General features: G+C 34.5%; 61 protein-coding genes and 1 other RNA gene (1 of these 62 running past the window's edge). 25 read left to right on the forward strand and 37 right to left on the reverse strand.

Translation table 11 applies throughout. The annotated features are described in order from the left end of the window. The coding region (locus Q0983_RS16945) for an MFS transporter (RefSeq protein WP_299556029.1) at positions 1–895 on the reverse strand (895 nt) is incomplete at its 3' end. Positions 896–1,192: 297 nt separating this feature from the next. Between Q0983_RS16945 and Q0983_RS16950 the strand changes: the two genes are divergently transcribed. After that, complete coding sequence (locus Q0983_RS16950; RefSeq protein WP_299556031.1) at positions 1,193–1,795, forward strand: DUF1684 domain-containing protein; 603 nt, start codon at positions 1,193–1,195, stop codon at positions 1,793–1,795. A 10-nt stretch (positions 1,796–1,805) separates the two neighbouring features. On the opposite strand, the gene Q0983_RS16955 is transcribed toward Q0983_RS16950, so the two are convergent. The 4 genes from Q0983_RS16955 to Q0983_RS16970 form a co-directional block, all read right to left on the reverse strand. Then, the gene (locus Q0983_RS16955; protein WP_299556033.1) at positions 1,806–2,720 is read right to left on the reverse strand and encodes a response regulator transcription factor; all 915 of its coding nucleotides are present in this window, start codon (positions 2,718–2,720) and stop codon (positions 1,806–1,808) included. 48 nt (positions 2,721–2,768) lie between these two features. Then, positions 2,769–3,524 (reverse strand): SDR family oxidoreductase, encoded by a 756-nt coding sequence (locus Q0983_RS16960; RefSeq protein ID WP_299556035.1) that lies wholly within the window; start codon positions 3,522–3,524, stop codon positions 2,769–2,771. A gap of 85 nt (positions 3,525–3,609) precedes the next feature. Then, positions 3,610–3,975, reverse strand: coding sequence for a fluoride efflux transporter CrcB (gene crcB / locus Q0983_RS16965; RefSeq protein WP_299556037.1), 366 nt, complete (start codon positions 3,973–3,975; stop codon positions 3,610–3,612). A gap of 127 nt (positions 3,976–4,102) precedes the next feature. Further along, positions 4,103–5,122 (reverse strand): GyrI-like domain-containing protein, encoded by a 1,020-nt coding sequence (locus Q0983_RS16970; RefSeq protein WP_299556039.1) that lies wholly within the window; start codon positions 5,120–5,122, stop codon positions 4,103–4,105. Between the two features lie 187 nt (positions 5,123–5,309). Between Q0983_RS16970 and Q0983_RS16975 the strand changes: the two genes are divergently transcribed. Continuing rightward, a complete protein-coding gene (locus Q0983_RS16975) occupies positions 5,310–7,349 on the forward strand; it encodes a dihydrofolate reductase (protein ID WP_299556041.1) in 2,040 nt (679 codons plus the stop codon). 336 nt (positions 7,350–7,685) lie between these two features. Here Q0983_RS16975 and Q0983_RS16980 read toward each other — a convergent pair whose 3' ends face one another. The 7 genes from Q0983_RS16980 to Q0983_RS17010 form a co-directional block, all read right to left on the reverse strand. After that, the gene (locus Q0983_RS16980) at positions 7,686–8,528 is read right to left on the reverse strand and encodes a hypothetical protein (RefSeq protein ID WP_299556043.1); all 843 of its coding nucleotides are present in this window, start codon (positions 8,526–8,528) and stop codon (positions 7,686–7,688) included. A 75-nt stretch (positions 8,529–8,603) separates the two neighbouring features. Beyond that, entirely contained in the window at positions 8,604–9,227 is a 624-nt protein-coding gene (locus tag Q0983_RS16985; protein ID WP_299556045.1) for a response regulator transcription factor, read from the reverse strand. Continuing rightward, positions 9,224–10,966 carry a sensor histidine kinase gene (locus tag Q0983_RS16990; RefSeq protein WP_299556047.1) on the reverse strand — a complete coding sequence of 581 codons (1,743 nt, stop codon included), beginning with the start codon at positions 10,964–10,966 and terminating at the stop codon, positions 9,224–9,226. Before Q0983_RS16990 ends, Q0983_RS16985 begins: the two co-directional genes overlap by 4 nt. A 26-nt stretch (positions 10,967–10,992) precedes the next feature. Continuing rightward, positions 10,993–11,448, reverse strand: a complete 456-nt coding sequence (locus Q0983_RS16995; protein ID WP_299556049.1) for a hypothetical protein — start codon at positions 11,446–11,448, stop codon at positions 10,993–10,995. Between the two features lie 12 nt (positions 11,449–11,460). Further along, entirely contained in the window at positions 11,461–12,558 is a 1,098-nt protein-coding gene (locus Q0983_RS17000; protein ID WP_299556050.1) for a hypothetical protein, read from the reverse strand. Then, positions 12,558–12,896 carry a hypothetical protein gene (locus Q0983_RS17005; RefSeq protein WP_299556052.1) on the reverse strand — a complete coding sequence of 113 codons (339 nt, stop codon included), beginning with the start codon at positions 12,894–12,896 and terminating at the stop codon, positions 12,558–12,560. Before Q0983_RS17005 ends, Q0983_RS17000 begins: the two co-directional genes overlap by 1 nt. Before the next feature lie 157 nt (positions 12,897–13,053). Further along, positions 13,054–13,239, reverse strand: coding sequence for a hypothetical protein (locus Q0983_RS17010; protein ID WP_299556054.1), 186 nt, complete (start codon positions 13,237–13,239; stop codon positions 13,054–13,056). Positions 13,240–13,291: 52 nt separating this feature from the next. On the opposite strand from Q0983_RS17010, the gene Q0983_RS17015 reads away from it, so the two are divergent. Beyond that, entirely contained in the window at positions 13,292–13,678 is a 387-nt protein-coding gene (locus tag Q0983_RS17015) for a nucleoside triphosphate pyrophosphohydrolase family protein (protein WP_299556056.1), read from the forward strand. Between the two features lie 149 nt (positions 13,679–13,827). On the opposite strand, the gene Q0983_RS17020 is transcribed toward Q0983_RS17015, so the two are convergent. Beyond that, positions 13,828–14,895 (reverse strand): branched-chain amino acid aminotransferase, encoded by a 1,068-nt coding sequence (locus Q0983_RS17020; protein WP_299556058.1) that lies wholly within the window; start codon positions 14,893–14,895, stop codon positions 13,828–13,830. A gap of 93 nt (positions 14,896–14,988) precedes the next feature. Here Q0983_RS17020 and Q0983_RS17025 point away from each other — a divergent pair, with 93 nt between their 5' ends. The 3 genes from Q0983_RS17025 to Q0983_RS17035 all read left to right on the forward strand — a co-directional run bounded on the left by Q0983_RS17025 (position 14,989) and on the right by Q0983_RS17035 (position 17,200). Next, the gene (locus tag Q0983_RS17025) at positions 14,989–15,483 is read left to right on the forward strand and encodes a DUF4920 domain-containing protein (protein WP_299556060.1); all 495 of its coding nucleotides are present in this window, start codon (positions 14,989–14,991) and stop codon (positions 15,481–15,483) included. Further along, a complete protein-coding gene (gene mnmD / locus Q0983_RS17030) occupies positions 15,483–16,199 on the forward strand; it encodes a tRNA (5-methylaminomethyl-2-thiouridine)(34)-methyltransferase MnmD (protein WP_299556062.1) in 717 nt (238 codons plus the stop codon). Before Q0983_RS17025 ends, mnmD begins: the two co-directional genes overlap by 1 nt. Positions 16,200–16,291: 92 nt before the next feature. Next, positions 16,292–17,200, forward strand: coding sequence for a TIGR01777 family oxidoreductase (locus Q0983_RS17035; RefSeq protein ID WP_299556064.1), 909 nt, complete (start codon positions 16,292–16,294; stop codon positions 17,198–17,200). Here the strand turns inward: Q0983_RS17035 and Q0983_RS17040 are convergent. The 11 genes from Q0983_RS17040 to Q0983_RS17090 all read right to left on the reverse strand — a co-directional run bounded on the left by Q0983_RS17040 (position 17,189) and on the right by Q0983_RS17090 (position 26,184). Further along, positions 17,189–17,644 (reverse strand): tRNA (cytidine(34)-2'-O)-methyltransferase, encoded by a 456-nt coding sequence (locus Q0983_RS17040; protein WP_299556066.1) that lies wholly within the window; start codon positions 17,642–17,644, stop codon positions 17,189–17,191. The two genes, Q0983_RS17035 and Q0983_RS17040, sit on opposite strands and share 12 nt — an antisense overlap. 48 nt (positions 17,645–17,692) lie before the next feature. Then, positions 17,693–18,763, reverse strand: coding sequence for a T9SS type A sorting domain-containing protein (locus tag Q0983_RS17045; protein ID WP_299556068.1), 1,071 nt, complete (start codon positions 18,761–18,763; stop codon positions 17,693–17,695). Positions 18,764–18,813: 50 nt separating this feature from the next. Next, positions 18,814–19,578: a tryptophan synthase subunit alpha gene (gene trpA / locus Q0983_RS17050; RefSeq protein WP_299556069.1), complete on the reverse strand. Its 765-nt coding sequence runs from the start codon at positions 19,576–19,578 to the stop codon at positions 18,814–18,816. A 42-nt stretch (positions 19,579–19,620) separates the two neighbouring features. Beyond that, positions 19,621–19,905, reverse strand: a complete 285-nt coding sequence (locus Q0983_RS17055) for a GIY-YIG nuclease family protein (protein ID WP_299556071.1) — start codon at positions 19,903–19,905, stop codon at positions 19,621–19,623. 47 nt (positions 19,906–19,952) lie between these two features. Continuing rightward, positions 19,953–21,134: a tryptophan synthase subunit beta gene (trpB, locus tag Q0983_RS17060; protein ID WP_299556073.1), complete on the reverse strand. Its 1,182-nt coding sequence runs from the start codon at positions 21,132–21,134 to the stop codon at positions 19,953–19,955. A gap of 78 nt (positions 21,135–21,212) precedes the next feature. Then, positions 21,213–21,833 (reverse strand): phosphoribosylanthranilate isomerase, encoded by a 621-nt coding sequence (locus Q0983_RS17065; RefSeq protein WP_299556075.1) that lies wholly within the window; start codon positions 21,831–21,833, stop codon positions 21,213–21,215. Next, a complete protein-coding gene (trpC, locus tag Q0983_RS17070) occupies positions 21,830–22,615 on the reverse strand; it encodes an indole-3-glycerol phosphate synthase TrpC (protein WP_299556152.1) in 786 nt (261 codons plus the stop codon). Before trpC ends, Q0983_RS17065 begins: the two co-directional genes overlap by 4 nt. A 68-nt stretch (positions 22,616–22,683) precedes the next feature. Then, positions 22,684–23,676 (reverse strand): anthranilate phosphoribosyltransferase, encoded by a 993-nt coding sequence (gene trpD, locus Q0983_RS17075; protein ID WP_299556077.1) that lies wholly within the window; start codon positions 23,674–23,676, stop codon positions 22,684–22,686. 93 nt (positions 23,677–23,769) lie between these two features. Further along, on the reverse strand, positions 23,770–24,336 hold the full coding sequence (locus Q0983_RS17080; protein ID WP_299556079.1) for an aminodeoxychorismate/anthranilate synthase component II: 567 nt from the start codon (positions 24,334–24,336) through the stop codon (positions 23,770–23,772). A 93-nt stretch (positions 24,337–24,429) separates the two neighbouring features. Beyond that, positions 24,430–25,836, reverse strand: a complete 1,407-nt coding sequence (locus Q0983_RS17085; RefSeq protein ID WP_299556081.1) for an anthranilate synthase component I family protein — start codon at positions 25,834–25,836, stop codon at positions 24,430–24,432. Positions 25,837–25,878: 42 nt separating this feature from the next. Beyond that, the gene (locus Q0983_RS17090; protein ID WP_299556083.1) at positions 25,879–26,184 is read right to left on the reverse strand and encodes a GIY-YIG nuclease family protein; all 306 of its coding nucleotides are present in this window, start codon (positions 26,182–26,184) and stop codon (positions 25,879–25,881) included. Positions 26,185–26,587: 403 nt separating this feature from the next. Here Q0983_RS17090 and Q0983_RS17095 point away from each other — a divergent pair, with 403 nt between their 5' ends. From Q0983_RS17095 to Q0983_RS17120, 6 genes are all read left to right on the forward strand, one after another. Next, positions 26,588–27,133, forward strand: coding sequence for a TlpA family protein disulfide reductase (locus Q0983_RS17095; protein ID WP_299556085.1), 546 nt, complete (start codon positions 26,588–26,590; stop codon positions 27,131–27,133). A 6-nt stretch (positions 27,134–27,139) separates the two neighbouring features. After that, on the forward strand, positions 27,140–27,760 hold the full coding sequence (locus Q0983_RS17100; RefSeq protein WP_299556087.1) for a thioredoxin family protein: 621 nt from the start codon (positions 27,140–27,142) through the stop codon (positions 27,758–27,760). Between the two features lie 111 nt (positions 27,761–27,871). Continuing rightward, positions 27,872–28,189 carry a rhodanese-like domain-containing protein gene (locus tag Q0983_RS17105; protein ID WP_299556089.1) on the forward strand — a complete coding sequence of 106 codons (318 nt, stop codon included), beginning with the start codon at positions 27,872–27,874 and terminating at the stop codon, positions 28,187–28,189. 3 nt (positions 28,190–28,192) lie between these two features. Continuing rightward, entirely contained in the window at positions 28,193–28,591 is a 399-nt protein-coding gene (locus Q0983_RS17110) for a rhodanese-like domain-containing protein (protein ID WP_299556091.1), read from the forward strand. Between the two features lie 185 nt (positions 28,592–28,776). Then, positions 28,777–29,046, forward strand: a complete 270-nt coding sequence (locus tag Q0983_RS17115) for a hypothetical protein (RefSeq protein WP_299556093.1) — start codon at positions 28,777–28,779, stop codon at positions 29,044–29,046. 229 nt (positions 29,047–29,275) lie between these two features. Further along, the gene (locus tag Q0983_RS17120; RefSeq protein WP_299556095.1) at positions 29,276–31,471 is read left to right on the forward strand and encodes a hypothetical protein; all 2,196 of its coding nucleotides are present in this window, start codon (positions 29,276–29,278) and stop codon (positions 31,469–31,471) included. Between the two features lie 35 nt (positions 31,472–31,506). Here the strand turns inward: Q0983_RS17120 and ssrA are convergent. Then, positions 31,507–31,902: a transfer-messenger RNA gene (gene ssrA / locus Q0983_RS17125) on the reverse strand. Positions 31,903–32,109: 207 nt separating this feature from the next. Here ssrA and Q0983_RS17130 point away from each other — a divergent pair. Continuing rightward, positions 32,110–33,318, forward strand: coding sequence for an NAD(P)-dependent oxidoreductase (locus Q0983_RS17130; RefSeq protein WP_299556097.1), 1,209 nt, complete (start codon positions 32,110–32,112; stop codon positions 33,316–33,318). Here the strand turns inward: Q0983_RS17130 and Q0983_RS17135 are convergent. From Q0983_RS17135 to Q0983_RS17160, 6 genes are all read right to left on the reverse strand, one after another. Further along, entirely contained in the window at positions 33,281–34,723 is a 1,443-nt protein-coding gene (locus Q0983_RS17135; protein WP_299556099.1) for a radical SAM protein, read from the reverse strand. The genes Q0983_RS17130 and Q0983_RS17135 overlap by 38 nt on opposite strands. Continuing rightward, positions 34,713–35,387 (reverse strand): DUF1361 domain-containing protein, encoded by a 675-nt coding sequence (locus Q0983_RS17140; protein ID WP_299556101.1) that lies wholly within the window; start codon positions 35,385–35,387, stop codon positions 34,713–34,715. Before Q0983_RS17140 ends, Q0983_RS17135 begins: the two co-directional genes overlap by 11 nt. Next, positions 35,359–35,751 (reverse strand): DUF2809 domain-containing protein, encoded by a 393-nt coding sequence (locus Q0983_RS17145; protein ID WP_299556103.1) that lies wholly within the window; start codon positions 35,749–35,751, stop codon positions 35,359–35,361. Before Q0983_RS17145 ends, Q0983_RS17140 begins: the two co-directional genes overlap by 29 nt. Before the next feature lie 402 nt (positions 35,752–36,153). Next, entirely contained in the window at positions 36,154–37,524 is a 1,371-nt protein-coding gene (creD, locus tag Q0983_RS17150; protein WP_299556105.1) for a cell envelope integrity protein CreD, read from the reverse strand. A 53-nt stretch (positions 37,525–37,577) separates the two neighbouring features. Next, entirely contained in the window at positions 37,578–37,871 is a 294-nt protein-coding gene (locus Q0983_RS17155) for a transcriptional regulator (RefSeq protein ID WP_299556107.1), read from the reverse strand. Between the two features lie 61 nt (positions 37,872–37,932). Further along, on the reverse strand, positions 37,933–38,541 hold the full coding sequence (locus tag Q0983_RS17160) for a hypothetical protein (protein WP_299556109.1): 609 nt from the start codon (positions 38,539–38,541) through the stop codon (positions 37,933–37,935). Positions 38,542–38,662: 121 nt separating this feature from the next. Here Q0983_RS17160 and Q0983_RS17165 point away from each other — a divergent pair, with 121 nt between their 5' ends. Beyond that, complete coding sequence (locus Q0983_RS17165) at positions 38,663–39,007, forward strand: DUF1801 domain-containing protein (RefSeq protein ID WP_299556111.1); 345 nt, start codon at positions 38,663–38,665, stop codon at positions 39,005–39,007. A 9-nt stretch (positions 39,008–39,016) separates the two neighbouring features. On the opposite strand, the gene kdsA is transcribed toward Q0983_RS17165, so the two are convergent. Next, the gene (kdsA, locus tag Q0983_RS17170) at positions 39,017–39,835 is read right to left on the reverse strand and encodes a 3-deoxy-8-phosphooctulonate synthase (RefSeq protein ID WP_299556113.1); all 819 of its coding nucleotides are present in this window, start codon (positions 39,833–39,835) and stop codon (positions 39,017–39,019) included. 92 nt (positions 39,836–39,927) lie between these two features. Between kdsA and typA the strand changes: the two genes are divergently transcribed. The 3 genes from typA to Q0983_RS17185 all read left to right on the forward strand — a co-directional run bounded on the left by typA (position 39,928) and on the right by Q0983_RS17185 (position 43,440). Further along, complete coding sequence (gene typA, locus Q0983_RS17175) at positions 39,928–41,727, forward strand: translational GTPase TypA (RefSeq protein WP_299556115.1); 1,800 nt, start codon at positions 39,928–39,930, stop codon at positions 41,725–41,727. Next, positions 41,727–41,960 carry a uroporphyrinogen decarboxylase gene (locus tag Q0983_RS17180; protein WP_299556116.1) on the forward strand — a complete coding sequence of 78 codons (234 nt, stop codon included), beginning with the start codon at positions 41,727–41,729 and terminating at the stop codon, positions 41,958–41,960. The genes typA and Q0983_RS17180 overlap by 1 nt, the downstream gene beginning before the upstream one ends. A 175-nt stretch (positions 41,961–42,135) precedes the next feature. Further along, on the forward strand, positions 42,136–43,440 hold the full coding sequence (locus Q0983_RS17185) for an O-antigen translocase (RefSeq protein ID WP_299556117.1): 1,305 nt from the start codon (positions 42,136–42,138) through the stop codon (positions 43,438–43,440). On the opposite strand, the gene Q0983_RS17190 is transcribed toward Q0983_RS17185, so the two are convergent. Further along, on the reverse strand, positions 43,437–44,054 hold the full coding sequence (locus tag Q0983_RS17190) for a class I SAM-dependent methyltransferase (RefSeq protein WP_299556118.1): 618 nt from the start codon (positions 44,052–44,054) through the stop codon (positions 43,437–43,439). The two genes, Q0983_RS17185 and Q0983_RS17190, sit on opposite strands and share 4 nt — an antisense overlap. A 96-nt stretch (positions 44,055–44,150) precedes the next feature. On the opposite strand from Q0983_RS17190, the gene Q0983_RS17195 reads away from it, so the two are divergent. From Q0983_RS17195 to Q0983_RS17220, 6 genes are all read left to right on the forward strand, one after another. Further along, entirely contained in the window at positions 44,151–45,932 is a 1,782-nt protein-coding gene (locus Q0983_RS17195; protein ID WP_299556119.1) for a glycosyltransferase family 39 protein, read from the forward strand. A 32-nt stretch (positions 45,933–45,964) separates the two neighbouring features. Then, a complete protein-coding gene (locus Q0983_RS17200; RefSeq protein ID WP_299556120.1) occupies positions 45,965–46,930 on the forward strand; it encodes a glycosyltransferase family 2 protein in 966 nt (321 codons plus the stop codon). After that, positions 46,908–47,930 (forward strand): GNAT family N-acetyltransferase, encoded by a 1,023-nt coding sequence (locus Q0983_RS17205; RefSeq protein ID WP_299556121.1) that lies wholly within the window; start codon positions 46,908–46,910, stop codon positions 47,928–47,930. Before Q0983_RS17200 ends, Q0983_RS17205 begins: the two co-directional genes overlap by 23 nt. Continuing rightward, positions 47,927–49,030, forward strand: coding sequence for a DegT/DnrJ/EryC1/StrS family aminotransferase (locus Q0983_RS17210; RefSeq protein ID WP_299556122.1), 1,104 nt, complete (start codon positions 47,927–47,929; stop codon positions 49,028–49,030). Before Q0983_RS17205 ends, Q0983_RS17210 begins: the two co-directional genes overlap by 4 nt. 84 nt (positions 49,031–49,114) lie before the next feature. Further along, a complete protein-coding gene (locus tag Q0983_RS17215) occupies positions 49,115–50,353 on the forward strand; it encodes an O-antigen translocase (protein ID WP_299556123.1) in 1,239 nt (412 codons plus the stop codon). 59 nt (positions 50,354–50,412) lie between these two features. Further along, positions 50,413–50,823 (forward strand): FdtA/QdtA family cupin domain-containing protein, encoded by a 411-nt coding sequence (locus tag Q0983_RS17220; RefSeq protein WP_299556124.1) that lies wholly within the window; start codon positions 50,413–50,415, stop codon positions 50,821–50,823. On the opposite strand, the gene Q0983_RS17225 is transcribed toward Q0983_RS17220, so the two are convergent. Next, entirely contained in the window at positions 50,820–51,959 is a 1,140-nt protein-coding gene (locus Q0983_RS17225; RefSeq protein WP_299556125.1) for a glycosyltransferase, read from the reverse strand. The genes Q0983_RS17220 and Q0983_RS17225 overlap by 4 nt on opposite strands. A gap of 117 nt (positions 51,960–52,076) precedes the next feature. Between Q0983_RS17225 and Q0983_RS17230 the strand changes: the two genes are divergently transcribed. Next, positions 52,077–53,147: a glycosyltransferase gene (locus Q0983_RS17230; RefSeq protein WP_299556126.1), complete on the forward strand. Its 1,071-nt coding sequence runs from the start codon at positions 52,077–52,079 to the stop codon at positions 53,145–53,147. Positions 53,148–53,187: 40 nt separating this feature from the next. Here the strand turns inward: Q0983_RS17230 and Q0983_RS17235 are convergent, their stop codons facing one another. The 3 genes from Q0983_RS17235 to Q0983_RS17245 are packed head-to-tail and all read right to left on the reverse strand — an operon-like array spanning position 53,188 to position 55,713. After that, positions 53,188–54,141, reverse strand: a complete 954-nt coding sequence (locus Q0983_RS17235) for a glycosyltransferase family 2 protein (RefSeq protein ID WP_299556127.1) — start codon at positions 54,139–54,141, stop codon at positions 53,188–53,190. Beyond that, a complete protein-coding gene (locus Q0983_RS17240) occupies positions 54,110–55,027 on the reverse strand; it encodes a glycosyltransferase (RefSeq protein WP_299556128.1) in 918 nt (305 codons plus the stop codon). The genes Q0983_RS17235 and Q0983_RS17240 overlap by 32 nt, the downstream gene beginning before the upstream one ends. Before the next feature lie 2 nt (positions 55,028–55,029). Then, entirely contained in the window at positions 55,030–55,713 is a 684-nt protein-coding gene (locus Q0983_RS17245) for an ATP-binding cassette domain-containing protein (protein ID WP_299556129.1), read from the reverse strand. A gap of 212 nt (positions 55,714–55,925) precedes the next feature. Here Q0983_RS17245 and Q0983_RS17250 point away from each other — a divergent pair, with 212 nt between their 5' ends. Next, a protein-coding gene (locus Q0983_RS17250) for a tetratricopeptide repeat protein (protein ID WP_299556130.1) crosses the window boundary here: on the forward strand, positions 55,926–57,671 show its 5' portion. It continues 1,284 nt past the right edge of the window; only the first 1,746 of its 3,030 coding nucleotides appear in the window; it begins with the start codon at positions 55,926–55,928; its stop codon lies off the right edge, out of view.

Raw genomic sequence — 57,671 nt, forward strand, 5'->3', positions numbered from 1 at the left:
TGATGAAACTTAACCCCGTTAAAACAGCTCCAAAAAGCATAAGTCCTGCTTTTGTGAACGACGTATTCTCTAACCATTTTATAAGTGGCATTTCAAACACAAAAATGATAAAACCGTTCAAACCTAAAAGGATACCTATTTCAACCTCGCTCAAATAGTGAGCGTCTTTGTAATAAATAGGCATTGTAGAGAAGTATTGTAAAAATACCACTCCGAATAACATCATGGCAAAAAGGAATATAATAAAGGCCTTATCACCGTATGCCGATTTTGGATTTTCGGTTTTTATTTCATCCAATTGTTTGGTAGTTTTTGGATTAAGCACATTAATCAATACCAAAGTGGCAGCGATACAAGTGATACCATCCACCCAAAATAATCCGCTATAGCCCATATTTGCTATTATTAAACCGCCAATAGCAGGCCCTGCAGAGAACCCAAGGTTTATAGCTAATCTTATTAGTGTTACTGAGCGCGTTTTATTTTCCGGTTTGCTATAAGCACTTAAGGCCACAAACATGGCGGGTCTGAACGAATCTGCTACAACCATTACCAAAAATAGACCCAAACAGAATGACTCAAAGGTGTCCAAATACTGTAAAGCAATAAACAGGATACCTGTTCCAAGCAGGCTGTAGACCATGACTTTATAATACCCGATTTGGTCTGTTAACCGGCCACCTAACCATGAACCCACTACCGAACCTAAACCAAAGGCACTCATTATCCAGCCGACGTCTGTACGAGTGAAACCCAAACTCTTGTTTAAATACAAGGATAAGAATGGAATGACCATGGTACCCGCTCTGTTAATGAATGTAATAAGTGCCAGCCACCATACTTCTGTTGAAAGTCCTTTAAACGTGTTTACGTAATTGTTCAATAGTGTTTTCATGTGTTCTAAAATTCTAAGTCATAAATAAATTGGTTTAATTAAACAGTTGATAATCAACTAAAAATAAAAAGTCCGACTGAGAAGTCGGACTTTTTAATATTGTAATATTTTATATCAATATCACCACAATATATAATAAGCCCGACATGTCCTTTTGGTTAAGGAAGTCATACATTGCTTTTTATAAATCGCGACGATATGTCTCATTTTTTGTTTTATTTGAAAGTCCAAAGCTATATAAAATATTCTTATGTTGTACATTTGATTTGAAAAAAATTAATTATAAAATTTAAACGCGTGAAAAATCTATCGTTGTTTTTGTTATTTATTGTCCTGGCTGCCTGTGGACAAAAGAAGGTGCCAATAAAAGGAGATACTGAGTATCAAAGAGAACAAAATGCCAAGTTTAAAGATGTTACCCAGTCGCCTTTAACGGAAAAAGACAGAAAGCATTTTACCGGTTTGGATTTTTTTAAAGTGGACTCCGCTTATATAGTGACGGCACATTTTAAAAGAACACCTGAAGAGACTCCTTTTAAAATGAAAACCACAACCGATAGACTTCCCGAGTATGTTAAGTATGGTGAATTATCCTTTACGCTTAAAGACCAAGATCTAAAGTTGGATATTTATCAAAACCTGGATATGATAAAAGACGAAGGCTATGAAGACTACCTCTTTTTACCTTTTTTAGATGAGACCAATGGCGAAGAAAGTTATGGTGGAGGACGTTATATTGATACCAGAATTCCTGAAGGTGATACTTTGATCATTAATTTTAATGAAGCCTACAATCCTTACTGTGCCTATAACAAAAAGTATTCTTGCCCTATTGTGCCCAGACAAAATTATTTAAGGGTTAGGATAGAAGCCGGGGTTAAAGCTTTTAAGAAGGATTGATTTAGTGAGTCTAATTAAACGTCTTTCTAAATTCAATAGGGGACATTTCGGTTTTGTTTTTGAAAAGTTTAGTGAAAGATGTCGGGTGTTCAAAGCCCAGGTCGTAGGCAATTTCACTTACAGATAAATGGGTTGTAGAAAGCTGCTTCTTTGCTTTTTCAATCAATTTGTTGTGTATATGTTGTTGGGTGCTTTGTCCGGTAAGCGATTTAAGCATATTGCTGAGGTAGTTAGGCGAAAGGTTCAAATGATCAGCTACCCATGTAACAGTTGGTATGCCCTTGTCTATCAGACTTTCTTCTTTAAAGTAATTAGTTAAAATAGCCTCTAATTTAGTTACAGTCTGATGATTTGAAATTTTACGGGTAATAAACTGTCTATCATAAAAACGTTCAGCATAATTAAGGAGCACCTCAATTTGTGAGATCACAATTTTCTGGCTGAACTTATCAATATTAGACTGGTATTCCCGTTGGATATTTTTAAGGATATCTACCATCATTTGCTCCTCTTTTTCTGAAAGGAAAAGTGCCTCATTGATAGCATATCCAAAAAAACCATACTTGTTTATTTGAGTTGCCAGGTGCGTATTCCACAAAAAATCGGGATGAATTAACAACAACCAACCTGTAGGCTTGTGTTTAATATTAGGGTTTTCCACCAAACTCATAACCTGATCAGGAGAAATAAACGTCATAACACCTTCATCAAAATCATATTTCTGTTGGCCATAGAAAAACTTATAAGGAACGTTGCGTTTTAGTCCGATGGTGTAATAATCCTGAACCCATTTTAGATCATCAAGGTTTGATGTGTACTTGATTTGTGTATAATCTACCAAACTAATTAACGGATGTTCAGGGGATGCTAAATTCGCAAATTTATGATAGTCCCTAATATTTTTAAAACGCTGTAGTTTTTTCATCAGTATAAAATTAAGAATAAGAATATAGTAAACCCAATTCTTAGTACGTTAAACCAACATCCCTCCTGAAACTTCTATGCGTTGTCCATTTATCCAACCGGCTTTTTCCGAGCACAAAAAAGCCACAATACCTCCAATGTCTTCTGCTTCACCTACGCGTCCCAATGCTGTGATGCCGGCTATCACGGCTGCTTTTTCTTTATCACGATTAGCCCCGCCGGCAAAGTCGGTAGCAATAGCACCGGGCGCAATGGTATTGGCTGTAATTTTACGTGTGCCCAGTTCTTTAGCTAAATAACGTGTAAAAGCTTCTATACCGGCTTTCATAATAGCATAAGCAGACATACCCGGTAAACTAAAACGGGCTAATCCACTGGATATATTAATAATTCTACCTGAATCATTTAGATAGGGCAATGCCGCTTGTGTTAAGAAATACACACTTTTTAAGTGTATATTCATCATGTTGTTGAATTGATCTTCAGTGGTGTCAGAAATAAGATTAAAAGTTCCGGTACCGGCATTATTGATCAAATAATCAAAGTTAGGGGAACCGTTTTTTTCTGTTAAATATTTGGTGGCTTTAGCAATAAATTCTTGTCCGCTATTAAAATCAGTAGCATCAAAAGGAAAAGCAATGGCATTTTGACCAAGGTTTTCTATTTCTGCTACAACTTCGTTTGCTTGTGTTACATTAGTATGGTATGAAAAGATAATATTTACGCCATCTTTAGCAAGATTAAGTGCCATATCTTTTCCTAAACCACGACTTGCTCCTGTAATAATTGCTGTTTTTTGACTCATGACTGTATTGTTTTGATTTACAATACAAAGTTGAGCTAAAACAGTAGCATATATTTTTCCAAATCTACGTTTGTCTTGTCCAAATCTACTTCACCAAAAACATCCCTAAAAAAACAGCTAAAAATCCTATGATAAAACTAGCTATTGTATAAACTGCAAAACTCGTAAAATCACCGGCTTTTAAGAACACATGGTTTTCATAAGCAAAGGTGGAGAAGGTTGTAAAGCCACCACAAAACCCGGTTGCCAATAATAAGATTTGGCTTTGACTTAACGAATTGTTTTTAGCCGCAAAACCCAGAATAACACCAATGAGTAAACTTCCTAAAATATTAGCCGCAAAGGTGCCGTACGGGATCCCCGTTTCCGTACTGTTTAAATATTTGCCAATGATATAGCGCAGTACACTACCAAAACCACCACCAATAAAGACCAAAAAAAATTGTTTCATATCTATACAACTATTAAAAATGGTTGTCATGCTGAACTTGCTTCAGCATCTTATAACACATAATGAGACACTGAAACGAGTTCGGGGTAACATTAAATTAATTGTTGCAATATATTGAATATTCAAATTACTTTAGGGGAATATAAATTTCGGTAACCCAATCGGCAGGATTTGGAAAGTTTCCGGGGTCATTGGTGTAAATCTCAAAAGGTTTTATATCAGATGGTTCCAAATTGTTCTCTGCTATATGTTTCTTGGTAGCTTCCCAGGCTTTTGGCAAGTTAGTGTAATTACCTTTTAAGGTAGTTTTTAACACTTTGGTTTTGGGAATATAGCCGCATAAAACTTCACTATCACCTTTAACAGTAACTTTATCTTTAATAGGTATGGCATTACTCATAATGACATTATTGTCCTGAGCATTCATATCTTCATAAATGGTAAAGGGCATCCCATTGGAATTAATATTGTTTTGTGCCATATAACTCATAATTTCGCCATACTGTTTTGCCATGATCTGGCTAATGTTAGCTCCGGTTGCCGAGGTTGTTTTATACATATAAAATCCACCGCCATATTCGGTAATACCATCAACATTAATAGTAAAAGCTTTTAGCCTAAGGGATACAATGCTATCTAATTTTTCTAAACTACGCTCGTAATGTGGACCAATTTGTTTATCCATGCCACCGGAAAAAGTTGCAAAAGCTTTAAAACCGAAAGGCAAATCTTTTCCTGAGATGGTCCAGGTAACATCCGTAGCGCCGTTATCAGTTGGTTTAAATACCCACGAAATATCAGATTTAGGGAATTCTGCAAACTGCATTTCCTGCTGTATAGACGTATTTGGTACCGCTTCAATAGTAGTCATGGTACCAATCCCGTCTTTGTCTTCCCATGAATAAGAACCACCAACGCCCCTGGTTTTATCGGCTAATGTAATTTTCATATCAGGATCGGTTTCAACCCAGGACGACCAGCTTTCCCAATTTTTAAAATCTATCACGTTGGAATAAATAATGGGCGCAGGAACTTTTATAGTTCGGGTTCTGCTAACTTCAAAGGAATTTGGCTGTACGGCAATATAAATAGCTGTTCCAATAATGGCAATAAGTAACAGGAATAAGATGTATTTAAAGGCTTTCATTTAGGTGCTGTTTGATGATTCAATAAATCAAAGATAATCATTTTTCATTTCGGTTAATAAATTATTACATTTGCTAATCTTTAAATTAAGATTTTATATAAAAATGAGTTATATCATTTTAAATAATAATTAAAATCTGGTATTTAGTAGATTATTAAAAGAATTTCGAAACAAATAAACTTTCAAAATGAAACTAAAATTTATACTGAATGTAGCTTTAATTGCTCTTTTTTTATTCGGATGTGTAGATGGTAAATCTGAAAAAACAAATGAAACTTCCGAAGTAAATGACACTGAAAAGTTTGATTATAATGTTGAACAATTTGCCGATTTGAAAATTTTAAGGTATCAAATCCCGGGATGGGAGCAATTGACCTTAAAAGAGCAAAAGTTAGTGTATTATTTAACTCAGGCAGGATTGTCAGGCCGTGACATTATGTGGGATCAAAATTACCGTCATAATTTAACTATTAGAAAAGCACTTGAAAATGTTTATACTGCTTATAAAGGAGATAAAGCCTCTGATGATTGGAAAGCTTTTGAGGTGTACTTAAAACGTGTGTGGTTTAGCAACGGGATTCATCATCATTATTCCAATGATAAATTAAAACCGGGCTTTTCTTCTGATTATTTAAAGCAATTATTGGCCGATACCAATACGGTTTTAGAGGGAGATGCCTTTGAGGTTATTTTTAATGAGGCGGATGCTAAAAAGGTAAATCAGGGAAAAGGCATAGATAATGTAGCACTTTCTGCGGTAAACTTTTACGGGCCTAATGTTACCAATGCCGATGTTGAAGGTTTTTATAAAACAAAAATGTCACCAGACCCGGAAAAACCTTTGTCGTTTGGATTGAACTCACAGTTAGTTAAAGAAAATGGCGTGGTCAAAGAACGCGTTTATAAGTCCGGTGGACTTTACGGCAGTGCTATTGATGAGATTGTTAAATGGTTGGAACTTGCCAAAGGTGTTGCAGAAAATGAAGCCCAGGGTCATGCCCTTGGATTATTAATTGAATATTATAAAACAGGCGATTTGCAAACCTGGGATGATTATAATGTAGCATGGACCAATGCTACCGAAGGCAATATTGATTATATCAACAGTTTTATAGAGGTATATAATGATCCCTTGGGTTATAGAGGTTCTTATGAGAACATTGTGCAGATAAACGATTTTGATATGTCTCAAAAAATGAAGGTATTGTCAGATAACGCACAGTATTTTGAAGATAATTCGTCTATCATGGATGCGCACAAAAAGGCCAATGTGGTCGGGGTGACTTATAAGGTGGTAAATGTGGCGGGAGAAGCCGGTGATGCGTCACCAAGTACACCTATAGGTGTTAATTTGCCAAATGCCAATTGGATCAGAGCCGCAGTAGGAAGTAAGTCGGTTTCTTTAGGAAACATTATTCATGCTTATAATAATTCTACAAGCTCGGGACGTTTAAAAGAGTTTGTTCATGATGAGGAAGAATATGAATTAGAAGAAACGTACGGACAATTAGCGGATAAGCTTCATACCGCATTGCATGAGGTTATTGGACATGCATCAGGTAAGTTAAATCCGGGAGTAGGAGAAACTAAAGAAACACTTAAAAATTATGCTTCTACCTTGGAAGAAGGTCGCGCGGACTTGGTCGCTTTATATTACTTATACGATTCAAAGCTTCAGGAACTAGGTTTGGTTGAAGATTGGAAAGCGGTTGGAAAAGCTGCTTATGATGGTTATATAAGAAACGGATTGATGATGCAGCTAATTCGCCTTAATTTAGGTGATGATGTTGAAGAGGCCCATATGCGAAACAGACAATGGGTAAGTGCCTGGGTTTATGAAAAAGGCAAGGAAGATAATGTTATTGAAAAGGTTACTAAAGATGGAAAAACCTATTTCAATATTAATGATTATGAAAAACTTCGTGGACTGTTTGGCGATTTATTGCGTGAAACACAACGTATAAAATCTGAAGGAGATTATACGGCTGTTGAAGCTTTAGTGGAAGGTTATGGTGTTAAAGTAGATCAGGCCATTCATGCCGAAGTTTTAGAGCGTAACAAACAATTTACGTCGGCACCTTATTCCGGATTTGTAAATCCCGTTTTGATGGCTGAAAAAAATGAAGCAGGAGAAATAATGGCTATAAAGGTGACACAGCCTGAAACATTTGCGGGACAAATGCTGGATTACAGTAGAGATTATAACTTTTTACCGGAGGTAAATTAAACGATTAAATACGTTTTAAAAAGCAGAATCTTGTTTCAAGGTTCTGTTTTTTTATTTACACTAAATACTAACAATAATAGGTTAATCACTAGAAGAATGGAGATAATTAAAAGTGTTTTCATTTTAATTGGGTTCGTTACTAAATAGATACCAGGGTCAAAAAAAGGTTGCGTTAAACAGGTGCTTTTATTTATATAACAGTTATTAACAATTTTTTCCCAGTGAGCTAACCTGTTTTTTTGAAGGTATAAAAATATAAAAGGGCGATATTAAAAAATTATGGAAACCCCTTAGAATTTCTAAGGGGTTTCAATCTAATTCCATTGTTGAATGTTTTTAAAAGGGGCTTTTATCTAATCTAAATGAAATTGATACAAATGGATTAAATCTAATATAGTCTTTATGTAATTGTTCAAAGCTTAAACTTTCATTAATTACATCGCCTTTTTTGTATTTAGAGTTAAGAAGTTTTTGATTGTGAAATGCACAACCAGTTGTAATTGTAATATTCTGATTATAGATTAATGAAATACCAGTAAATACGGATAAGCTTTTTTCTAAATCATATCCCAAACCACCGCTAAGGCCTACATTAAAAGTTTCTGAGTTGTTTGGGAACCAAGTAAACATGACTGATGGATGAAAGTCTATTTTATTTTGATTAGTTCCCCTTGTTATAATATATGTGCTATCCAAGGCTTTAGAAAAGTAGGTGTCTCTATCTTTAAGATTAATGAAATTAAAGCCAAAAGTGGTTTGCCATGATCCTTTTTTTTCAGTTTTATAGGTATAGATGTATTCTTTTTCTTTAGCCAAGTTTTCTTCTTTTTTTACATTTTTTAGAACTACAACTTTTATTGTTAGATCTTGATTCTTGGAAAGCTTTATAGTGTCTATTATTTTTGAAGATAAGCTATCTTCCGTAATCTGTTCCTGAAGTTCTTCAGTTTTTTTTGGAATGCTTAATGGATCTAATTTATGGAATTCACTATTAATAACTGCCTCGTAAATCTTATTTGGGTCTATGTTTTTTATTTGAATCTTATAAGTGCCAGGTGTAATAACAGTTGATTTTTTATAGATATTACCGGAAACATCAATCGAGATAGTTTTTCTTTGGGCAAAAACAGTAAATGAGCTAAGGTATAGAATGATTATTGCTGATGTAAAAGTTTTCATAATTAACGGTTTTGAAATTCTTATTCAAACCTATTTATAATTCAATATGAAAACCATCCCCAATACAGGGTATATTTAAAACTTGTATTTTTTGTCTAGTGCATAGCGCAAGAGTTCACCCTTGCCTTGTAGTCCAAGAATACGGGCCATGTTTTTTCGGTGGGTGTCCACTGTATGAACACCAATAAAGAGAATATCGGCAATTTCACGGGAGGTCTTGCCTTGAGCAATAAGTTCCAAAATCTCTATTTGGCGCTTAGTTAAAACGCCTTTGGTTTTATTTGAAGGGGTTTCATTTAAAACATTTGTGTTAATGTTGGCGTCAAAATAGGTGTCACCTTTATGTACTGCTATAATAGCTTTATGAACTTCCTGTAACGAAGAGTTCTTTAGGATATAACCATCAGCGCCGGCTTCTAACATTTGCTGAACGGCATCGGTTTGGTCAAACATGGTAAAGGCCAGTACTTTTATATTGGGGTGCTTTTTTTTGATTTGCCTGGTAGCTTCAATACCGTCCAGTTTGGGCATACGTATATCTGTTAAAACTATGTTGGGCCACTTCTTTTCTACGATTTCCAACAGGGCCTCCCCGTCGTTGGCGGTACCAACAATGCTGATATCATCTTCATACTCTAAAAGTAGATTGATACCGTCTATTAAGGATTGGTGGTCTTCGGCAATGGCTAATCGGATCATATTGGAATATCAATTATTACAGTAGTTCCTTTTTTGAGTTCAGATTCTATGGTCATGGTACCATTCAAATGTTCTACACGTTTATCTATGCTGCTGATGCCCATACCTTTATGTCTGGTGGTTATTTGACTTGGGTTAAACCCTTTACCGTTATCTTCTACCATAATATTGAGCGTTTCCTCGTGATTGGTCAAATGTATGGTGGCTTCCGTAGCGTTAGCGTGTTTAATGATATTGGTTACTAATTCCTGTATAATTCTAAAAATAGTGAGCTCCAGGCTATTTTCCAAACGGTTTTCAAGGCCATGGTCTATTACATCGATGGTAATTTTATTAGCAGCAGATACTTTTTCGGCCATTTGATTTACAGCTTTTAAAAGCCCTTGTTTTGCAATCACGCCGGAGTTTTTGGCATGGGCAATAGAACGTATTTTTTGATAGGCCTCATCTAAAAGGGTTGTGGTCTTATCATATAGTTCCGGGGTTTGCTTATCTTTTAAAGCATTAAAATGCAGTTTTACTGTGGCCATAAGTCCGCCTAAATCATCATGAAGGTCATTAGCAATACGTTGGCGTTCTTTTTCCTGGCCTTCGATCATAGCATCAATACTTAATAACTCTTGTTCTTTTAGAACTGTTGCTAGTTTTTGACTTTCTAAGGCTTTTTCTTGCTCCGCTAATTTCTGTTTACGTTTGGTGTTTTTTTGGATAAGGAAGAAGGTAATGCCTCCAAAGCCTAACAAAACTAATGAACCGAATAAAAGATTTTGGGCTTGTTTCCGTTTACTTTCACTTTCCAGATTATCAGCACGTAGTTTTTCATTATCGTACTGCTCTTTTATTTCTGAAATAGCTATATTTTGTTCGGTATTATTTATTGAATCTTTAATAGCTAAAAGTTTTTCAGCAGACAAAAAGGCATTTTCAAAATCATTAAGTGCTTTATAATTCTTTAGTTGATTATCATAATAAACTTCTTGAGTTTTAATATTGTATTCATTTAGTGAAATATCTTTCGTTAATTCATAAAACTCTAATGCTTTATTATGGTCACCAGCTAGCTCATAAGCCTTTGCTTGATTATTGTAATTATTGGATACATATTGTCGTATTTTATATTTTTTGAAAACAGGAAGTGATTTTTTATAGAAGTACAAGGCTGAATCCGAATCTTTTTTTGTGCCATAGAATATACTACCAATATTGGTTTCAATAATAGCAATCCTTAATGTGTCATTAATAATTTTTAGTTTTTCAATTGTTTTTTTATAGTATGAAATGGTTGAATCAAAATCATCTTTTCTAGATGATAAACTTGCATATTTTGAATAAGCACGAGCTAGCATTAAGGGGTCGTTAAATTTCTTGGCAATTGAATAATACTCATCTGCATACGGTTCTATATCAATGTCCAGATTATTTTGTTGCAATAATAAGTCACATATTTCATAATAAGTATTTGCCAAATGTTTAAGACTATCAATTTGTTTAAAAATTATAAGTGCTTTCGTTAATTCCTCAAAGCCCAAATCATGTCTGTCTCTTCGTTTTAAAATAATTCCATTATAATATGAATATTGTGCTTTTTCAAAAATAGATTTTCCGGTTTTTAAGTTTTTATTCAGAAAAACTTCTGCAGAATCTACCATAAGTCGATTTAGATAGTTTTCAACTTTATCATAATCAGATTCTTGTGAAACGCAAAAACCAGTAACTAAAAATAGTACTGGTAAAAGCATTAATTTTATTTTTAATTCTTTCCTTATCAAATACCGATTATTATTGCACCTTCTTTGGTTTCTGGTATAAGAACAGGGAAGTCACATGCCTTTGAATTATCAATTGTAGGTTTTTTGTCAACCTCATGAATATGAAACAGGAATAATTCTATATCATATTCATATTTAAGTTCAAAACCTAGTAAGTCGTCACTCGCAAGTGAAATGTAAGGTTCTTTGTCAAGGGCGTATTTACTTCTCCAAATATGAACCATAAAAAAAGCTTTACCGGAATCATCTAATGTACATGGGTTAATATCAATGATTTGGAAATTATCATCAAAGTGTTTAGACTTAGGGACAAATTCTATCTTTTCAATTTTTAAGCCGCTAGTCCAAGTAGCTGTAGCTCCTATTTTTAGATCGTTATCTTCAAAGAACATAAAGTTTACACTCTTTGGCTCACTGGGTTTTTCTAATCTTGTTGAATAAATTTTGCTCATAATTACTTTAGTTTAAAAAATTATTTTTGGAGTGAATTTCGTTATCATCGGAATTTTTGCTTTATAATATATCTCTCTATAATCAGGATGAAAGTCATCAAAGCAAGTATTAAAAATATGACTTAAATTGTTGGCAACACTCATTTTGTAATCCTCTGTCTTACAGAAAAGTAGCCCAACAGCACCAATATTATTGTCTTCTTTAAAAGTAAGAACACTACCTGAATTACCGGACTCAAGTTCATTTTTGAGTAAGATTTGATTTTTAAAAATTTTAAAGCTTTCACGACCTACTGAATAAAATCGAGTATCTTCAACTTTTACTGTTGCATTTCTACTTAAAACTTCATTATTTGAACTATTTAAATAATTACATTTATTAAGCTTTTTTCCAATAGGAGGAACATCTCTAAGGTTACCGCTTAGCTTAATACCACAATAATTTTCTCGATTTTCTATATGGTGTTTATCAAAACGATCAAAATTATTAAAGTGAACAAATGCAACTTCTCTTCTTTTATCCAAACACCTCCAAAAAAGACGACCACATTTGTATTTTTCTAAGGGTTTGTACGAGTCATAATTGTCTTTACCAGGCTGGACAATATCTCCTCCTAATTCAATGTCGTAAGCAAGTACATGCCAGTTGGAAATACCAAAATATTCATTTGGAAACCCTTCAAGTTGAAAGACAGCTCCTAGAGTACCTCCAGACCTTTCTTTATTACCAATATGAAGCCCACTCTTTAAACTTTTACTGGGTAAAATTTCCTCTGTCTCGTCGTACGGGTCGATTAAGGTAAATTTTCGAGTTTCATAAGTTTTCAATATTTCAAAATCAAACAATTCTTCTAAGTAACTTTTGTTTTTTTGTACGGATTCAACAAAGCTAAATCTGGAATCTTGACCTCCTGAATTATTCATTAAATATTCGATGAGTTCCTTTCTATCAATATATTTCCCATCCTCACTCCCAACTTTTATTTCAAACATGTCGCCTTCCTTGAATACACCAACATAAATAGCACTAGGGTATTCAATTAATAAAGAAGCATAAACTTCCATTTTGTCATCAGCTTCTTTTTCAGTATCATATATTAATTTTTGCATTACACCAAAGGATTAAACAAATACACCAACACAAACACCGCAATAGCACCGGAAGCACTAATGGTAGGTTCTTTTTCTAAAAGTGACATGGCGTTGGGTTCTTTATTACCCGCTGCATTAGTACGCATCAACTGGTTACCGTCTGGTTTATGATTTAAGGAAATCATCCCGGGGATTGAAATACTTATGGATGCCGCAGCTAAGGCTATTAGAACACGACAGAACCAAAAATAGGTGTCGTCAAAACCTAGGTCTTTTTTATGAGTGATTATCATAATCGCAATAAAAGCGATGACACCAAATAAAAACATGGTAATGGGAGAGACTAATTTTTTCATTGTGGTTGGATTCGTTAATTAATGTCACAAAGGTGTGCTATAATTAGAAGGGAAGAAATACCCAATACCGGGTATATTTCTTTCAAGCTAGTAAGAAAAATGGATAAATAAAAGCATTTCCGGACTAAAAGCTAAAAAATCTGATGTAAAGCCCTACTTATTTAAAAAAGAACTTGATAGCAGCAATAAATAGGATAAAAGCAATAAAGGCAACAAGTATCCAAATACTACCGGAATAAAAGCGTTTGTGAAGTTTTAGATCTTTTCGGTAAGTATAGCCGATGATGATAGCAAAGGCCACAAAAAATAAAACTCCGAAAATGATTTGACCTTTACTGAACATATAATTACTTTTATTGCAAATAAAGTAAAATTAGATTAAAAGAAACGAATTTATGAGGGACAAAATTGATGCTGTTAAAACATTTCACACCGCATTTAAAATAGGGCATAGAGAAACCCCAAAGGCTGACCTGGGACCTGAAAAAAACATGTTGCGTTATAAGTTAATGCGCGAAGAAAACGAAGAATATTTGGATGCGGCCAATGATGGGGATCTGGTTGAAGTAGCCGATGCTTTAGGTGATATGCTTTATATTTTATGCGGTACCATTATAGAACATGGGCTACAATATAAAATAGAAGAGGTGTTTGAAGAAATCCAGCGTAGCAATATGAGCAAATTAGGAGACAATGGTGAACCCATTTACAGGGAAGATGGTAAAGTACTGAAAGGCCCAAACTATTTTAAGCCGGATATACAAACTATATTAGAGAAATAGAACTCGTGTCATTCTGAACTTGTTTCAGAATCTAAACGTTTAATGATAACATGAATCAATTCAATACTTATAGAAACAGGTTGACAAAAAGGGAATAAAAAAAGAGAAGCTAACAACTTCTCTTTTTTTATTATGTAAATTTACGTGTCTTAATCAACTTTAAAACGCCACCCAAACGGATCTTCGGATTTATTAGTTTGAATATCTGTGATACGTTTTTTAAAGAATCCGGCATAGGTATTGTCTAATTTTGGCAAATCGTAATCTATCCCTTTATATCCAAAGGCCGCAATTGGTGACACCACCGCAGCGGTACCTGCACCAAACATTTCTTTAAGTGTGCCGTTCTTGGCAGCTTCAACAACTTCGGTCACCGTAAGTTTTCTAACTTCTACATTAATACCTTCGGACTCTGCCAATTCAATAATACTTTTACGGGTGATCCCATCAAGAATTCTATCACTGGTTGGCCCGGTGATCAATGTATCGTTTATACGAACAAAAATATTCATGGCACCGGCTTCTTCAATGTATTCATGGTGGTGGTCATCAGTCCAGATAACCTGATGATACCCTTTAGCCTTTGCCAATTGTGTTGGATAAAACTGACCCGCATAATTACCACCGGCTTTTGCAAAACCAACACCTCCATCAGCAGAACGTGAATAAGTTTCTTCTATTAAAACCTTTACATCTCCTGAAAAATAAGCTCCGGAAGGCGCAGTACAGATGATAAATTTATACTCATCCGCAGGCGAGGCATGGAATCCTTTCCCGGAAGCAAAGACAAACGGACGGATATATAAAGAACTCCCTTCGTTCGTGGGGATCCAGTCTTTGTCCAGCTCCAACAACGTTTTTAAGCCTTCCATAAAATAGGCTTCCGGCAATTCCGGGATGGCCAAACGTTTTGATGAAATATTTAAACGCTTACAGTTATCTAACGGACGGAATAACCAGACATTATTATGATCATCTTTATACGCTTTCATACCTTCAAAAACAGATTGTCCGTAGTGGAAAATCTTTGCTGCAGGATCTAAAGTAATAGGCTGATACGGCATAATTTTAGGGTCATGCCATTTGCCATCTTTGTAATCGCATACCAGCATATGGTCTGAAAACACACTTCCAAACTTCAAATTATCAAAGTCTACTTCATTTATTTTTGAAGACTCTGCTTTTATAATCTCAATGTTATTGATCATAGTGCTCATAATCCGGTTATTTTACCAGACAAAGTTAAATAAAAAGGTTTTTAAAAAAGAGGTATATTTACATAAATCGTTTAAAATTGAAATATTCATATTATGAGACCAATTATTGTTGTATTTATTTGTGTTTTAATGTTAAATTCCTGCAAAAAGAAAGTTGAAGAAACACCAAAAGAACCGGTTAAAGTGGAGTACGCATCCTTTGGAAAAGAAATTATAGCTGATGATGCTATTGCCTCATCGTCCATGTTAAAGCATTACAAAGATATGACTACCGGAGATAGTATAAATTCTAAAATGACTGCAACGGTGACCAAAGTTTGTCAGGCAAAAGGTTGTTGGATGACACTGGATTTAGGTGATGGAAATGAGGCCATGGTAAAGTTTAAAGATTACGGCTTTTTTGTACCTAAGGATATTGCAGGAAAAGCGGTTATTGTAAATGGAAAGGCTTATGTAAAAGAAGTCCCGGTTGAAGAACTGCAACATTATGCTGAAGATGCCGGAAAATCTGCTGAAGAAATTGCATCCATAACGGAACCTAAAAGAACCTTTTCTTTTGAAGCCGATGGTGTTTTAGTAGCGCAATAGTGAAGCGGGAAATTATTATTACTGCAGACGGTTCCACTACCATTCATATGCCTGAATGGAACGAGCAATACCATTCTAAACATGGCGCCATTCAAGAGGCATATCATGTATTTATAAAGCATGGTTTGCATTATGCCTGTCATCCTGAACTAGATTCAGGATCTCATCAAACCTGTCATTCTGAGCGAAGTGAAGAATCTCTTGAAAAATTGTCTATTTTAGAAATAGGCTTCGGTACGGGGCTGAATGCTCTTATTACCTTACTGGAAGCAGAAACACTTCAAACCAGGATCAATTATGTCGGCGTAGAGGGGTATCCGGTTGATTTGAATGAAGTTAAACAACTGAATTATGCCTCAGCGTTACATTGTGATCGATTTCTTTTTGACAAACTTCACAATCTTCCATGGGAAGAAGAACATCAGGTCACTGATTACTTTTCATTGACAAAACAGCAAAAGTTCTTTGATGAGATACAGGAGCAGGATACTTTCAATCTCATTTATTTTGATGCCTTTGGAGCGCGTGTTCAACCGGAATTATGGACAGAGACTATCTTTAAAAAAATGTATGAAGCTTTAAAAATAAAGGGTGTTTTGGTAACCTATTCAGCAAAAGGAAGTGTACGCAGAGCCATGCAGGCGGTTGGTTTTAGAGTAGAGAAGCTTCCGGGGCCACCAGGTAAGAGAGAAATGTTGAGAGCTTCAAAACAATAATCAATTGACATATGTTAATAATCATTTCTGCTAATTGTTAAACCTAACCTAAAAATTTAGTGAATAGGAATTTCATTTTGTAATTTTAATGTATGAGGGTATTAATTACAGGAGCTACCGGACTTATTGGTCAACATATCGTAAAGCGTTGTCATGAGCAAAGTATTGCCGTGAACTACCTTACTACCAGTAAATCAAAAATTGAAAAGACAGACAACTATCAGGGATTTTATTGGAATTTAACCAATCAGGAAATAGATAAAGCCTGCTTTAAAAATGTCGATGCTATTATTCATTTAGCCGGGGCCTCGGTTTCTAAACGTTGGACACCGGAATATAAGGATGAGATCTTATATAGTAGAATAAAAAGTACCCAACTATTGGTCAATGCCTTAAAGGGAGAAACACATACTATAAAACAGGTAGTCTCTGCAAGTGGCATCAGCATTTATCCGGATTCTCTTATTAATTATTATGAAGAAAGTTTTAAGGAAGTGGACAATTCTTTTTTGGGTGATGTTGTAAAGGCGTGGGAAAAGGTGGTTAATGCGTTTACTGATGTTAATATTTCAATTTCTAAAATAAGAATAGGGTTGGTGTTATCGGATGTTGGAGGTGCATTGCCTCAAATGGCGAAACCCATTAAATTTGGTGTTGGCGCTGCTTTTGGTAACGGCAAACAATGGCAGTCATGGATACATATTCAGGATTTGGCAGATATATTTTTATACGTGATCAAGCACGGTTTAATAGGCACCTATAATGGTGTGGCACCAAATCCGGTGACAAATAAGGAATTGACAAGAGCCATTGCAAACGTTTTAAAGCGGCCTTTGATCCTACCAAATATTCCTAAATTTTTAATGAAAAAGATTTTAGGCGAGATGCATATACTACTATTTGCCAGTCAACGCGTAAGTTCAAAAAAAATTGAAAGTAAAGGGTTTTATTTTAAATACCACCACTTATTGCCAGCACTGGAAGATTTACTAATTACTTAAGTGTCTTAAACCTTCATAAACAATAATACTTACGGCGTTGGAAAGATTTAAGCTTCTAACATGCGCACTGTGAATAGGTATTTTGTAAAGCTCATTTTGATACGTTTCTGTAATGGATTTGGGTAATCCAACCGATTCTTTTCCAAAGACTAAAAACAGATCGTCCTCAAAAGGAATATCCCAGTGATCTTTAGTGCCATGACTGGAAAGAAACACCATTTTTTTATCCTGATTTTTTTCGAAAAAGGCCTTAGTATTGTCGTAATAGATGATGTCGAGATGTTGCCAATAGTCTAAACCTGCTCGTTTCAGCCTGGTATCGTCAATTTCAAAACCAAAGGGTTTTACCAGGTGTAATTTTGAACCGGATGCTAATGCTAACCGACCAATGTTACCGGTGTTGTTAGGTATTTCAGGTTCAACTAAAACAATATTTAAAGGCATTTGGTGTCTTTTGAATTAAAGAAACCAAAAGTACATGAATTTTTTTATTTAGTTTTTGATGAATCGCTTTCTAAAGACCAAATCATTTTGAGTTTTAAGGCTAATAAAATAGAAGCCGTTGGGTAGCCTGGAAACATCTATATTATTTGAGTCTTTTAGAGATAAAACTGCCTTCCCGGTAATATCGTATATAGTAATATGATTAAAATGTAATCCATTAGTATGCTCAATAAACAAATAGTCATTTGTAGGGTTAGGATAGAGTTTTAACGATTGGTTTTTATTGTCGATAGTACTTAACCCGGATACTTCTTCAATACTGAAATTAGCAAAAAGAACTGCTTCGTCCCGTAAATCCGACGGACTGTTCAGGCTTCGGTAAATGCCCCATTTGGGCCTCACAAAATCGGCTCCTGCTCTCCAATTAATAATGGAGTTGTTCGAATAGTCAAAAAGTACGGTGCCATCACTTACTTTTTTAATTTCTAAGGAATAGGTACCCGAAGTTCCGTATGTTATAGTTTCCGTAACATCTAACCAGATACCTTTAAAGGGCGCCAGATCAGTTTTAGTCAGGGTTACCTGAGAGGTAGTTTCAGCATAGCGAAGCTCTAATTGATCAGGACTCCCTTTTCTGGTAGTTAACGTATACATCGGCATACTGGCCAGTGAACCACCTACAGATTTTAATTGGTGTAAATGTGTAAAGCTTGAAGAGGATTGAAAACCAGCATCTATTTTAAATTTCCATTTATAAACAACAATTTCATCTTCAATGCCTAACAGGTTGTCGGGTGATTTATCATAAGATTTTATCTCATTTCTTTGTCTGTCATAGTTAATGCATCTATCACTGTCATCAGTTACGTGCATATAAAATCGAAAGACATTACTTCCTAAATCACTATCGTAAACTTCATCAATGTGCCTTCCAAAAGCCCCATGTTCACAGTCTGGCACTTCAATGGGATTATATCCGGGCGCTAAGACTGAGGTGATTAACTCATAGGTATTTCCTGCACCGTCAGCATCTAAAAGTACCTGTGAAATTGATGTTTGTGTTGCAAAAATGAAAAATAAAAATGTGCTAAATCTGAGTTTTGATCCTAAATTAATCATTGGTTTACCAGTTTGGTTAACCAAATATAATCAAATAAGAACAATTTACCCTATTCCAGAATACTTTTAACAAAAGAATCTATGGAATGAACCCCCTCATTAGTGACATGTTTAACAAATGCACTGCCAATTATGGCGCCTTTAGCATATTTTGTAGCTTGTGTAAATGTTTGATTATTACTAATACCGAAACCTACTATTTGAGGGTTTCTAAGGTTCATAGTTCCAATACGCTCAAAATACTGTGTTTGCTCATCACCAAAACCGGATTTTGCTCCGGTTGTACTGGCACTACTTACCATATAAATGAACCCGTTTGAAACAGAATCAATATATCTGATACGCTCATCACTGGTTTGCGGTGTGATCAAAAAGACATTGATAAGCCCGTATTTTTCAAAAGTAGCTTGATATTCCTCATGATACACATCGACCGGCAGATCAGGGATTATTAATCCGTCAATGCCTATTTCCTGGCATTTCTTGCAAAAATCTTCTACACCATATTGCAACATAGGATTAAAGTATCCCATGATGATTAAGGGAATATGAACCGACTTTCTGATGTCTTTTAGTTGATCAAAAAGTATTTCGGTGGTCATGCCATTTTTCAAGGCCTGGGTGGAACTTCCCTGAATAGTAGGGCCATCAGCCAAAGGGTCACTGAATGGTAGCCCTATTTCGATTAAATCAACGCCGTTTCTTTCCAGATCCTGAATAATGGAAACTGTGTCATTTAAATTGGGGTACCCCGCTGTAAAATATATGGATAGAAGTTTTTTGTCTTCCTGAAGTTTTTGATTAATTCTGTTCATTGCAAATGACTGTTTTTCATTCCCTCGAAAGAGGGAATCCCTTTAAATATATTCGGAAAGGTCTTTCCAATCAGGATTTAGACTATTTATTAAACTGATTTTCCATTCCCTATTCCATTTCTTTATTTGTCGCTCTCTTTTAATTGAGTTATTAACGTATTTTGTTGTTTCAAAATAAACAAGTTTGGTTACGTTGTATTTTCCCGTAAAAGATTTTGAACTGTTATTTTTGTGTTGTTTTAATCTCTCTTTTAATTGTTTTGATCTTCCAATATATAATACAGTATGATTTTTGTTTGTTAAAATATATACATAATGGATGTCCATAACCCTTTTGAGATTTCCGCTTTCGCGGAAATTAAAAATAATTAAATTCAGATTTTAAAATAATCAATATAATTCTGTAAATCCTTGTCACCACGTCCCGAAAGGCTCATCACTACAACATCATCCGGTTTAAATTCCTTTTGACTAAAAATAGCTAAAGCATGAGAACTTTCAATAGCTGGAATGATGCCTTCCAGTTCACATAACTCCAATCCGGCTTTCATGGCTTCATCATCCGTTATAGACATAAATTCGGCACGCCCTGTTTTACATAAATGTGCATGCATGGGGCCTACTCCCGGATAATCTAATCCTGCTGAAATAGAATAGGGCTCTGTTATTTGTCCGTCATTAGTCTGCATCAACAAGGTTTTACAACCGTGAATGATACCTTCTTTTCCTAAAACCGATGTGGCCGCACTTTCTCCGGAGTCCACGCCCAAACCGGCAGCTTCAACAGCAATGATCTTCACGTTGTCTTCATGTAAAAAATGATAGTAAGTTCCGGCAGCATTGCTACCACCACCAATACAGGCAGCTACATAATCCGGATTCTCCCTGCCTTCCTGTTCTTTAAGCTGCCATTTAATTTCTTCGGAAATAACCGCTTGAAACCTGGTAACCATATCCGGGTAGGGGTGTGGCCCAATGGCAGAACCAATGATGTAATGTGTATTTACCGGATTGTTTATCCAATCACGAATGGCTTCATTGGTAGCGTCTTTTAAGGTGCGGCTTCCCGATAGCGCAGGTACCACTTTAGCCCCTAGCATTTTCATTCGGGCTACATTTGGTGCCTGACGTGCTATATCAATTTCACCCATATAGACGATACATTCCAAGCCCATAAGCGCACAAACCGTGGCAGTTGCCACACCGTGTTGTCCAGCTCCGGTTTCAGCAATAATTCTGGTTTTACCCAGACGTTTTGCCATCAGGATTTGCCCGATAGTGTTATTGATTTTATGGGCTCCCGTGTGATTTAGATCCTCACGCTTTAAGTAGATTTTGGTATTGTATTTTTCTGAAAGACGTTTTGCAAAATACAAAGGCGAAGGACGTCCAACATAATCTTTTAACAATTGGTTGAACTCGTTTTGAAAGTCAGGCTCAGCCATGACCTTAAGGTAGTTTTGTCGTAACTCCTCTACATTTGGATATAGCATTTCCGGAATGAAAGCCCCTCCAAACTCACCATAATACCCTTTTTCGTTTACGTTGTAATTCATTTTATCGTTATATATTGTCATTCTGACACTGAGGTACTCTAAGTGGAAGAATCTATTGATAAGATGCTTCGACTGCGCTCAGCATGACAGTTTGTTTTTAAATTCCTTTAATTTTTCAATATTCTTTAATCCGGGTTCTATTTCAAATTTGCTATTTACATCCAGGGCATAGCAATATTTTGAAGCTTCACTTTGTTTAAACTCTTTAATAGCATCAATTTGCTCTAACCCAATACCACCACTTAAAAAGAAGGGTTTTGTTGACGGGTAATCTTTCAATACATTCCAGTCAAAAGTGTAACCGTTGCCTCCGGGAAGTTTTCCTTTGGTGTCAAAAAGAAAATAGTCTACAAAATCCTCATAAGGTTTAAGTATACTAAAGTCAAATTCATCTTTTATAGAAAACACTTTAATGACCTCCACATTAGTAGATTTAAGGAGTCTGCAGGTTTCCGGTGATTCATGACCGTGCAATTGAACAGCAGAAAGCTGATGCCTCTCTATTTGGCTGGAAATGTATTCAACACTGTCATCAACAAAAACACCGGTTTTTTTTATTGAATCTGGTAATTCCGTAATGGTGGTGTCAAAATACCTTGGGGACTTTTCATAGAAAATAAATCCAAGATAGTCAGGTTGCAATGTTGCAACTTGCTCCATATTATCCTGATATTTCATGCCGCAGACCTTCAGTTTCATGCTTCCAGTTCTTTTATAAATTTCGTAGCACCCGCTCCGGGATTATCTGTTTTCATAAAGTTCTCGCCAATTAAAAAGCCTTTATAGCCATACGGTTGTAACTCTTTAATGGCATTTACGCTGCTAATACCACTTTCCGATACTTTTACAAAATCATCGGGAATGATATTGCTTAATGATTTACTGGTCTCTAAACTAACCTCGAATGTTTTTAAGTTTCTGTTGTTTACCCCAAGCATATCCAGGCTTGGCATGATAGATTTGTGTAATTCTTCCTCGTTATGAACTTCTAAAAGCACCTCTAAATTCAAACTTTTGGAAAACTCTGAAAACTGCTTTATTTCTTCTCTTGTTAAAATAGCAGCTATTAATAAAATGACATCCGCTCCAAAAGCTTTTGCCTCCAGTATTTGATATTGGTCAATGATAAATTCCTTTCGCAACAAAGGTAGATTACAACTGGCCCTGGCAAGTAACAGGTCATCTAAAGAACCACCAAAATATTTACCATCAGTGAGTACCGACATGCCACAAACTCCGGCACTTTCATAACCCTCGGCTACATCCTGAACATTTAAACCGTTATTGATAATTGATTTTGAAGGTGAACGTCTTTTATGCTCAGCAATGATTCCCGATTTACTTGTTCTTAATCTATTTGCCAATGACACTGTTTCTCTTTCAAACAGAACGGACTGTTCCAGCTGAGAAACAGGAATCAAATGCTTTCTCAGATCAACTTCTTGTCGTTTATCAATTACTATTTTATCTAAAATATTCATTTTCATCAACCTGAACTTGTTTCAGGTTCTCATAATTTGTGTGATGCTGAACTAAATTCAGCATGACGCTATTTGCTTAACTCTATCAATGTGTCTAAACTTTGTTTTGCTTTGCCGGAAAACAAAGATTCTTTTGCTATTTCAAATCCTCTCTGATGTGATATTTGTTTTGATGTAGCAATTGCCAAACCGGCGTTGGCACACACCACGTTGTTTTGCGCTTCGGTACCGTTACCACTTATAATATCTACAAATATTTTGGCAGCATCTTCAACAGTGTCTCCCCCAAAAATAGCTTCTTGTTTAATTTTAGCAAGTCCTAAATCTTCCGGAGCTAAAAGCTTTTCCGTATGATTGGAAACAATTTTAGCTTTCCCGGTTAATGAAATCTCATCATAGCCATCCAGGGCATAAACAATATTGTAGTTCTTATCCGTGTTTTGATAGATAAAACTATACAGGCGTAAAAGCTCCAAACTAAAAACACCAAGCATTTGATTTTTTGGAAATGAAGGATTAACCATAGGGCCCAGCATGTTGAAAAAGGTCTTAACACCTAACTCACGACGAATAGGGGCCACGTTTTTCATGGCCGGGTGAAATAAAGGCGCATGTAATATGCATATTCCGGCTTTATCTAAACAGCGTCTTAAAAAATCTTCATTGTTAGAGAATTTTACACCTAGATTTTCCATAACATTAGATGAACCGGACGTGGATGATACACCATAGTTACCATGCTTAGCAACGTTAACGCCTGTACCTGCAGTTATAAAAGACGATAAGGTTGAGATATTGAATGTATTTTTACCGTCACCACCGGTGCCCACGATATCGATAGCATTAAAATCTTTCAAGTCCACAGCAACACAAAGCTCTAAAAGGGCATTCCTAAAGCCTTGTAGTTCTTCAATAGTAATGCTTCGCATCATATAAACCGACAGGAAACAAGCTATCTGGCTTGGGTTATACATATCATTGGAGATATTTACAATAATCTGTTTGGCCTCCTCAGAGGAGATGGTTTCATGATTTATTAATCTGTTAAGTATGTCTTTCATAATTTTTTCTTAACTCGTTCCAAAGGAGCGGAGACTTTTAAATTATTTTCTTTTTTAGGAGTAAATACTGCCTACTGCAACTGTTTACTGAGACTAGTTATTAACCCAATTTTCTAAAATCTTCTTCCCTTCCGGCGTTAAGACAGACTCAGGATGGTACTGAACACCTTTTACATCGTATTCCTTATGGCGCAATGACATAACCTGTCCGTTTGCATCATAAGAAGTGGCTTCTAAACTGTCCGGCAAATTAGGATGGACTACCCAGGAATGGTAACGACCAACTTCTATGTTTTTTTCCAGGCCATTAAAAATGGATTCGTTATCAACACAAATTTCCACCTGGGTGGCTACACCGTGATACACCTCATCCAAATTAATAAGTGTACCACCAAAAACTTCACCGATAGCCTGTTGTCCAAGGCATACACCCAAAATACTCTTTGTAGAAGCATATTTTTCAATAATGGCTTTTAACAATCCGGCTTCATCAGGAATTCCGGGACCCGGTGATAATACAATTTTATCAAACGGTTCAACATCTTCCAACTCCAATTTGTCATTTCTGTACACAGTAACATCACAGTTTAAATCTTCTAAATAATGTACAAGATTATATGTGAAACTGTCGTAATTATCAATAACTAATACTTTCTTCATTTTTATTTTTTTATGCCACGATTACATGAATGTTAATGTGGTAATAATTTCTTTAATTTTTTTACTGCAAACTGAGTACTGCTACTGTTTACTTTAAATGTCTTCTGCTAACTGAATAGCTTTTGTTAATGCTCCTAATTTATTATATACTTCCTGTAACTCACTTTCCGGGTTTGATTTAGAAACCAATCCTGCACCGGCCTGCCAGTTTAGTTTGTAATCTTTACTCAAAAAGGTCCTGATCATGATAGCGTGATTAAAATTACCATCAAAATCCATAAAACCAATGGCGCCACCATAAAACCCTCTGCTTGTTTTTTCGTATTGTTCTATGAGTTGCATAGCCCTGTGTTTAGGGGCACCACTCAAAGTTCCCGCAGGAAAGGTGTCGGCTACCACTTGCATGGTTGAAGTGGTGTTGTGTTTTTGACCTGTTACTTTACTTACTAAATGGATCACATGCGAGAAAAACTGAACTTCGCGGTAGGTGTCTACTGTTACCTGACTTCCGTGTCGACTCAAATCATTTCTGGCCAAGTCTACCAGCATAACGTGTTCTGCATTTTCTTTATCATCTTTGATCAGAGCATCAGCCAACACGGCGTCTTTTTCATCATCACCGGTACGCCTAAAAGTTCCGGCAATAGGATGTATTTCAGCCAAACCATCCGTAACAATGAGTTGCGCCTCCGGAGAACTTCCAAATATTTTAAAATCGCCATAATCGAAATAGAAAAGATAAGGAGAAGGGTTGATACTTCTTAAAGCACGATACACATTAAAATCATCGCCAGTAAACTCTTGAGAAAAACTTCTGGATAACACCAACTGAAACACATCCCCTCTGGCACAATGTTTTTTAGCGAATTCCACATGCTGAAGAAACTCGTCATCTGTTAAGTTTGAAGCAATATCTCCTTTAGAGTTAAAATTGTAAGAAGCAAAGTTCTGAACGTTAATTAGTTTATCAATAGCGTCAATATTATTCTCTGTATCGTCATAACAATGTGCAAAAATGTATGCTTCATTTTTAAAATGATTGATGGCTATGATGTTTTGGTAAACCGCATAATAAGCATCCGGAATTTCAACAGAGTTTTCTTTTTTACCAATGTCAATATCTTCAAAATAACGAACCGCATCATAAGCTGTATACCCAAAAATACCATTGTTTATAAACTTGAAGTTTTCTTTAGAAGTGACGTCAAATCGTTTTGTGAATTGGTAGATTTCTTCAACTACATCCACTTTATCAGTAATGTCTAATGAGGTCGAACTACCATCCGGAAAGGTTTGTGATATAACTTCATTTTCAATTTTTATGGAGGCAATCGGGTTGAAACAGATATATGAGAAATTCTTATGATTTCTATGGTAATCGCCACTTTCTAACAAAATACTGTTGGGGTATTTATCCCTGATCTTATAGTATACGGTAACAGGTGTTATAGTATCTGTTAAGATGCGTTTATGATGCGTATAAAGGCTGTATGTTTTCATAAATAATTAATTGTCATTTCCGCGAAGGCGGAAATTCTTTATTTAAATATTGATTTCAAAAAAATAACTTAGGTCATTCCAATTCGGATTAAAGTCATTTATTAAATTTATTTTCCATTCTCTATTCCACTTTTTTATTTGTTTTTCTCTTTTTATGGCATCATCTGGAGTTTCAAATTTTTCGTAATAAACTAATTTGTTTAAATTATATTTATTTACGAATCCCTTACTGTATCCCTTTTTATGTTGGAGAATTCTTTGTTTTATATTTCCAGAAAACCCAATATAAATTATACCTTCTTTTTTATCAGACAATATATATACATAATATGCGCCTTTACGATTCATTATTGTTTTTAGATTTCCGCCTTCGCGGAAATGACCTAAAGATAGATATAAAAAAAGCCTGTCGTGAATGACAAGCCTTAATAATATTTTAATTTAAATATACCAGGATTTTACTTCACGAATGTTAAATTTCTGAAGCACCACCACCAAGTATTATTTAAGTTTAATTTCATTTTCCTTTTTATACGGTTCCAAATATAGAAATGAAAAAGTATTTTACAAAACTTTAAAGTTTTTTTTGTTTAAAAGTTTGTTAAACTGTAAGAACTTCAAATAAGTATTGTTTATTTTTAGACTTATGAAACCGGTATGATTAAAATAATTATTAAGCACATTCAAGGCATGATTATTTTAATCATCTAAGGTTACTTGTGACAATAGTATATTAAGTAGAAACAAACACATGAAATTAAAAGTGTTAGGTGTTGCAATTTTATTAATGGTAAGTTGTAACACTAAGAAAACAGACTCGGTCGCCATTAATGAGGTTAAGGCGGAAATTAAGGTTGAAGCACCATCAACAGACATACAAGGTCTTGAGATATATGATTTTGAAGGGTTAAAGCCTTTCTTAAATGAAGATGACGATAAAATACATGTCATTAACTTTTGGGCAACCTGGTGCAGGCCCTGTGTTAAAGAATTACCTTATTTTGAAGCGCTATATGAAAAGTATAAGGACAATGATGTTGAAGTAGTATTAGTGAGTTTGGATTTTCCGCATCAATTTGAGTCCAAGCTAAAACCTTTTATTAAAGAGAAACAATTAAAATCCAAGGTAATCGTTCTTGATGATGTAGATTCCAATAGTTGGATTCCTCAGGTAGATAAAGACTGGTCCGGTTCCATACCGGCAACTATTATATACAAAAAAGGGAAACGTAGTTTTTTTGAACGATCGTTTACATATAATGAGTTAGAAAACGCCTTAAAACACTTTTTAAATTAAAATAAAATGAGCAAAACAGTTAAGTTAATTACCCTGGCATGTGTTGTGCTATTTATCGGAGCTTTTACCATTCCTAGTAATAATGTAGGTGATGGTTATAAAATTGGCGATATAGCTGAAGATTTTTCACTTGAGAATATTGACGGCAAGATGGTATCCTTATCAGATTATAAAGACGCCAAAGGTTTTATTGTTACGTTTACCTGTAATACCTGCCCGTATGCGGTCATGTACGAGGATCGTATCATAGCTTTAGACAAAAAGTATACCCCCAAAGGATATCCTGTAATAGCCATAATGCCGAATAACACTTCTATTAAACCGGGTGATAATATGGACGCCATGAAACAGCGAGCAGCGAGCAAAGGTTTTACGTTTCCGTATTTAATTGATGCCAAACAAGAAGTATTTCCAAAGTTTGGAGCAACCAGAACCCCGCATGTATTTATACTGGATAAAACAGAAAGTGGCTTAGTGGTTGAGTATATTGGAGCCATAGATGATAATTATAAGGATGCATCGGCTGTAAACACCAAGTATGTTGAAAATGCAGTGGATGCGTTAATCGAAGGGAACGAAGTGCCTCAAAAAGAAACCAGAGCTATTGGGTGCTCCATAAAAGTTTAACAAATACTTAAATAATATGTTACTAAGATCTGAAGTGTAATGCTTCAGATTTTTTTCGTCTATAAGTTTTAGAAGTACTAATTTTGTAATAACATTAATTATAAATTTTAAATGGAAGATTTAACACAAGAAGAATGGGCAGAACAGCTGGCTAATGATGACAATGCAGTTGTGCTTGATGTAAGAACAGATACTGAAGTGGCTGACGGTATTATCCCCAATGCCATACATATAGATTTTTACTTAGGTGAAGAATTTGTTGATCAGGTTGATGAGCTGGATAAAAACAAAAATTATTATGTGTATTGTCGCTCAGGTAATAGAAGCGGACAAGCTTGTGCCATTATGGAAGAGCTAGGTTTTGAAAATGCTTATAATCTTGAAGGTGGTATGTTGGAATGGACAGGAGATGTAGTTGATATGGAATAGGGGATGAAACGGCTTCTAATTCTTATTTGTTCCCTATTTAGTGTGTCATTCTTTGGGTGCAAAGAGTCCATTTCTAAAGATAGTGTCATTCAAATTACACCTGAAGACTTGTCGGAAAAACTTCAATCAGACAGCATCCAATTGGTTGATGTGAGAACCCCAAAAGAGTATCGAGCCGGTTTTATAAAAACGGCCCAAAACATCAATTATTTTTCTTCAAGTTTTAGCTCTGATATTGCTGTGTTAGATAAAGAAAGACCAATCTATGTTTATTGTCGCTCCGGGAAAAGAAGTGGGAAAAGTGTTAGAACATTCCGGGAATCCGGATTCACCAAAATATATAATTTGGAAGGCGGGTTGCTTCACTGGAAAGAAAAAGGCCTGGAAACTACAAAAGAATAAAAAAATTGGTTGAACTACTTGTTGGCTACTTTTTTTAAACTTTTAACTTTTTTTTGAGTACTTTACCTTTTTTATTTTAACAAATACACTTGTTTTTTCTATCTTTATAAAGAATTTAGATTTTTCTTAAAGTTTTAAGATTAAGTAGGTTTAAATTTTATTAAATTAATAGCACAAAAAAGATTATGGATAACGGTTACATTATTTTGGGGATAATAGCCTTATTGTTTTTAAGCATGTACGGCTTTGCTTATTTTTCTGTAGCAATGGAGAGAGTTAAGCAGAAAAGAGCTCAGAAAAGAGAACTGGAACAAGAAGAGATAAGAAAGCAACAACGAGCAAAAAATCAGGAAATTAGGGACGAAAAGCTTCGTAAGTTTAATGAAAGAAAGGAAGAAATTCAGCGTGAACTTATGCTGTTAGAGAAAATGAAACAGAAGCAAAAAGTTAGTTAGTGTTTAACTACTTTTTTAAGAATATAACCCATATGATTTTTTGTATGGGTTTTTTATTTGATAAAAAGTGTAAAAATTGAGTTAAGTCTTCTTTTAATAGCAGTTTATATTCATAAATTTATTGCCCTAAAATTCTATTGAGTAAGCTAACTTAAAAATACGTTTGTATATTGTCAAACGCGTTTAACATATTATGGTTAAAAATCTATGTTTTTATCTTTTATTCTTAATGCTGTGCTCAAATCTTCATGGGCAGGAAGTAAACATTTCTACGCGTTTTTCTCAAGATGGCACTTTGTATAAAAGTATAGATGAGCATGTAAACGAATTAACGCAACCCATTGCGGACTTTAAAGAAAATCAAAAATGTATCGTTATTGATTATTTAGGTAATGATAATTATAAAGTAAAATACAAGGACTGGATTGGGCTGGTAATTATTGATGATCTGGTTGTAAATGACGCATTAGAGGATCTGTATTATGATTATCAGGATAAAGAGCGTGAGCGTAGAAGAAAAGAAGAAGAAGCCAGGAAGCAGAGAATTTATGAGATTGTCAATAAAGAGAAAATAGAAGAAGAAAGACGCTTAAAAGAGCAGCGTCGACTGGATTCCATAGCTAAAGCTGAAGAGGCTGAGCGTAAACGTATTGCTTATGAGAAAGAAGAGGCGAGAAAACGAGAGGAGGCCTTACGAGAACAACGTCGATTGGATTCTATAGCCAAAGCAGAAGAGGCTGAGCGTAAACGTATCGCTTATGAACAGGAACAGGCCAGAAAGCGAGAAGAAGCTTTGCGAGAACAACGTCGACTGGATTCCATAGCTAAAGCTGAAGAGGCTGAACGCAAACGTATTGCTTATGAGAAAGAACAGGCGAGAAAACGAGAGGAGGCCTTACGAGAACAACGTCGATTGGATTCCATTGCTAAGGCAGCAGAGGCTGAACGGAAACGTATTGCCTATGAACAGGAACAAGCCAGAAAGCGGGAGGAAGCCTTACGAGAACAACGCCGACTGGACTCCATAGCCAAAGCAGCAGAGGCTGAACGCCAACGTATCACCTATGAAAAGGAACAGGCCAGAAAACGAGAAGAAGCCCTTCGTGAGCAACGTCGACTGGATTCCATAGCCAAAGCAGAAGAAGCCGAGCGTAAACGTATTGCTTATGAGAAAGAACAGGTAAGGAAACGGGAAGAAGCTTTGCGAGAACAACGTCGATTGGATTCTATTGCTAAGGCAGCAGAGGCTGAACGGAAACGTATTGCCTATGAACAGGAACAAGCCAGAAAGCGGGAGGAAGCCTTACGAGAACAACGTCGACTGGATTCCATAACTAAGGCAGAAGAGGCCGAACGCAAACGTATTGCTTACGAGAAAGAACAAGCGAGAAAACGAGAGGAAGCCTTACGAGAACAACACCGACTGGATTCCATAGCCAAAGCAGCAGAGGCTGAACGCAAACGTATTGCTTATGAGAAAGAACAGGCGAGAAAACGAGAAGAAGCATTACGTGAACAACGTCGATTGGATTCCATAGCCAAAGTTGAAGAGGCTGCACAACGGGCTGCTGCATTATACCTAAAGCGTAAACAGGATTCTATAGCGAAAATACAGGAGATTGAAAGAAAACGTATTTTACAGGAGCAAGAGGAGGCTAGAAAGCGGGAGGCCGCTTTACGTGAGCAACGTCGACTAGATTCCATTGCGAAGGCAGAAGAGGCCGAACAAAAACGTATCGCCTATGAACAGGAACAAGCAAGAAAACAAGAGGAAACTTTACGTGAGCAACACCGATTGGATTCCATTGCTAAGGCTAAAGAGGCCGAACGTAAACGTATTGCTTATGTCCAGCAACAAGCCAGAAAACGGGAAGAGGCTTTACGGGAACAACGTCGACTGGACTCCATAGCCAAAGCTAAAGAAGCTGAACGTCAACGTATTGCTTTAGAAAAAGAAAAGCCTGAAGAAAAGAAATTTGACCTAAAGGCTTTGGAAAGGCAAAAATTCAGAAGGACTTGCCACTATGCCATGAATGAGTTTGATCACTTATACCAGGAAAAAGTGGTTTTGACAAAGGCCTATACCATAAGTAAAAACTTAACCATTGAGTTGTACAAAAAAGGAAATAAGGTTGATATCTTCTTTAATTCTCCATTAGATCTGGGGTGCGTCAGTGGTTATTCTAATAAAAAATCTCATGTTAGAGTGGAATTGGAAAGTAATGAGGTTATTACGTTTTATCATACTTACGGAACGAATTGTAGTGATTTTGAATTCAAGGGAAAACTATCCCAACAACAAATGGCTAGTCTGAAGAAATCGAATATAAAATCAATAACCTTAAAAGGAACCGAAGGTTCAAAGCTGATCACTGACATAGATTATAAAGAATTTTTTATAGATAAGTTAAAGTGTATAGAGTAAAGAAAAGCCTTCACCTAAAAAGTAAAGGCTTTTTTATGTGGAGTCGGAGAGAATCGAACTCTCGTCCAAACAAGTAACCAAAGAGCTTTCTACACGTTTAGTTTTTACTTGATTTTCGATAATAAGCCGGCTAAAAACCACCTACTTATTACTTAGCTTTTAAATCTCGACAAGGTATCAAAGCACTACCTGATCTTAGTTTATTTTTACGATGCCTCTAAAAAGAACGCCATAAACCAGGGCTTTCAGGAGACATTTAGCTTTCCCGCCTTGCGGGACGTGGCTTGAACTTACTATAATTCAGTTATTAAGCAGCTAAAGCGTAATTATTTTCGCCGTTTAAAGTTTGATTTAGCCTTTAAGGTGTCTCAAAATCATTACACCACGTGCTTACCATTCAATTAATCTCGCTGTCAAAACCAGTCGACCCCTTAATGAAATAGTAAATTTTAATTTACGCTATTGAATTAATCCCGAATTTATTTCGGGATCTCACCCCATATGATTTTTTTAGCACCTGTATGCACTGAGTACAGCCGAGGTGTTCTATTATCTAATGCGGATGGCAAAGTTACCAAAAACTTTGTAATTCGGTTAAAATCCAACTATTTTAGAGCAAAAATTATTCCATTTCATTTATGAAGTTTGCTATCATTAAAGAGCGTAAAACCCCACCGGATCGTAGAGTGGTATTTTCACCGTCAGAATTGCTGAAAGCTAAGGATCAATTTCAAGAGGCGACGTTTAAAGTGGAACCCTCAAGTATTCGGGTATTTTCAGATGATGATTATAGTTCAAAAGGGTTTGAAGTTTCCCGGGATGTTTCAGATTGTGATGTAATGTTGGGTGTTAAGGAAGTGCCCATAGAAGCTCTGATTCCCAATAAAAAATACTTTTTCTTCTCGCATACCATAAAAAAGCAACCATATAATAGAAAATTGTTAAGGGCTATTCTTGAAAAAAATATCGAGTTGTATGATCATGAAACCATAGTAAATAACGAAGGATTCAGATTGATAGGTTTTGGGCGTTATGCCGGTATTGTAGGGGCCTATAATGGTTTTAGAGCCTGGGGTTTAAAATTTGGATCCTGGAATTTACCCAAAGCCGAAACTTTGTCAGACCAAGGTGCTCTAATAAAGCAACTGAGAGCAATCCGACTTCCAAATATTAAAATACTGTTAACCGGTAGCGGGAAAGTCTCCAATGGTTCCCAGGAAATGTTGGATGCTATGGCTATTAAGCAAGTTACGGTAAAAGAATACCTGAATTCAGACTATAATGAACCGGTTTACTGTAAAATTGATGTTTTGGACTATAACAAACGAAAAGATGGAAACGTTGTGGATGATGTTTTTGATTTTTTTGATTTTCCCGAAGCATACGAATCCAATTTTATGCGTTTTGCGAAAGTAACCGACTTCTATATAGCCGGCCATTTTTATGGAGACGGAGCCCCTTATTTATATACCAGGGCAGATGTGAAATCTCCCGACTTTAACATCAAAGTTGTGGCAGATATAAGCTGTGATGTAGATGGTCCGGTAGCAACCACTTTAAGAGCTTCTACCATTGCAGACCCTATTTATGGTTATGATCCGGAAACAGAGTCTGAAATAGATTATAGGGGTGCTAAAGCCATTGCAGTTATGGCTGTTGACAATTTGCCTTGTGAACTGCCAAAGGATGCCAGTGAAGGCTTTGGAACTATGTTTTTGCAGCATGTAATCCCGGCCTTTTTTAATGGTGATAAAGATGGTGTTTTACAGCGTGCCAGAATTACTGAAAATGGAAAGTTAACCAGGCAATTCAGTTATTTACAGGATTATGTTGACGGGTTGGAGTAGTTCTCTGTAATTTCACACTATTACCGGAAAAGCTTTCTTTTTCATAATAATTGACCTTGGATAGAATAGATTCTAATAGCGGTAGCATATTATTCAAGTTCTTAGTTTTAATGATGAAGTTCCAAAGCGGTTCAAACTTTTTCCAGCCACCAGAGTATAAAAGATGTTTTAGCTTGTGTTTATGGGATTTATGGTTAAAGCTTGCTTCAAAAATGTTAGCCCACCTATAAAATTCTTTGTAAGCCCAATCATAACCCTGTTTTAATTCTTCTGCTGTTAAATTTGTAGTTTTATAAACTACATGCCTGGTATCATATAAATCCCAATTTCTGGTTAAAACTCTATTTTGGCTTTCCATATCTTTAAACAATTTGGTTCCGGGGTAAGGTGTTAATACATGGTAGGTAGAGGTTGTAATGGCATTTTTAACACCCCAATCTACGGTTCTTTTAAATACATCTTTATCATCTTCATCAAGCCCAAAGACAAAACTTCCGTTTATCATAATTCCTAAAGCATGTAATCGTTGTACAGCTTCTTTATAATCTCGTTTCAGGTTTTGCTTTTTGTTGCTTTGTTTTAAGTTTTTGGGAGAAAAGGTTTCAAAACCTACAAATACACTTCTTAAACCGGCTTCAGCAGCCTGTTCAATTAAGTTCCCTCTTAAAATGGAATCTACCGTTGCTGCACCTTGAAAAACTCTATTCATGCCTTTCATGCCTTCAAACAAACTACTCGCAAACTTTTGATTTCCTAATAAGTGATCATCAAGGAAATAAAGATGACGTCCGGGAAGCCTATCAATTTCTGCTAAAGCATCATCTACAATTTGTGTATAAAACGATTTACCGCTTTCAAAAAAGGCATCTTTATAACAAAATGTACAATGGTGTGGACATCCTCTTGTCACAACAATAGAATTTGGAACCAGATATCTATGGCGTTTAATTAAATCCCTTCTAATAGGAGGCATTCTTTCTAAGGTTCTAATACTTGAATAGTATATTTTTTTAGGGGTTCTATTTTTGAAATCTTTTAAAAATTGGGGAAAGGTTTCTTCTCCCGGCCCTAAAAAAACAGAGTCTGCATGTTTTGATGCTTCATCGGGTAGCGAGGTAACATGTAATCCGCCAAGGATGACATATGTTCCTTTGGCTCTATAATGATCAGCTATGGAATAGGAACGATATGCATTGGTTATATATACTTGTAGGATAACCAAATCCGGGGTGTCATTTAGATTCAACTTTTCAACATGCTGGTCTTGAATTTCAACCTCATCATTAGGTGATACATAAGCTGCTAAAGTAGCTAAACCTAAAGGAGGAAATAATGAGTATTTAATTGGTCTCCAAAAAGGACTTTCTGCTTCTGCCAGAGCAGGTAAGATCATTTTAATTTTCATGGTTCGCTTTATTTGATGTAATAATTATAAAGCCATAGTACCCAACGGTTAAGAAGGCCCCGAAAAGGAGTGTAAATAACCAGGCCTCAGCATGTTGATTGGGGTATATTACAATGTGTGATATGTCATAAAAAAGGGTGAGAGGGTTTTGAACAATTTCCCAGGAATTATAGCGTAAAAACCTACCTAAATACACACCAAACCCGCAAAGAAACAGAATAAATAGGACGAGAGGTTTTAGATAGTTGTCTTTTATTCTGGTTTTAAGAATGGTTTTCATGTCTAAAACCGATAAATAGAATAGCATTAGTCCGCTAAATGCAAAAGAACTTATAACAAGTATATCCAACCACAATAAATGCGTCCTGCTTATTCTTAAATGTAATAGATCTGTGATAATATAAGGGGCGTTAGGTAAAAAAAGCAGCCATACACCAAACCAAAAAAGTAACCCAAATCTATTAAGCTTGGGGAGACTCACTAAATAGGTTGTAATAGTAAAAGGTATGACTGCCAAAAACAAATTCCAGACTAAAAACAAGTAAAAAAAGGAATGTGTGAGCTTCATTCTAATCATTAACAGCACGATGCTGAAAATGATCGAAACACTTAAAAGTGCGAATGTTTTAAATTGACTAAAAATGAGATCTTTTAAGTTGTTCATGTCTTGTGTGTTCTATTATTACTATTGTTAAAGCGCCTAATGAATAGGCCACTAAATCTGATAACTGAAAGGTACTTCCCAGGAGCAATTTTATGGTATAGCTGTTGTCAAGATTTAGCGAGTCTAGAATACCACTTAGTTGTAGGAATTCCACAAAAAAAGCTATAGCCAAAGCACCAAAAGCAATTATATTAGCATGTCCTTTAATGAATATTTTAGCGAAACAATAGATTAGGATAACTATCAGGTAATCACCTAAGGTATAGCGTATAAAACCGGATGGAATAAACGCAGCTATAAGAGCTTCGGTTGTAAAAAGAAGTAGCGTTAAGATTATATATGTTTTATTTAATTTAGGTATCATAGTTTACCAATCAGGGTTTATAAAGTTTAAACGAGTGAAAAATAGCATATAGATATATAGCGCAGTTATTGGAATATTTAATAAAACAAAGCCAATAGCTTTAAGAATTTTTGATTTATTGTTTGAATTCCGTAATAAAAAAAGCAATAATGTTATAACAGATATAGGATTTATGATTATTGATAGAATTACAAAGACAAAGCCTATTCCTATTAAATTGACGCTGTTAGTATATAATTGAAGCATAAATAGTATGGTTCCTAAAGCAAAGCTTGAAACTGCTATGGCTTTGCTTATGTTTATGATATTGTACATAAGTCTGTTTTTGGTTTTAGAGATTTAATGGTTCGCGAGCCTGCTATACCGCAGACCTGCACTCTTCTCGAATACTAACAAATAAAATTAACCGTTACTCCAGTCTATTTTCCGTGAAGCAAACATGACGATTGCCAGGATCAGGAACAGACCAATACTGCCTACCAATAATGCATAGTTTTCTAATTGAATGATGACATAGATAAAAGTGTATAAGGCTGTTAAGGATAAACCAATAAACAAGGGAAATTTAATGGTTTTAAGTATGGTTTTAGAGTATAGTGCTATAAGAACTACCACTGAGCTACCAGCAATTAAATAAGCTTTTAAAAAGTTGCTGTGCTCTGAAATTGAAACCAATAAAGTATAGAACATAGTAAGCGCTAAGCCTATCATCAAATATTGAAACGGATGAATGTTTATTTTGCTTAAAGTTTGGATTAGAAAGAAGATTAGAAAAGTAAGCCCGATGACCAGGAATCCGTATTTCGAGGAACGTTCGCTTTTTTGATATTCATCCACCGGAATCATAAAGTTTACTCCAAAAGCAAAATCGTTTAACTCCGGTAAATTGTAAAAATGTTGTTGAGAAAACGGCCGGTTTATATCTAAAATTTTCCATTTGGCATCAAACCCGTTTTCGTTTATTTTGTCGCCATTGTAAGGTAGAAATTCCCCAAAGAAATTGGCATCTTTCCAATTGGATGTTATATTGGCTTCTGTAGTTTTCCCAATAGGGACAAATCTTATTTGCTCACTCCCTTTTATATTAAAATCTATATTAAAAGTTAATGGTTTAGAGGTTTGGGGCACTAAGCTAATGTTTTTGGTTTCTAAAGTATGCAGGTTTATGACACCCAGGCCATAGTTTTTTGACCCGTTATATTTTGAGGACAGGTTAAAACTGCTATCGTTTAATTTTAAATGGGCCCTATTTACACCTTTTACATTTGATGATTTTATGATGACCTTAACTTTGTTCCAAAGAATGTTTTTATCATCTACTTCCATGTCACTAAAGTCCGGCTTCGTAAAAGTTCCGGATATTTTAATATCACTATTATAGACAGCTGTAGTATAAATGCCTCTGCTTTTTGTTTCCGGATTTATATTGGAGTTGATGTTCAGCGTTTCGGGAAAGAAATAAGCTATTTCAATGTTTTCAATGGTTTCGGTGTATGTCTTTTTGGTTTTTTTATCTGTTACCGTTTTCTCTTTATAAACCTTATAGGGTACTTTTAAAATAGGACCGTAAATGAGTACTTCTTTTCCCCATTGATTATTAATTTCTTCAATAGCTTCAGTTTGCCTGAATGATCGCTCTTTGATTAACTCTTGAATGAAGAATAGTGGGATTAATAATACTAAGGTTAGAAATCCAATCATTAGCATTCTGGCTGTGATGGATGTTTTTAACCAGTGACCAAATTTGTTGTTTTGTTGATGTTGCTGTTCCATAATCTTGTTTTAAAGTACTTTGTAATTCAAAGTGAAAATGATAAAAAAATTTATTATTGTTTATTGATTAATTTTTCAAGGGCTTCAATATGTTTTTTAAATGCGGCTCTACCTTGTTTTGTAGTAGAGTAGCGGGTGTTTGGTTTTCTGCCTATAAATTGTTTTTCTACTTTTATATATTCGGCTTTTTCCAATGCTTTGGTATGGCTTGCCAAATTACCATCAGTGGCTCCCAGTAATTCTTTCAGCATATTAAAATCGGCATATTCATTCACCATTAAAACCGACATGATACCCAGCCTGATCCTGTGATCAAATAATTTGTTTATGTTCGTTATAATACTCACTCCTTAATTGTTCAATGTTTAAAGTTCAAAGTTACTGAAAACTGATACTGAAAACTGAGAACTATTTTCTATCGTATTTAAAATGCATCCAGGTACCATAGATAATGTGCATAAGTCCAAAACCAATCACCCAGTACCAAAAGCCCCACCCCGGATTTAATGCGCATAAAAGCCCTAAAATCAGTTGGATAAATCCCAGGTATCTAATGTCACCAATACTATATTTTGAGGCATTAACTAAAGCAAGGCCATAAAATATTAGCATCAATGCCGCTGTTTGGCCATACTTATGTTGGTCTAAAATGATCAAAATGTACAGACCGCCTGCAATTAAAGGAATCAGAAAGTTTATTAACAAGCGCTTTGAAGTACTATCCCAAATTTTTGCACCTTGTTTTTTAGCTTTACTGGTGGTTAACACTATTCCTGTTACAACACTTAGAAACGCTACCATGAATAAAATAAATAAGCATAACCTAAAGATGTTTCCATCCAGGATCAAGTATCCTCTAACGGAATTATCGACTATATAATATGCAATGGCAGCGCCAATTAGGGCATAGGTTCCGGCCAGTATTCCAGATAAGCCACTTAATGAAATAAAGCGGGATGACTTGTTCATTAAATCTTTAATCTCGCTGATGTCTTTTAAATAATCTTTTGATTCCATATAAAAGTACTTTGAAATACAAAGTAAATAAATATTTTTGAAAGGGGCATCATAAATTTTTGTTAAGTTTGAATTATAATCTAATATAAAGTAACCGTTGAAGCCTGTAGACGAATATTTTTTGAATCAGAAAGAACCGTTCCAATCTATCATGCTTTATGTGCGCAGCGTTATTGTGAGTACGTTACCGGATGTGGTTGAGAAATACAATTACGGCATCCCATTCTACCATTATAACGGCAAACCTTTCATCTATCTGAACATTTTAAAGCGTACTAATTTTGTTGATGTGGCCTTTGTAAGAGGCGTGATCCTTAAAAAGCAATTTCCACAGCTAAGAGATTATAACAATAGAAAAAATGTACGCTCATTGCAGTATACAAATTTAGATGCTATCAACGAACAGGAACTTAGCGAAATCATCAAGGCAGCAGCAAAACTTATGGATACCAACAGAAAGGCGTAGAAAAAATGGTCAAAAACCATTGATGGTTTTTCTAATAGCCACCAAATTAGTCAAAAGATTTTCTAAATTGTCAAGGTGTAACATGTTGGCACCATCACTCTTGGCATTGGCAGGATCAAAGTGCGTTTCAATAAATAACCCGTCAACATGATTAACAACGCCGGCTCTGGCAATGGTTTCGATCATATTGGGCCTGCCACCGGTAACACCTGCGCTTTGGTTAGGTTGTTGTAATGAGTGGGTTACATCTAAGACAGTAGGGGCATATCGACGCATGGTTGGGATACCTCTAAAATCTACAATCATATCCTGGTAACCAAACATGGTACCTCGATCTGTTATCCAGGCTTTATCACTGCCTGAATCTTTAACTTTTTGAACAGCGTGTTTCATGGCTTCGGGGCTCATAAACTGTCCTTTTTTTAAATTAACCACTTTACCAGTTTTGGCTGCAGCCACCACCAAATCGGTTTGCCGTACCAGAAAAGCCGGAATCTGTAATACATCGACATATTGAGCGGCAAAGGCGGCATCTGAAACTTCATGAATATCGGTTACTGTAGGAACATCAAATGTATCAGACACTTTTTTTAGGATCTTTAAAGCGTTTTCATCACCTATTCCGGTAAAACTATCTATTCTGCTTCGGTTAGCCTTTTTAAAGCTTCCTTTAAAAACATAAGGTATTTCTAATTTATCAGTTATAGAAACCACTTTTTCTGCAATTCTTAGGGCCATATCCTCACCTTCAATGGCACAAGGACCACATAATAAAAAGAAATTATTTGAGTTTGTATGTTTTAATTTTGGAACTTCTTGAAGCTTCATAAAGTCTTTGATTTACTAAATAAAGGCGTAAAGATAATGTTTTATGTACATAAATAAACGTAACTTTGCACGCTTAAATTAAGGAGCCCGGTATGAATTCTATAAAAAATATAGCCATTATTGCCCACGTAGACCACGGTAAGACTACGTTGGTAGACAAGATCATGTACCATTGTCAGTTGTTTCGTGAAAATGAAAATACAGGTGATTTAATTCTGGATAATAACGATTTGGAGCGTGAACGCGGTATTACGATTACCTCAAAAAACGTTTCGGTTACTTATAAGGGTACCAAGATCAATATTATTGATACGCCCGGTCACGCCGATTTTGGCGGTGAAGTAGAGCGTGTACTAAACATGGCTGATGGTGTTTTGTTATTGGTTGATGCCTTTGAAGGCCCCATGCCACAAACGCGATTCGTATTACAGAAGGCCATTGATCTGGGCTTAAAACCTTGTGTGGTTGTGAATAAAGTGGATAAAGAAAATTGTACTCCGGACGAGGTTCATGAGAAGGTGTTTGATTTAATGTTTGAGCTGGGTGCAGAAGAATGGCAACTGGATTTTCCAACAGTTTATGGTTCTGCAAAACACAATTGGATGAGTGAAGATTGGCAAAATCCTACCGATACTATTGAACCGTTGTTAGATATGGTTATCGCGCATATTCCATCCCCTAAAATTGAGGCAGGAAGTACTCAAATGCTTATCACCTCTTTAGATTTCTCGTCATTTACCGGGAGAATAGCTATAGGTCGTTTAACCAGAGGGGTTTTAAAAGTTAATCAGAATATATCTTTGGTAAAAAGAGATGGTAATATTGTGAAATCCAGGATAAAAGAGCTGCACACGTTTGAAGGTTTAGGCAGAAAAAAAGTGGACGAGGTACTGGCCGGCGATATTTGTGCCATTGTTGGATTGGAAGGTTTTGAAATAGGAGACACGGTGGCAGATTGGGAAAATCCCGAAGGTTTAAAAACCATTGCCATTGATGAGCCCACAATGAGTATGTTGTTCACTATTAACGATTCACCTTTTTTTGGAAAGGATGGAAAGTATGTAACATCACGCCATATCAAAGAACGTTTAACCAAAGAACTTGAAAAGAACTTAGCTTTAAGAGTTGAAGATACCGATAGTGCCGATAAGTTTATGGTGTTTGGCCGTGGTGTTTTACATTTATCGGTTTTAATTGAAACCATGCGTCGTGAAGGGTATGAGTTGCAAATTGGCCAGCCACAGGTAATCATCAAAGAAGTAGATGGAGTAAAGTGTGAACCGGTTGAAGAAATGACTATCGATTTACCTGAAGAAGTTTCAGGGAAAGCCATTGAAATGGTTACCATGCGTAAAGGTGAAATGTTAAGTATGGAAGCTAAGGGCGATAGAATGGTTTGTGAGTTTATCATTCCGTCAAGAGGTATTATAGGATTGCGTAATCAGCTATTAACAGCTACTGCAGGAGAAGCTATTATGGCACATCGTTTTAAAGAATATCAGCCTGTAAAAGGCGGTATTCCTGAACGTCAGAACGGCAGTTTGGTATCTATGGAAAACGGTACTGCTATTCCTTATTCCATTGATAAATTGCAGGAACGCGGTAAGTTTTTTATAGATCCGGGAGAAGATATTTATGAAGGTCAGGTTATTGGCGAAAATTCTCGTGGTGACGATATGACTGTTAATGTAACAAAGACCAAAAAGTTAAGTAATGTCCGTTCCGCCGGAGCCGATGACAAGGCTAAGATTGTCCCGGCCATAAAGTTTTCTTTAGAAGAAGCTTTGGAATATATTCAAAAAGACGAATACGTTGAGGTTACGCCAAATCACTTAAGATTGAGAAAGATTTTATTAAAAGAGGTGGAACGTAAACGAAATAAGTCTATCTAATGGAACTCTTTGGGATTTCAATTGTGGAATGGGTTGGGTATTTGGCTATGGCCACAGTACTTTTCTCATTTTTAATGAAATCTGTTGTAAAGTTAAGGTTAGTCAATTCATTCGGATGCCTGTTTTTTGTTATTTACGGATTTTTATTAACGCCGGCGTCTAAACCGATTATAGTAACCAATACAGCCATACTTTGTATCAATTTGTATTACCTGATCAAAAAGACGAAATAAAGGTATTGTAATGCACTTAATCTATTAAACTTAGTATAATAATTTAAAAGTTTATCGATTTTGTATATTTGATTTTATTGGTAATTATCAGATGAACATTTAATTCTTTTGTTCGTTAATGGTAAAGTTAATTGTAATATTAGTAATATTGCGGTAAAAGGAAAATTCTCATTAATTGAAAAGATTAATAGACTACATAAATAAGTTTGTATTAGTTAAAATAGCTTCGTTGCAAACAGCATCGGTAACCACTAGAGTTATAGCCGGCTTGTTAACATCTAAGGCCATTGCTGTTTTCATTGGTGCTGAAGGGATGGCTTTAATAGGGAATTTTCAAAATTTTGTAAGTTCATTTCAAACCGTATCCATATTAGGCTCATATAAAGGTGTTGTAAAGTATATTGCCAAGTTTAAAGAAGATGTTGTTGAATTAAGTAAAACCATTTCTACCGTTTTTTATGCAGGTTTTATTGCAACCATCATAGTATCGGTGACCTGTTATTTTAATGCCGAACTAATAAAAGACATTATTTTTCCAAGCTATAACAATTACACATTGGCAATAAAGGTTTTCGCCATTGTACTTCCTTTTTATGCCTTAAATATGTTTACCTTTTCTATTATGAACGGGTTTTCCAAGTATAAAATCCTCATCATAATAAATATTATCGGGCAAATTTTAAGTGTATCCGTAGCCCTGTTATTAATTTATCAGGAGCGTTTAAAAGGTGCCTTAATATCTGTTGCCATAGCGGAGTCGTTAATATTTTTGATCACACTGGTTGGTATTACAAACAGAAGAAGTTTAGTGCCTTTAATAAAGGTTAATAGATTTAGTTTTGGTTTTTTAAAGAAATTGGGGCCTTATTCTATGATGGCGCTTTTTTCTGCAGTTTTGCTTCCACTTGTGGCCTTAGCCATCAGGTCTTATATCATTGAGAATATAGGCTATAAAGATGCCGGGTTTTGGGAGGCCATGACCAGAATATCAAAGTATTATTTAATGTTTGTTACCTCATTAATGACATTGTATATTCTGCCAAGGTTTACTGAAATCAATGATATAAAAGAATTCAGAAAGGAAGTATTTGGTTTTTATAAAACCGTAATGCCAATCTTAGCCATTGGTTTACTATTAATTTATTTGCTTAAACCGTTAATTGTTTCAGTAGTTTTTACAGAGGAGTTTGAGCCTGTTGAAGATCTATTTTCGTGGCAGTTACTAGGAGATTTTATAAAGGTGCTCTCTATGGTCATTGCCTATCAGTTTATTGCCAAGAAAATGTTCTGGCATTATATTTTGACCGAAGCTTTTTTAATCATAGCCCTGTATTACAGTAGTATCTATTTTATTAACTATTTTGACGGAGTTAAAGGAGCTGTCATGGCACACTTTGTAAGTTATTTGGTTTACTACGGAATTATTTTATCTATTTTTGGGAAATCGCTTTTCGGTTCATTAAAAGCAAACAAAGGTTAGCTATTATTTTTGCATTCCATAATTAATGAAGTGTAGGGGATATGGAAATAAGTTTCGTCAATTTTAGTTTTTACATCTGAGAAATATTGTTTAGCAAGGAAAACATACTCCTTTTCGTTTCGTATAAAATTACCGCGATCCATATCTAAAAATTTTTTTGAAATTGGGTTTTGGTTGGCAATATAGCAACCATCAAAAGTGACTAGTCGCCCTTCCGGTTTAAGAGCATTTTTGGCTAAGTTAAATAAGGTTTTTACCTGGTTGTCATTTAGATGATGGATCACTCCGGTTGTAATAACCACATCGAAAGTTTGAGGATCTTTTAATTTAAATTTTTCAATGCTGGTTGCATGAAAATCATACTGGGGATAGTGTTCTCTTGCTGTTTTTATGTATTTGGGATTTATATCACAGCCCGTATAGTTTACTTCAGGTAAAAATCTTAAAATATCTCCGGGGCCACAGCCAATATCTAAAACCTTTTCACCCGCATTTATACGCGCATCATTTTCAATAAACAAACGCCTGGCCCTTATGCCTCCAACTAAATACTGGTACGTGGTATAAAAGTAAGATAGTTTAAGAATGGATCTGGGATCTAATAATTTTCGCATACAATAAATCTAAAAATTCAATCACTATAAAACTATAATATTTTAATGGTTTAAAGGCTTATTTTATATCTTTAGCTATTTCATAAATAAAAATGCATGGCGGAACTAAAAATTTTTAAAAAGCAGGAATTCTCAATTGTTGTTTTTTTAGTGGTTTGTGTTCAGTTACTTTTAAGTTTTCAGGGATTTGATGTTTGTGACGATGGTTTTGCCTTAACGTTTTATCAGCAAATATATAATAATCCTCAAAGTGTAGAGTATAATTTCGTGTATTGGCTTTCCGGTGTAGTTGGAGGTGTTTGGTATGAGGTATTTCCAAAGGGGGGCATTTTATGGTTTAGGATATTCACTGTTATTATTAATACGGCAACTTTTGTACTGGCATATAGGATTTTTAGACAAGTGATGCCTAAAAGAGTACTCCTTTTAGGGTTGCTGACTGTAATTTTTGTGAATGATTATGGGTTTCTAACCTATTACCATAATCATTTGACGGCGTTTTTGGCATTGCTAAGCGTATGGTTTCTAATGCGAGGTATAACCAAAAAAAAGATGTCCTATATACTGGTTTCCGGAGCTATTATTGCTATTAATATTTTTACTAGAATTCCCAATGCTTCCTTGTTAATTTTTATTCTAGCCATACCATTTAGCACAATGACAAGCGGAGTTCGTTATAAAGTAGCAATCAAACCTATGTTTATGTTTGTATTAGGTGTTGTAATTGGATTACTATTTATCCTGTTATTGCTATTGGCTTTAGATCAGTTAGAGATTATGAAAAGAGCTATTTACGGACTTTTCGATTTAGGTAAAACTCAAGGAAGTTCTCACAATATTAATGCGCTTTTAAAAAGTTATGTATTTAAGTATATCAAATTATTCGTAGAAGGAGGCAAATTAAGTTTATTACTGTTGTTCTTTTTAATAGGATATAGTTATTTTAATAAAAAGCAAATACTAAAAACAATAATTTTGATTGTTAGTATTGTTGCTTTATTTGTTTATTTTAAAATAGGTAAGATCTATCCTATATATGCTATAGCTTACCTGGGAGTTTTATTGACTTTGTTTACTAAATCTGAACCATCAGATATTAAAACCTTAGCCTTTTTAGGGGTTTTAATGCTCACCTTTTTACCTTTGGGAAGTGGTGGAGGGATAACAAGTAGTGGTTACATGTGTATATGGTTGTCCGTGCCCTTCTTTTTTTATTGGCTTAATGATTTACAATCGTTTAAAGGGTACATTGGCACGGGCCTAATGATTGGAGTAAAACAGGATATAATTATGAAAAAGACATGCCAAGTGTTAGTCCTAATTATTGGAGTTACTTTTTTAACAGCAAAAGCATATAATGTGTCAGGAGAGGCTTATTTTGATCATGGAAGTCGTTTAAAAAAAACATATGCAATTAATAATACTTTAGCCAAAGGAGTTTATACTAAAGAGAGACGAGCCAATATTGTTAATGAATTGTTGTTACACATTGATGACTATGTAAAACCAGATGATTATCTCTTAGTTTATGACAAAGTGCCTATGTTACATTTTTTAACAAAGACAAAACCGTATATGTATAACCCCTGGGTATGGATTTATGATCATCATTCATTTAAAAAAAAATTACTGTATGCTGAAGAGCACATATTAAAATATCCAGTCATAGTGCAACAAAAATTTGAAACCATTTGGAGTTTTTCTGAACCTATACCAGAATATTTGTCTGAAGATTTTAATAACGATAAAAATTTGATCAATGCGTATGATGCTAAGAAGAATAAGGTGATGAACGACTTTTTAAGTCGTAATGATTATAAAATTGTTTGGAGCAATGATTATTTTAACATATATCAAACACAAAAGTACCATAAATAGTAAATATTAGTTGTTTAATTAGGATTTAGAGAATGAGAAATATAAAGGATATATCTGTTATAATACCTATTTATAATGAATCTAATATTATATTAGAATTATATGAACGTTTAGTAAAAGTTCTTACAGAATTGGCATTAAGCTACGAGATCATTTTTGTTAATGATGGTAGTAGTGATGACTCCATGCAACAAATATTAGCATTGTCTCGAAAAGATAAAGACGTTCTATATATTGATTTTAATAGAAATTTTGGTCATCAAATAGCTGTTTCAGCGGGTATGGAACAGTGTTTAGGCAGATGTGCCGTAATTATTGATGGCGATTTACAGGATCCTCCGGAGTTAATTCCTAAATTATATAGTGAATATAAAAAAGGATACGATGTTGTTTATGCGCAACGTAATAAACGGTTAGGAGAAACTTTTCTAAAAAAAATTACGGCCAAAATGTTTTACCGTATTTTAGAAAGAATAACAAATTTTACGATACCTTTTGATGCAGGTGATTTTAGATTAATTGATAAAAAAGTAGTGGTAGCTTTAAATGAAATGACAGAACCAAATAAATTTTTGAGAGGTCAAATAGCCTGGTTAGGTTTCAGCCATACTTCAGTTAAGTTTGATAGAGATAGTAGAAAACAAGGCGTCTCCGGTTATTCCTACGGCAAAATGTTTAGATTGGCATTGGATGCTATTACCGGATTTTCAGATAGACCGTTGCTGTTCGTAAGTCGTTTGGGACTTATAATCTCTTTACTATCTTTCTTCATTATACTATTTGCGGTATTTTCTTATTTTGCACTGGATAGAACTGTGTCCGGCTGGACGTCTTTAATTATCAGTTCGGCCTTTATAGGAGGAATACAATTACTTTCTATCGGTATTATCGGAGAATATATTGCCCGTATTGACAAAAGTGTTAAAAAACGACCTTTATATATGGTTAAGGATACTAATATTATCCCTGCTGTTGATGAAGGTTCAAAAGATGATTAAGGTAGATACTAATATTAAAAAGAATGTTATTTATTCAGTAAGACCATATAATTATTTAGATTTTCAACTGTGGAATAGTTTTGTGGCAAATGCTAAGAATGCGACATTCCTTTTTCATAGGGACTTTATGGAGTACCATAAAGACAGGTTTGAAGATTTCTCCTTAATGGTTTATAAAAACAATAAGCTGTGCGCTATTTTACCTGCTAATAAGGTAGGTGCCAGGGTTTTTTCACATCAAGGTTTAACCTATGGAGGGTTTGTATTACCTGAAAATATAAAGTTTGAAGTGGTATTGCAAGTTTTTAAAGCGGTATTGGAATATTTAAATAATTATGGGATCACAACTTTGAGCCTAAAACAGCTTCCATTTATATACAATACATTGCCAAGTAGTGAAGTTGACTATTTAATGTTCATTCTAAACGCAAATTTAGTTAGAAGAGATACGCTCTCAGTAATAGATTTAAATAAAAGATTGAAAATTTCGAGTAATAGATTAGAAGGAGTCAAAAGGGGAAAAAAGCATGATTTGTGTATTAAAGAAGAAACAACTTTTGATCTATTTTGGAATACAATTTTGATTAAAAACCTGGAACAGAAACATGGTGTTACGCCGGTTCATAGCCTTAATGAGATTAAGTCTTTAAGAGAAAAGTTTCCAAATAATATCAGGCAATTTAATGTTTATTGTAATAAAGAAATTGTTGCAGGAACCACGGTGTTTGAATCTAAAAATGTGGCACATTCTCAATACATTTCAGGAAATGAAAGAAATAACGAACTGGGGAGTTTAGATTTTTTACATGTACATCTGATAGATCAAATATTTAAAAACAAAAGCTATTTTGATTTCGGTACTTCAAACGACAATAATGGTTTACAAATAAACAAAGGGCTTCAGTTTTGGAAAGAAGGCTTTGGGGCAAGAACAGTAACTCAGGACTTTTATGAAGTTGAGACCAAAAGCTATAAGTTATTAGAGGATGTAATGGTATGATCAAGTTTCTGGATTTACATAGAATTAATGCTCGTTTTGAAGTTGAATTTCAAACAAAGTTCCAACAGTTTTTAGATTCAGGACATTATATATTGGGAAATGAAGTTGCCTCATTTGAAAAAACGTATGCTAAATATTGCGGTACAAAATATTGTATTGGTGTTAGTAACGGTCTGGACGCATTAATTCTAATCTTTAGGGCTTACTTGGAGTTAGGAGTGTTGAAAAAAAATGATGAAGTTATTGTCCCGGCGAACACCTTTATAGCAAGTATTCTGGCAATTAAAGAAGTGGGTTTAAAGCCCATATTGGTGGAGCCAAGTATAGAGACTTATAATATTTCAACAAAAGAAATTGAAAAGAATATAACAACAAGAACAAAAGCTATTTTGGTCGTTCATCTTTATGGTTTATTGGCAGAAATGAATAGCATAAAAAAAATAGCTAAACAGAATAACTTGTTGATAATTGAAGATGCAGCTCAAGCCCATGGAGCAATTGATGACAAGGGGGGTAGAGCGGGCAATTTAAGCCATGCAGCAGCCTTTAGTTTTTATCCCAGTAAAAACTTAGGAGCTTTAGGTGATGCCGGGGCCATTACAACAAATGATGCACACTTAAATGAGGTCATTCGAAAGATTCGTAATTATGGTGCTTCCTCTAAATATAAATATGAGGTTATGGGTACTAATAGTAGATTGGATGAAGTTCAGGCAGCATTTTTAAGTATAAAATTAAAGCAATTAGATAGTGATAATGAAAAGAGGCGAAATATAGCTAAATACTACTTGTCAAAAATAATTAATAGAAAAGTTAAACTCCCGTATTATAGCCTATCCAAGGACCATGTATTTTATGCCTTTGTGGTTTTAGTGGAAAATAGAGAAAAATTCATGTCATATATGTCTGAAAATGATATAGAGACTTTAATTCATTACCCGGTACCCCCTCATAAACAATTAGTGTTTTCTTGTTTAAATATTAAGCGTTTGCCCATAACTGAAACTATCCATAATAATATTGTAAGCCTTCCTTTGAGCCCGGTAATGACTTCCCTTGAAATTGAAAGAATTGTAGAAGTTGTAAATGACTTTAGCTAACAGATGTGTCAATTCAGAAGTAGATAAGGCGTGATAAATCTCAAGAAAATATTTAAGGATAATTTGTTATTAAGAATAACATCTTTGAATGCCGTAGTAATTTCATTAAGGCTTGTTGTTTCTTTATTGGTTCAAAGAATATTGGCACTAACCATAGGGGAAATAGGAATAGCCAAAATAGGGCAACTTAGAAACTTAATTCAAATGATTACAAGCACCAGTTCTTTAGGTGTCTTTAACGGTATTGTAAAATATGTTTCGGAATATCGAGAGGAAAACAGTAAACTAAAGGATTTGTTTTCAACCACTTTTGTGTTCGTTTTTATGGGTTCCATATTGACGTCCTTGATTTTGCTGGTTAGTGCTTCATGGATTACTAGAGAACTTTTTGGGGATTTAGAGTTTGTCAATATTATTAGATGTCTGGCTCTATTACCAATTATAATTGGAATACACAGAGTTTTTCAAGGGATAATACATGGGCTTTCTAAATATAAAGCATATGCGAAAATTGAACTGATTAGCTATATGCTTTCTGTAGTTTTACTTTTAATTTTTTTAAATTTTTATCAACTAAAAGGGGTTTTATTTTCCATAATATTAGTTCCAATTGTTCAGTTAGGGGTTGTTGTTAGTGTTTTTAGGCCAACCTTAAATAAGTTTATTAAAGTAAGGTGGTTAAAGTTTAAAATTCCCTTTTTTAAAGAATTATTAGCTTTTACACTGATGTCTTTTGTTTCAACGGTCTTATTAAATTATATTGAACTTGATATTAGGACTACAATAACAAATAAAGTTAATATAAATGAAGCCGGTTATTGGACAGCTATGAATTTTATTTCCAGAAATTACATGGCATTTTCATCAAGCCTGTTTTCTTTGTATGTAATCCCTAAATTTGCCCGAATATATTCCTGGACTTCTTTTAGAATAGAAGTTACTACCATATATAAGACCTTATTGCCGCTTTTTGGATTAGGAATGCTGTTAATATATATCTTTAAAGAATTAGTTATAGAAATTGTTTATCCTAATTTTTTAGGAATGGAACTCTTGTTCAAATGGCAGTTATTAGGTGATTTTGTTAGACTGGCTTCTCTTGTTGTTTCTCATCAGTTTTTGGCAAAAAAGATGGTTCGCAGCTTTATATTAACAGAATTAATGTCATTAGGTTTATTCTATGTTTTGTCTAAATACCTTGTTACAATTTACGGGGTAGAAGGTGTTGTTATGGCTCACTTTTATAGATATATTATTTATTTTTGGGTGGTTCTGGCAATAGTGAGGAATTATTTTATAAATCAAAAAAACGCAAATTATTAATATAGAACTTCATGGCTACAACAGAAATTATTTGGAGTAACTATTATAAAGTTTATTAAATGAAACAGACAACACTAAGTGATATAAGATTGATAGATGTTCCTAAAGTTCATGACAAACGCGGCTCTCTGGTTGTTATAGAAAATGACTCTTTGGTATTTAATATGGAAAGGGTGTATTACTTATATGATGTGCCAACAGGGGGTAAAAGAGGAGGGCATGCACATAAGGAGCTATATCAATTACTTATACCCTTAAGTGGTAGTTTTGATGTTTATTTAAGCGATGGTAAATCGGAAAGAACAGTTTTTCTTAATAAACCAAATAAAGCATTACTAATTGTGCCTGGAATTTGGAGAGAGATCAGTAATTTCTCATCAGGGTCAGTATGTTTGGTAATTGCATCAGAAAAGTTTGAGGAAGATGATTATATAAGAGATTATGAGCTTTTTTTAAAGGCAAAAAATTAAGATTTCCAACAGTCTACATATTTTTGTGCCACTTTTTTATAATCATGGTATTCAACAACAAAATCTCTGGCATTTTTAGAAATCTCGATAATTTTTTCAGGATTTAGAATTAACCATTCTAATTTAGCGGCAATTTTTTTGGCATCGGGTAGAGCATTGATGGCTACAGTGTCTTCTTTTAAATTATAATGTGCCAGCCATTCTTGTTCAGCTCCTGTGAATACTACTTTCCCCTTAGCCATTGCTTCTAATGCATTATAGCCTTGATCATAGGCATAGACCTGATCTAAAATGATATGGCTATCATCATAAATTTTTATGTAATTAGTATAAGAGACGTCTTTAGTGGTCACGATATTGACCTTTTCAGGGTATTTTTTTTTTATATTACTCAAAGCAATTTCAAAAAAGGAGTTGCCCTTTTTTATATAATTTTGACTGTTAATACCATGAAATATATTGATCTTATCGGTAATTTTGATGGGAATAAAATTAAGCTTATCAATATTAACCGGGTTAGGAATAAGCCCTAAATATTCAGAATGATATTTTAAGGGAATGTGATAATCTATATCTGATGCAATGACACCATGAATATTTTGATATAAAAATTTGTGAAGTTCATAATTAGGTTTCGATAAGTATTTTAATATAAACTGATAGTGCTTACTTAGTGTATTGTCATTATGGAATGGGGTTAGAATAGAATATCGGAGTTTTTTGTCAAATGCATATTTTACACTAACATAATCTGTTCCGCAAGACAAAAGAAATAATCTTTTATTTTGATTGATAATCTTTTTTAAGAACCATTTTTCGGTTCTATAGAACGTTTTTATGCTGGTCTCATTAATGAGTTGTACAGCATCAAAACCTTTGAGTTTCGGTAATATTTTGTAAAACCGAAAAGCAATTTCTATTTTAGATATATCAGTTTTAAAAAGCTTATATATTGCCTTTAAAAGAAAGAAAAGCAAAGGATTTTTTTTTGTTAGAGGTGCGATATTAATATCGACAGGATAATTTTTGAATCCATCACCGCTACCAACTAAAAGGACCTCATGCCCATTAATAACCAAACCTTCTTTAAGAGAATTATGAAGTCTGCTATATTCACCTATCAATAAAATTTTCACTTATCTTTTTATTGTATTCAATTTCTATTTCAAATTAAAACTATTTTATACTTTTAGAAAGGTTTTTTAAAAGAAACTTGCTTTAATATCTATTATTTTAAGTTTTACAATGTTTTAATGAGAAAAGTTTGCATTATTACAACGTCATTGGGTAAAGGAGGCGCAGAACGCTCTACAGCATTATTATCTAAAATGCTTTCTAATCTGGGATGTGAAGTTCATATCTTAATGACTAAAAATGATGTAGATTATAGCTTTTCAGGTACTTTGTTTAATTTAGAAAAGGAGTATGGCGCCAATCTTTCAAGTGTTAAAAAGTTTAGAATTTTAAGGCGTTATTTTAAAAAACACCATTTTAATGTTTTAATTGATAGTAGAACCAGGCCAACGTTCTTAAAAGAATATCTATTATATAATTATGTTTTTAAAGCAAAAAAGAAAATAGCCGTAGTGCGCAGTTGTTTTTTTAAAAACTATTTCCCTGCTAATAAACAACTTGCCAAAATACTTTATAAGAAGGGAACTATTTTAGTTGGCGTTAGCCAGGAAATAAGCGACCTTATCAAAGAAACATATGGTTTAAGTAGTGTAATAACAATACATAATGCCGTAGCCATCCACGATATTGAATTACAAGCAAACATTAATATTGAAATAAAAGATAATTATATAATCTGGTATGGGCGTTTAGAAGAAAAAGTGAAAAATTTATCATTACTATTAGAAGCATATAAAAAGTCATCCTTACCAGGGAAAAATATTAAACTTTTTATTCTAGGAGGAGGGAGAGATAGAAATTTTTTAAAGACCAAAATCAAAGCACTAGAACTTACTAATCAAGTTAGCCTTTTACCGTTTAATAAGAACCCTTATCCCTATATAAAGAAGGCCTTATTTACAACATTGACCAGTCGCTTTGAAGGGTTTCCCCGGGTTTTAATTGAGTCTTTGGCATGTGACGTGCCTATAGTTTCCGTTAATTGTAAATCTGGACCTAAAGAAATAATTGAACACCAATTTAACGGATTATTAGTTGAAAATCATGACATAGGAGCATTGGCTAAAGCATTTGATAGCTTTATTGAAAACAAAACATTATATAATTACTGTAAAAAAAATACGAGAAGTAGTGTTGATAAGTTTTCAATTGAAAATATTACTCCGAAATGGAAAGAATTACTTATGTAAGTAATTTAATCTTAAACAAGTTCAAGGTAATTGCAATGTCTCAGTTGTAAGCTGTAAGATATACTTTTTTCTTAAGCAAAAACTTTTGGAACAATTTTACTTGTTTTAAAAGTGGCTTAGGAAGGAGTAAAAGAAACTTCTGTTTCAAATTCAGGTTTTTGTAATTAATTTCTTTTTTTAATTTTTGGTAAAGTTTATACTCATCATTTAAATGGCATCTAATGGCCAAAGCATACCTGTTTATGTCTAAATACAATTTTAAAGAAGAATTTAACAGTTCTTCTTCTTCATATTTATTTATTAATTCATATCGATCCAGGTTATAATTGCTTTTAGAGAGGCTCGTGTTATCAAAGTTGTTGTAAGTCATTGTGACTTCGGGGTTAAAGGCCACATCATAATGAAGTGCAAGCCTAATCCATAAATCAATGTCTTGACCTGTTCTTAAAAAAGTGTCATAGGATCCAATTTTTTTAAATGAGGTTTTCAGGAAAGCTGTTGATGAAGAGGTTGGAATAAAAGAGATAATATTAGCTTTAAAAAAATCCTTAAGAATCATTAAATCGTTTGAGTATTTAAAATTAAAGGAAGCAGGTGTAATAAAATTTTTGTTACGTTTTATTTCATAGTTATTACAAAATAAACCAGCTTCAGGAAATCTTTCAATTAACCTTTTTAATTCTGATAAATGGTTTTTATGCCAAAAATCATCAGCATCTAAAAGCGCAATATATTTAGAGTTAGACTTCTCAATCCCAATATTTCTGGCAACTGAAGCACCGGCATTCTCTTGTTTATATAAAGTGATTTTCGGGTTTTTAATTTTTGAAACTTTTTCAAAACCATCATCTGTACTTCCATCATCCACAACAATGATTTCAAAATCTTGAAAGGTTTGGTTGAGAACACTGGTAATAGTGTTTAAAATATACTTTGATTTGTTGTACAATGGGATAACAACACTAAAATACGGATATGTTTTTTTTTGACTCATTTGTTAGATTGATATGACAAAAATAACAAACTCTAAATATGTCAAACAAGAACAGCGAAGGGTATTTTGAGGTTGATATGTATTTTGATATCGGGTAAACCAGTAGGTTTAAAAAGGCAAAAAAATAATTCAATTTAAAAGCCTTTAATTTTGAAATACAATATAAGAAAGGGGTGAATTTGGGATCAATTAATTTTGCTTCATAAATGTAATTTAAATTTTCCAGCCCCTTAATGGTTTTATTAAAAAAAACGTCGCTCAAATCCACATCACCATGCAAAACTGGGTTGTCAATATGCATAACAGATGCTTTTATTAGACTGGCATTATAAGCAAATAATGTGTCTTCATGGCCATATTGGGTAAGTGTTTTTTCAAAACCAATTTTATTATAAATGCCCTTAGTCATTAAGGTGTTATTACAAAATGTACATTTATAAGGGATTAAACTTCGTTGTTCAGCGGTTAGGTCTTCTCTGAATTTTCCATATTTCCAACGTAGTTTACGACTGTCAGGTACCTTTTTTGGATGTATTCTACCTCCATAGATTATCGCGTTTCCCTTAGATAATTCTTTTAAATAATTATCTATGTAGTTCTCGCTAATAACTAAAGAATCTCCATCAATAAAAAGTAAGAAAGTATATTTAGCAGCATTAGCCAATTCATTACGGTTATTGCTTAATCCAATGTTTTGACTTCGAGACTTAAAATTTACATTGGCTAATTCATTTAATTGATAATTATTTCTATTTATCGCTTTCTCAGATCCATCATCAAAAACCAAAATTTCAAAAGTAATATTGCTTGCTAAAGCTTGTTTGTGTAAGCTGTTAACCAATGTTGTTACATCGTAATTGTATGTTGGAATTAAAATTGAAAGCATAATTACCCTTTCCTTTGAACCACCTCATACACTTGATTATCATCACATTTTAAGGTTTTACTTGGGTATTTTAACAGTAAAGCATAATCGTGAGTAGCCATTAAAATAGTGTTGCCATTTTTATTAATGTCTTGTAGCACTTTCATAACTTCAACACTGGTTTGTGGATCCAGATTTCCGGTAGGTTCATCGGCAAGAATAAGCTCCGGGTTGTTAAGTAAGGCTCTGGCAATAGCAATACGTTGTTGTTCACCACCCGAAAGTTCATGTGGAAATTTAAAACCTTTTGTTTTCATGTCAACTTTCTCAAGGACTTCTTCTACACGGGCATTCATTTCGTCTCTGTCTTTCCAGCCGGTAGCTTTTAAAACAAAAAGGAGGTTATCATTAACAGTTCTGTCAATAAGTAATTTAAAATCTTGAAAAACAACCCCAAGTTTTCGTCTTAAAAACGGGATGTCTTTTTCTTTAAGGTCTTTTAGATCATATTCAACAATATGACCCTCACCTTTTTTTAAAGGTAAGTCACCATAAAGCGTTTTCATAAAACTACTTTTTCCGGTTCCCGTTTTACCTATTAAATACACAAACTCCCCTTTATTAATTTCAACATTAACGTTAGAAAGCACCAGACTGTCTCCCTGGTAAATAGAGGCGTCTTTTAATTGTAAAATAGGATTTGACATAAAGTAAAAGTTTGAAGATACAAGTTTAAAATTTAAAGTTTAACATAACAAACCTAAAAGCATGTTTTTTGTTGTACTGGGATAGAACATTATTGAGAAAAAAGTTGACTTTTTTAACATTTAATAAGTCAGTTTATAATTATGGCACGATTATTTCGTTATAAGCTTTGTATTAATTTATCTTTGATTTCAAATTAAAAAACGAATAGTCAATGACTAAAAAAAGTATTGTTTCCCTTTTAGTAGCTATCAGTTTTAGTCTTCACCTTTTAGCTCAACAATCTGCAGCTTATACCAGTAATATGGTTGATTATCAAAAAGCATTGTCGCTTTACAATAATCAACAATACCTAGCAGCGCAATCGTTATTCGGAAGCGTAAAAAAAACAGCAAAAGAAGAGATTTTGCAATCTAACTGTGCCTATTACATTGCTAATTGCGCGGTTCGGTTAAATCAGCAAAATGCGGATCGACTTGTAGAAAATTTTGTAAAAGATTATCCAACAAGTACCAAACGTAATACGGCTTATGTGGATGTAGCCGATTATTACTTTGAAAATTCAAAATATGCCCATGCCAGAAAGTGGTATAGCAAGGTGAATGAAGAAGCTTTAGCGAGAAACGAAAAGGAAAAGTTCTACTTTAATAATGGCTATTCGGCATTTTCAACCAGGCAATACAGAGAGGCTAAAAAGTATTTGTCGAGGGTTGAAAGCTCACCGGAGTATGGCTCACAAGCAAAATATTATATTGGTTTTATGGCTTATGAAGGCGATGATTATGACAAAGCCAATGAGTATTTTGACCAGGTAAGTGATCAGGAACGGTACAAAGAAAAGCTATCCTATTATCAGGCAGATTTAAACTTTAAATTGGGGAATTTTGAAAAAGCCATTGAATTGGCTAAAGAAAGGCTACCTGTAAGTGATGAAGACGAAGTATCGGAGCTTTCAAAAATAATAGGAGAGAGTTATTTTAATTTAGAAGAATACGCTGCTGCCATTCCTTATTTAACCGCTTATAAAGGAAAAAAAGGGAGACGTGAAAGAACCGCTAAATGGAATAATACGGATTTCTACCAACTAGGATATGCGCATTACAAACAAGGGGATTATGAAAAAGCCATTTCAGAATTTAATAAAATAATAGGAGGTAATAATGGCATAGCTCAAAATGCATACTATCACTTAGGTGAAAGTTACATCCATCTTGATAAAAAACAGGAAGCTTTAAATGCCTTCAGGTATGCATCTCAAATGGATTTCGATTTGAAAATTCAGGAAGACGCCTGGTTAAATTATGCTAAAATTAGTTACGAGATAGGAAATCCATATCAGTCTGCACCACAGGTTTTAGCAGGTTATTTGGAAAAATACCCTAAAACACCTTATAAAGAAGAGATTGAAACCTTATTGATAGATTCTTATATTACGTCTAAAAACTATAAAGAAGCGCTCAAGCTGTTAGAGGATAAAAAGAGTTTTGAAAACAAAGTAGCCTATCAAAAAGTAGCGTTTTACAGAGGGATTGAATTGTATAATGAAAATCAATATTTAGAAGCAGAATCGTTGTTCGATCAGTCTTTAAAAGAGCCCAGAGACGATAGATATACAGCCAGAGCAACGTTTTGGAAAGCAGAAGCCGATTATAACTTAACCAATTATGAGGATGCCCTGGTTGGTTTCAAACAGTTTCGGCAAACCAGTTCAAACACACCAGAAACTGAGAATTTAGATTATAATTTGGCTTATACCTACTTCAAACTGAAGAACTACGGAAAGGCTACGGAGCATTTCAATCGGTTCATTTCAACCAAAAAGGACGATAAAGTAAGGTTGAATGATGCCTACCTGCGTTTGGGTGACGGACATTTTGTGACCAGTAATTACAGTAATGCTATTAAGGCCTATAATAGTGCTATCAAGTTAAGCGAAATAGACTCCGATTATCCGGCATTT

This window comes from Seonamhaeicola sp. (genome assembly GCF_028281565.1).
Lineage (GTDB): Bacteria > Bacteroidota > Bacteroidia > Flavobacteriales > Flavobacteriaceae > Seonamhaeicola.

Coding starts and splice junctions, on each gene's coding strand:
- trpB (WP_299556073.1), bottom strand. CDS start 21,134: ATGAATTACAACGTAAACGAAAAAGGGTATTATGGTGAGTTTGGAGGG.
- Q0983_RS17005 (WP_299556052.1), bottom strand. CDS start 12,896: ATGAAAAAATTAGTCTCTCCCATTACCATGTTTTTATTTGGTGTCATC.
- Q0983_RS17140 (WP_299556101.1), bottom strand. CDS start 35,387: ATGAACAACTTAAAAGATCTCATTTTTAGTCAATTTAAAACATTCGCA.
- typA (WP_299556115.1), top strand. CDS start 39,928: ATGAATTCTATAAAAAATATAGCCATTATTGCCCACGTAGACCACGGT.
- Q0983_RS17115 (WP_299556093.1), top strand. CDS start 28,777: ATGGATAACGGTTACATTATTTTGGGGATAATAGCCTTATTGTTTTTA.
- Q0983_RS17020 (WP_299556058.1), bottom strand. CDS start 14,895: ATGAGCACTATGATCAATAACATTGAGATTATAAAAGCAGAGTCTTCA.
- Q0983_RS17025 (WP_299556060.1), top strand. CDS start 14,989: ATGAGACCAATTATTGTTGTATTTATTTGTGTTTTAATGTTAAATTCC.
- trpA (WP_299556069.1), bottom strand. CDS start 19,578: ATGAACAGAATTAATCAAAAACTTCAGGAAGACAAAAAACTTCTATCC.
- Q0983_RS17135 (WP_299556099.1), bottom strand. CDS start 34,723: ATGAAAATTAAAATGATCTTACCTGCTCTGGCAGAAGCAGAAAGTCCT.
- Q0983_RS16975 (WP_299556041.1), top strand. CDS start 5,310: ATGAAACTAAAATTTATACTGAATGTAGCTTTAATTGCTCTTTTTTTA.
- Q0983_RS17120 (WP_299556095.1), top strand. CDS start 29,276: ATGCTGTGCTCAAATCTTCATGGGCAGGAAGTAAACATTTCTACGCGT.
- Q0983_RS17080 (WP_299556079.1), bottom strand. CDS start 24,336: ATGAAGAAAGTATTAGTTATTGATAATTACGACAGTTTCACATATAAT.
- Q0983_RS17205 (WP_299556121.1), top strand. CDS start 46,908: ATGAAGGTTCAAAAGATGATTAAGGTAGATACTAATATTAAAAAGAAT.
- Q0983_RS17240 (WP_299556128.1), bottom strand. CDS start 55,027: ATGCTTTCAATTTTAATTCCAACATACAATTACGATGTAACAACATTG.
- Q0983_RS17065 (WP_299556075.1), bottom strand. CDS start 21,833: ATGAAACTGAAGGTCTGCGGCATGAAATATCAGGATAATATGGAGCAA.
- Q0983_RS17055 (WP_299556071.1), bottom strand. CDS start 19,905: ATGGACATCCATTATGTATATATTTTAACAAACAAAAATCATACTGTA.
- trpD (WP_299556077.1), bottom strand. CDS start 23,676: ATGAAAGACATACTTAACAGATTAATAAATCATGAAACCATCTCCTCT.
- Q0983_RS16995 (WP_299556049.1), bottom strand. CDS start 11,448: ATGAGCAAAATTTATTCAACAAGATTAGAAAAACCCAGTGAGCCAAAG.
- Q0983_RS17160 (WP_299556109.1), bottom strand. CDS start 38,541: ATGGAATCAAAAGATTATTTAAAAGACATCAGCGAGATTAAAGATTTA.
- kdsA (WP_299556113.1), bottom strand. CDS start 39,835: ATGAAGCTTCAAGAAGTTCCAAAATTAAAACATACAAACTCAAATAAT.
- Q0983_RS17085 (WP_299556081.1), bottom strand. CDS start 25,836: ATGAAAACATACAGCCTTTATACGCATCATAAACGCATCTTAACAGAT.
- Q0983_RS16960 (WP_299556035.1), bottom strand. CDS start 3,524: ATGAGTCAAAAAACAGCAATTATTACAGGAGCAAGTCGTGGTTTAGGA.
- Q0983_RS17130 (WP_299556097.1), top strand. CDS start 32,110: ATGAAGTTTGCTATCATTAAAGAGCGTAAAACCCCACCGGATCGTAGA.
- Q0983_RS17245 (WP_299556129.1), bottom strand. CDS start 55,713: ATGTCAAATCCTATTTTACAATTAAAAGACGCCTCTATTTACCAGGGA.
- Q0983_RS17200 (WP_299556120.1), top strand. CDS start 45,965: ATGAGAAATATAAAGGATATATCTGTTATAATACCTATTTATAATGAA.
- Q0983_RS17040 (WP_299556066.1), bottom strand. CDS start 17,644: ATGCCTTTAAATATTGTTTTAGTTGAACCTGAAATACCTAACAACACC.
- creD (WP_299556105.1), bottom strand. CDS start 37,524: ATGGAACAGCAACATCAACAAAACAACAAATTTGGTCACTGGTTAAAA.
- Q0983_RS17035 (WP_299556064.1), top strand. CDS start 16,292: ATGAGGGTATTAATTACAGGAGCTACCGGACTTATTGGTCAACATATC.
- Q0983_RS17180 (WP_299556116.1), top strand. CDS start 41,727: ATGGAACTCTTTGGGATTTCAATTGTGGAATGGGTTGGGTATTTGGCT.
- Q0983_RS17100 (WP_299556087.1), top strand. CDS start 27,140: ATGAGCAAAACAGTTAAGTTAATTACCCTGGCATGTGTTGTGCTATTT.
- Q0983_RS17220 (WP_299556124.1), top strand. CDS start 50,413: ATGAAACAGACAACACTAAGTGATATAAGATTGATAGATGTTCCTAAA.
- crcB (WP_299556037.1), bottom strand. CDS start 3,975: ATGAAACAATTTTTTTTGGTCTTTATTGGTGGTGGTTTTGGTAGTGTA.
- Q0983_RS17000 (WP_299556050.1), bottom strand. CDS start 12,558: ATGCAAAAATTAATATATGATACTGAAAAAGAAGCTGATGACAAAATG.
- Q0983_RS16955 (WP_299556033.1), bottom strand. CDS start 2,720: ATGAAAAAACTACAGCGTTTTAAAAATATTAGGGACTATCATAAATTT.
- Q0983_RS17045 (WP_299556068.1), bottom strand. CDS start 18,763: ATGATTAATTTAGGATCAAAACTCAGATTTAGCACATTTTTATTTTTC.
- Q0983_RS17230 (WP_299556126.1), top strand. CDS start 52,077: ATGAGAAAAGTTTGCATTATTACAACGTCATTGGGTAAAGGAGGCGCA.
- Q0983_RS17015 (WP_299556056.1), top strand. CDS start 13,292: ATGAGGGACAAAATTGATGCTGTTAAAACATTTCACACCGCATTTAAA.
- Q0983_RS17110 (WP_299556091.1), top strand. CDS start 28,193: ATGAAACGGCTTCTAATTCTTATTTGTTCCCTATTTAGTGTGTCATTC.
- Q0983_RS17105 (WP_299556089.1), top strand. CDS start 27,872: ATGGAAGATTTAACACAAGAAGAATGGGCAGAACAGCTGGCTAATGAT.
- Q0983_RS16970 (WP_299556039.1), bottom strand. CDS start 5,122: ATGAAAGCCTTTAAATACATCTTATTCCTGTTACTTATTGCCATTATT.
- trpC (WP_299556152.1), bottom strand. CDS start 22,615: ATGAATATTTTAGATAAAATAGTAATTGATAAACGACAAGAAGTTGAT.
- Q0983_RS17010 (WP_299556054.1), bottom strand. CDS start 13,239: ATGTTCAGTAAAGGTCAAATCATTTTCGGAGTTTTATTTTTTGTGGCC.
- Q0983_RS16990 (WP_299556047.1), bottom strand. CDS start 10,966: ATGCTTTTACCAGTACTATTTTTAGTTACTGGTTTTTGCGTTTCACAA.
- Q0983_RS17210 (WP_299556122.1), top strand. CDS start 47,927: ATGATCAAGTTTCTGGATTTACATAGAATTAATGCTCGTTTTGAAGTT.
- Q0983_RS17195 (WP_299556119.1), top strand. CDS start 44,151: ATGGCGGAACTAAAAATTTTTAAAAAGCAGGAATTCTCAATTGTTGTT.
- Q0983_RS16980 (WP_299556043.1), bottom strand. CDS start 8,528: ATGAAAACTTTTACATCAGCAATAATCATTCTATACCTTAGCTCATTT.
- Q0983_RS17235 (WP_299556127.1), bottom strand. CDS start 54,141: ATGAGTCAAAAAAAAACATATCCGTATTTTAGTGTTGTTATCCCATTG.
- Q0983_RS17095 (WP_299556085.1), top strand. CDS start 26,588: ATGAAATTAAAAGTGTTAGGTGTTGCAATTTTATTAATGGTAAGTTGT.
- Q0983_RS17190 (WP_299556118.1), bottom strand. CDS start 44,054: ATGCGAAAATTATTAGATCCCAGATCCATTCTTAAACTATCTTACTTT.
- Q0983_RS17145 (WP_299556103.1), bottom strand. CDS start 35,751: ATGATACCTAAATTAAATAAAACATATATAATCTTAACGCTACTTCTT.
- Q0983_RS17090 (WP_299556083.1), bottom strand. CDS start 26,184: ATGAATCGTAAAGGCGCATATTATGTATATATATTGTCTGATAAAAAA.
- Q0983_RS16985 (WP_299556045.1), bottom strand. CDS start 9,227: ATGATCCGATTAGCCATTGCCGAAGACCACCAATCCTTAATAGACGGT.